The sequence below is a fragment of the Propioniciclava sp. LT432 genome (assembly GCF_059515965.1).
Genome location: NZ_JCAKNE010000009.1, coordinates 54,725 through 112,395, shown reverse-complemented (window position 1 = coordinate 112,395; position 57,671 = coordinate 54,725). Strand labels below are relative to the sequence as shown.

Sequence of the window (57,671 nt, the reverse complement as noted above, 5' to 3'; positions counted from 1 at the left end):
CGTCCACGGTCGCGCCCGGGACGCCGTGCAGCACGTACACGGTGGCGTTGTCGGCGGCGTGGGCCATCGGGGCCAGCGAGACGGCGGAGGCAGCGGCGAGGGCTGCGGCCAGGGGGAGGACTCGAGTGCGCATGGCTGGTTCCTTTCGATCACGATGCTCCGGCGACCGGATGTCGCCTTCATGAGTGGATTCCGGAGTTGGCCGTCCCTTGGATGCACCTTTGTCGAATGTTTGTGCAAAGTTTTGCTCCCGTCCCACCGCGTGCCACAGTTGCCGACGTGATCGACGATCCCGCTCCGGGGAGCAGCCCCGCGTCGTCCCCGTCCCGCGGTGGGGAGCGATGGGCCCTGCTCGCGCTCGGCGCGTCCGGCGTCCTGGTCGTCGGCTGGGCGGGCGCCACCGGGTGGGACGCCATGGTGCACGGCCACCCGGACTACGCCGTGGTCCTGGCGGTCACGCTGCTCGGGTCGGCGTCGGCGCTCTGGCGGAGCGGTCGTCGACACGGACGCCGGACGCCGCGGCCCGGTCGTCCAGAAGCACGCCGGACGCCGTGGGTCGGTCGCCTGCTCCACGCCGCCCTGCTCGTGGCTGCAGTGGCCTGGATCGCGTTGGTGGCCTGGCTGCGGCCCTTCTCGGCGGTGGAGCCGGCCCTGACCGCGCTCCGATCGGACGACCGTGTCACCGTCGTCGAGTCGCCGACCAGAATCATGCTCGTCCCGGCCCAGGGACCCGGCCGCGTCGGGCTGTTCTTCCAGCCCGGCGCGCGAGTCGATCCGCGTGCCTATGCCGCCATCCTTCGTCCCGTGGCCGAGGCCGGGAACGTGGTGGTCATCGCCAAGCCCCCCGTGGGCATCGCGTTCCTGTCGATGGACGCCCTCGACGCCCGGGCCGTTCAGCCCCAGCCGGGCCGGTGGATCGTCGGGGGCCACTCGCTGGGCGGAACCGTGGCGTCCCTGCAGGCAGAGCGCAGCGACACGGACGCCGGGTCACCCGTGGCGGGCCTGCTCCTGTACGCGTCCTACCCGGCCGGTGACCTGAGCACCTCGCTGCGGGCCGCGGTCCTGTCGGTGTCCGGCAGCCGCGACGGCCTGGCCACTCCGGACGATGTCGCCGCCTCCCGCGACAGGCTCCCGCCGTCCACCGTGTTCACGGAGATCGACGGGGGCATCCACGCCTTCTTCGGTGACTACGGCCCCCAACCCGGGGACGGCACCCCCACGATCGAGCGCGATCGGGCGCGGGAGCAGATCGCAGCGGCCACGGTCAGCTTCGTGCGGCACTTGGGCGAGTGAGGCCGACGGCGTTCTCCCCTGCCCCACGACCCTCCTCGACTATCGTGGGCCCATGGTGAGCCGTCCGAGGCCGGACCCGACGGGACCGGGTCAGGAGTCGGTGTGGGACTACCCACGCCCGCCCGTCCTGCGCCGCTGTTCCCTGCCCATCGAGGTCGTCCTCGGCGGGGAGGTGATCTGTCGCACGTCGGAGTCCTGGCAGGTGCTGGAGACCAGCCACCCCCCGACCTACTACCTGCCTCGGACCGACTTCGTCGAGGGCTCCCTGACCCCGGGTTCCGGCTCGTCCGTCTGCGAGTGGAAGGGAGCCGCCCGCTACCTCGACGTGACCGGCGGGGGCCGCACCGCGGCGTCCGCCGCTTGGTACTACCCGCACCCCACCGAGCCGTTCGCTGCGCTCGTCGACCACGTTGCGTTGTACGCCGGGGCGATGGACGCCTGCTTCGTGGACGGTGAACGGGTCGTCCCGCAGCCGGGTGGCTTCTACGGGGGCTGGGTCACCTCGGGCGTGGTGGGCCCCTTCAAGGGTGTGCCCGGCAGCACCGGTTGGTGAGGCACGCCGGTTAGTGACGCACTGGCCGGCACTAGCATGACCCCAGGCATCCGTCGACCGAGAGGACCTGTCTCGTGGACCACGACGTCATCATCATCGGAGCGGGACTGGCGGGCCTGGCCGCGGCCCGGCACCTCGTGGGGCCGGGTTCGGGCCCCCGCCCGTCCGTGCTGGTGCTCGAAGCGTCGGACGAGGTGGGCGGTCGCGTCCGGACGGACCTGGTCGACGGGTTCCGCGTCGACCGGGGTTTCCAGCTCCTGAACCCCGCCTACCCCGCGGTGCGCGCCGAGGTGGACCTCGACCGTCTGGACCTGCATCCGTTCGGCCGCGGCGTGGCCGTGCGCAGGAGCGACGGGCTCGCGGTCGTCGCGGACCCCACCCGGCACCCGCGCCACCTGCCCGCGCTCCTCGCCGGGCCGTGGCGCGATCCGCGGGCGGTGGGCGGCCTGGTGCGTTGGCTGGCCGCGCCGGACCGCCCCGAGCGGTTGGACTCGTCGTTGGACGCCGCCGGCGTCACCGGCGCGCTCCGCACGGAGCTGCTGGATCCCTTCCTGACCGGGGTGTTGCTGGACGCCAGCGGCGCCACCCCCGCGTCCTTCGTCCGGTGGATGGTGCGCTACTTCGCGCTCGGCACTCCCGGGTTGCCCGCCCAGGGGATGGGTGCACTGCCCGCCCAGCTGGCCGCGCCGGTACGGGAGCGGATCGCCCTGAGCGAAGCCGTGGAGGCGCTCGAGCGCACCACCGACGGCTGGCGCGTGGCGGCGTCCGGGGGTGTGCGCAGCGCCCGGATGGTGTTGGTCGCCGCAGACCCCGCGACGGCGTCCCGGCTGGCGGGGATCCCCGCCGTTCCCATGCGCGGCTGCGTGACTTGGTGGTTCGCCGCCGAGGAGGCGCCGACGGACTCGATGATGCTGCACGTGCACCCCGGCGTCCGACCCGTCATCAACACGGCGGTGATCAGCAACGTCAGCCCTTCGTACGCCCCTCCGGGCCGGCATCTGATCTCCGCGGTGACGCTGGAGGAGGCACCCGAGTCCGACGTGCGTGCCCAGCTGGGCGTCGTGTACGGACGCCCCACGGCGGGCTGGCGTCTGGTGGCCCGGCACGTGATCCCCCAGTCACTGCCCGCCGTCGCCGATCCTCGCCGGCACGGCAGTCCGTCGCGCGTGGCCGACGGCCTGTACGTGGCCGGCGATCATCGCGCCCACGCCTCCATCCAAGGTGCCCTCATCTCCGGACGCCGCGCCGCGAGGGAGATCCTCGCCGACCTGCCGGGCTGAGGCGTCGGCGTCCGAGTTCTCGGGGATCACGCCCCGCCCTCGGCCACGGCACGTCAACGCGAGTGAGTGGGAGCAGCCGTCGTGGGTAGCTAGTGGTCGTGACCCAGCACCCGATGGCAAGGAGGAACGCCGTGAACCACCGACCCGGTGACGGCTCCCACGACCGAGCGGAAGAGGATGTGCCGCGCTCGGCGCCCCCCGTTGACGACCCCCGCAAGCCAGACAGCCCCACCGACATCACCCCGCCCAACTGGGGCTACGTGCTCAAGAGCGCCGTGCGTGAGTTCGGCGAGGACAAGCTGTCGGACGCCGCTGCTGCGCTCACCTACTACACCGTGCTGTCGATCTTCCCCGCCGTGGTGGCCCTGGTCTCGATCCTGAGCTTGTTGGGGCAGAGCGGCAACCTGATCCGCAACCTCATCCTCGACCTGCAGCAGCGCGGCGCCATTCCCGTGGACGCGCTCGACGTGATCCTGCCGGCCATGGACTCGATCCTGCGGGCCCCCGCCCCGGGTCTCGGCCTGGTCCTCGGCATCCTCATCGCCATCTGGACCGCCTCGAACTACGTGAAGGCCTTCGGCCGCGCGATGAACACCATCTACGAGGTGCCCGAGGGACGTGGCTTCGTCCGCCTCAACCTCAACCAGTACGCGCTCACCGCCGGCACCCTGGTGGTCATCGCGGTGATCCTCGTGCTGATCACGGTGTCGGGCCCGCTGGCCCAGTCCTTGGGCGATGCGATCGGGGTGGGCGACCTGGCGGTCCGGGTCTTCGAATTCCTCAAGTGGCCGGTGCTCGTCGGGCTGGTCGTGCTGCTCGTCGCGCTGCTCTACTGGGGAACGCCGAACGTGCGGCAGCCCAAGTTCCGGTGGCTGAGCGTCGGCGCGGTCGTCGCGATCGTGACCGCCGGCATCGCGTCGGTGGCGTTCGGGTTCTACGTCGCCAACTTCGGTGCCTATGACAGGACGTACGGGACGCTGGCGGGAGTCATCATCTTCCTGTTCTGGCTCTACATCATCAACACAGTCCTGCTGTTCGGGGCCGAGTTGGACGCCGAGCTTGAACGCGGTCGCGAACTCCAGGCCGGGATCGCCGCCGAGGAGACGATCCAGCTGCCGTTGCGCGACGAGAAGGCCGCGCTCAAGAAGCAACAGAAGCACGACGAGGCCGTCGCCGAGGGCCGCGAGATCAGACAGGACGCCGAGCGCGCCGATCGGTGAAGCTGGGAGGTTGAGTCCAGTTCGCAACTCAGCGGACGACGACCGCTTGGAGTTCACCCACGGGCAGGTCACGGGAATCGGCGATGTCGAGCGGGATCGTGCCCGAGAAGCCAACCGCCGACCAACGGATCACCCAATGAGCCGTCGCCGTCACCCGAAAGGAGCCCTCCGGCAGGGACGCCTTCGCATACGTGTGACCACACGACGGCGACGGCATGCCCGGCTCAACGGCCGCGGTGTACGGGGTCGTGGCCGTGCAGCTCACCACCGACCCGTCACCCATCGCGAACGACACCCCCGAACGACGGGCATCCATCCGAATCGTCACCCCATAGCCGGAGACGTTCGTCGTCATCTGGGTGGGACCATCCACCCACAACCACAGCGGATGCCCCACGACCGCCATGTTCCACTCGTTCACCGACGGATCCGGGCCGACCTGAGGGACTGCGTCCGGCAGCCTCAACCGCGCCACCAACGTACGAACCACCGCCTCCACCTGCGCCCGCGTGGGCGGAACCGGCTCAACCGACGACCCTCCCGGCGCAGCCGTCGCACCCGGCATCTCAGGAAGACACTCCTCCAACTCGATACCGCCATCCCAACATTCCGGCAGGAACGCCCGGTAATACAACGTCGGCGTCCGATTCTGGCGCGGCTCCTCCTCAGGGAGCGGAACGGCAGCGGGGCCGCCAGAGCCCCTCTTGAGCGACTGGCTAGAACCCGCAGTGATCTCGGACGACCTCACGGTTTGCCCACCAGCGCTGGGCGCGTCCACTTCCTGTGAGGAGTTGTACACGACCTCGGTCGTCCGCCCATTGGCATAGGAAGCCACGCCATCCGCCATGGCGCTGGGTGAGTTGAAGACCGCGACGATAGCGAGTAAGGACAACATCGTCAGCTTCTTCAGCATGCCGCTACCCGATCAAAAGACGAGGAAGTGATCTTGAGTGCTTGGCCTTCGCGGGCGAAGTAGTAGTTGAACTCGTAGGCCGCTCCGGTCGTTGGAACAGGGGCGGTCTTCGTGACGTATTCGGTCTGAGTCGCATCGAGACAAGCCCGCAGGGTGGCGATCGAACCATCCCGCGAGTCGAGGGGGTGCGGCCTGACCCAGGCAATCACAGCTGGATCATTGACCCGCCGCGCTTCGTCTCGACGGTCTGCGTCGATCAACTGGAGACTAAGCTCCCTGAACTTGCCGGTGGTTGTGGCCTCGAACTCGGGCGTGATCTCGCGCAAGCGCCAATCGGCCTCCTGCCGCTGCAACTCGGTGTGGAACCGCTCCAGCACCGCCTCCGCCTCCTCGTACAACTTGCGTTGCTCAGACAGGGATTCGAAGTCGGCCTGTGTGCAAGGGAACGGGGTGCTGCCGTCCAACGGCGTGCAGACAGGAACCGACGGAGTGGGGGCGACGACGGGCTGCTGCGCAGGCGCGCAGCCAGCCAGTGCGGACAACGCGATGAGCGGAATGAATCGCCGGACGAAGATTCGCATGGGGTGTGTGCTCCTCGTAGGGGTGTGCCCCCAGCCTGCCACCGTCGAGGCGCTCCGCAACCACTGTCCACAGGACAGCTTCCCCGGATGTCCCTCATACACAGGGATCGGCATTCCGCCGCGCACCTCGTCCACTCAGGACGGGCCGCGGCGGACCGTCCGCACCGGGCCCTCCCCGTCAGCCAGCCCCGAGATCCACGGGTCGACCACCTCGCCAGACCCCATCCAGGTGAGGGTCCCCATCCGTCAGGTCCATCAAGACGAAATCGCCCCGATCACCGACTGCGAGGGAGCCACCCCGGCCGGCCACTCGTCCAGGATTCTCCGCCGCCAGTCGAACCGCATCCGCCAGGGGGAACCCCGCGCGGAGGAGGGTGGGCAGCGCGTGTCGCAGGCTCAATGCCGCGCCAGCGAGGTAGGGCTGGTCCGCAACATTGAGACGACCGTCCGTATGAAGCTCCACCTCGCCACCGACCGGGGTGCTGTACCGTCCGGGCGCCATGCCGGCCAGTTCCACGCTGTCGGAAACCACGAAGGACCGTTCGATCCCCTTGGCCCGGATCATGGCTCGGAGGGTGTCGTCGGGCAGGTGGTGTCCGTCGGCGATGAAGCCGGCGGTGAGGCGGTCCTCTGCGAGCTGTGTCCAGATGGCGTTGGGATGGCGCGGGAGCATCACTTGGATCCCGTTCCCGAGGTGGGTGGAGAAGGCTGCGCCCGCCTGCACTGCCGCAGTGATCTGGCCGCCGCTGGCGTGGGTGTGCCCGAGGGACACACGCACCCCCTCCTCCACCAGAGCGCGGACGTAGCGCGCGGTGCCGTCGGAGTGCGGGGAGAGAGTCACCATTCCGACCAGGCCGTGTGCGGCTTGCTGCCATGTGTGGAACTCGTCGAGCGAGGGTGGCCGGATGTGTGCGAGGTCGTGGGCGCCGCGGGGCCCGTCCTGGTCGCTCAGGTGGGGGCCCTCGACGTGCACGTACGGCACGGCGGCGGCCACGGCCCTGTCGGACGCCACGGCCTCGGCGATCGCCGCGAGCGAGCGGCAGATGTCCTCGGCGGATCCGGTGATCACCGTCGGGACGACCGTGGTGGTCCCCTCCCGGGCGAGGGCGTCCACCATGGCGGCCACGCTGTCGGGCGTGACGTCCGCCCCGTTCACGTCGTGACCGCCGTACCCATTCACCTGCAGGTCGACCAGGCCGGGCAACAGCCACGGGCCGAGGTCCGACCCGGGGAAACGCTCGACCTCCGCGATGCGGTCCCGCTCGAGAGTGACGCGGACGCGACCCCCCTGGGGGTGGCGTCCCTCGACGACGGCGGGGGTCATCCCAGCGTCGCTGCAGAGTCGCGGTCGAAGTAGAACCGGCAGCCCGGGTGGTTCCTCAGCACGGTGGAGGGCCACCGGGTGGACAGCGGTTCGGTGAGGGTCGCGCGGACGGCGTCCGCCTTCGCCGACCCCGGAACCACGCAGAACAGCTTGTCGGCTCGCAACAGGCGCGGGATCGTCAGGGTGACGGCACGGAGGGGAACGTCAGCCAGGGTGGAGAAGCAGTCGTCGTCCACCTGCTGTTGGCGGCACACGGCGTCCAGCGCGACCACCTTCACGTCGAGCGGATCGTCGAAGTCGGCGACGGGCGGGTCGTTGAAGGCGATGTGGCCATTCACCCCGATGCCGCAGCACACCACGTCGATCGGGGCCTCCGCCAGAGCCGCGGCGTAGGCGGCGACCGCCGCGTCCGTGTCGCCGTCGGCCTCGATCACGTGGACCGACCCGAACGGCAGCCGGTCGAACAGGTGCCGCCGCAGCCATGAGGCGAAGCGTTCGGACGCCCCGGCGTCGAGGCCCAGGTACTCGTCCATGTGGAAGGCGTCCACCCGGCCCCAGTCGATGCCATCTGCCGCCACCAGGGCGTCCAGCACCTCGGACTGGCTGGGCGCCGCGGCGAAGACCATGCGGACGCGCTCCTGCCCGGCGAGGCGGGAACGGATCTCGTCGGCTATGTCGGACGCCGCGACGCGGCCCATCTCGGCCCGGGTCCCAAAGACGCGGACCCGCTCGTCCAGAGTGATCACGCGCGGTCTCCCTTCACGGTGGCCACGTCGACGCGTGCGCCGGTGTGGCGGGACTGCTCAGCCGCGAAGGCGATCCAGTGGCTCTCGGCCGAGGTGTGCCAGTCCGTGGCCGGCTCCTGGTCGCTACCGAGCATGGCGAGGAAGGCGCGGATCGCCCCCTCGTCGCCGGACTCGTGACCCGAGACCGCACCTGTGCGGTGCTCGATGTAGCTGCCCACCCCGACCTCGGAGAGCCCTGAGGTGGCCGTCGGGAACGTCTTCACCCGCACCGTGCCGGACGCCATGTGGCCCTCGAGCTCGCCGGCGGTGCCGAAGATGCGGAGCGTGCGCGTGTCCTCGGTGGTGAAGCCGGACGCGATCAGGGTGGCGTCCACGCCGTTGGCGAACCCGATCACCGTGGACTGGTGGTCGACGGTGGTGTTGTCGCACCGATAGACGCAACGGCCGTACGGGCCGCCGGCCAAGGCCGCGCGGCGCACCTCGGGATCAGGATCGAGGCTGACCATGGAGGCCGGCCACGTCCGGGAGCGCCCCGGCTCGTCGATGTAGATGCGGGTCGCGTTGAACGGGCAGGTGTCGGCGACCGCGCACCCGTCGGTGCACCGGGTCGTGCTGCCGGCCGGCGCATTCTCGGGTCGGAACTCCGAAAGTGAACCTCTCGAGTAGACCGACTCCGCCGGCGCCCCCGCGAACCACACGAGAAGGTCGAGGTCGTGGGAGTTCTTGGCCATGATCAGCGGCGAGCCCAGCTCCGCGTTCCTGAAGTTGCCCCGCACGTAGGAATGGGTGAAGTGGCGGTAGCCGATGCCCTCGGTGTGCTGGATGTGAACGATGCGGCCGAGCTGTCCGGACGCCACCACCTCACGCACCTTCATGAAGAACGGCTGGTAACGCAACACGTGCGCAACCATGACCCTGGCGCCCGCGGTACGGATGGCGTCATCGATGACCTGCAGGTCCTCGGGGGTCCGGGCGATGGGCTTCTCGGTCAGCACCTGGTAGCCGGCCCCGACGGCCCACGTGAGCGGATCGACCCGCTCGTCCTCGGTGACCGCGAGGATCAGGCCCTCGGCCAGGCGCGGGCGACCAACCAGCTCCCGCCAATCCGAGAAGCAATGCTGGGGGTCGAGCCCGAGCAGCACGCGTGCGGCTTCGCGCCGGTCGGGGCGCTTCTCGGCGATGGCCACGACGTGCACTTCGTCGGGGTGCTGGGCGGCGTAGCGGGCGTAGACATCAAGTCCACGATTACCGGTACCGATGATGACGACTTGGCGGGGCTCCACGAGCCTTTCCTTTCTACTTCAGTCCTGAGGTTGCGATGCCTGCCACGAGGAACCGCTGCATGAACACGAACACGAGGAACAACGGGATGAGCGAGACGACGGCCATGGCGAACAGCGGCCCCCAGGACGAGGCACCCGTGGAGTCCATGAACATCCGCACCGCCAAGGGGACCGTCTGCTTCTCGGGGCTCGACAGGTAGATGAGCTGCACGAAGAAGTCGTTCCAGGTCCAGATGAAGGTGAAGGTGGCGGTGGTCGCCAGGGCCGGCTTCAGCAGCGGCAGGATGATGTGCCAGAAGACCTGGATCGGCCCACACCCATCGACGGTGGCGGCTTGGTCGAGCTCAGTCGGCAGGCCGCGGATGAACTGCACCATCAGGAAGATGAAGAACGAGTCGACGGCCACGAACTTGGGGATGACGATGGGCCAGATGGTGTCCACCAGCCCGAGGGCGGTGAACATCGAGTACTGCGGGATCAGGGTCACGTGGATGGGCAGCATGATCATGCCGAGCATCAATCCGAACAACACCTTGCGCAGCGGGAAGTCGAGCCGGGCGAACGCGTAGGCGGCCATGGTGCAGGCCACGAGGTTGCCGACCACCGCCAGCAGCGAGAGGACCGTCGAGTTGATGAGGTAGGTGGTGAACGGGTGGCTCAGCGCGCTCCAGCCCTGGAGGTAGTTGTCGAGGCTGAGCTGATCCGGCGTCCCCGTGCCCGAGAAGATGGCCTCGGTGGGCAGCAGGGAGGCATACAACAACCACCCCAACGGGTAGAGGAGGATGACCACGGCGGCGATGACGACGCTGTGGCGGGCCAGGGATTCCAGCCATGTGCGGCGAGTGGTCTCAGGCATCGTGCACCCACAGCTTGCTGAGGCCGAAGTTGATCGCGGTGAACCCGGCGGTGAGCAGCAACAGGACCCAGGCCATGGCGGAGGCGTATCCCATGCGAAGGTTGGCGAACCCTTCCTGGTAGAGGTACAGCGAGTAGAACAGGGTGGAGTCGGCCGGTCCGCCCTTGCCGCCACTCAGGATGAAGGCCGGGGTGAACGCTTGGAACGCGTGGATGAACTGCAGCACCAGGTTGAAGAAGATGATCGGCGTCAACAGGGGCAGGGTGATGTGGCGGAAACGCTGCCATCGGGACGCCCCGTCGACGAAGGCCGCCTCCAGCAGTTCGCCGGGGATCTGCCGGAGCGCGGCGAGGAAGATCACCATCGGAGAGCCGAACATCCACACGTTGAGGATCACCAGCGTGATCGGCGTCCAGCTCGGGTCGGACAGCCACGCCGGCCCCTCGATCCCCATGAGCGCGAGCAGCCGGTTGACCGCCCCGGAGGGGCCGAAGACCTGGCGCCACAGCACGGCGATCGCCACGCTGCCTCCGAGCAGCGAGGGCAGGTAGAACAGGGCACGGTACACGGCCAGCCCGCGCAACCCCTTGTTGAGGAACGTCGCGAGCAGCAGGGCGAAACCCAGCTGCAACGGCACCGACACGAAGGCGTACTGCGCGGTCACCGCCACCGAGCGCCAGAACCGGGGGTCCTCGAAGAACATCCTCTGGTAGTTCGCCAGGCCCACCCACTCGGGGGCGGCCAGCAGGCCGTAGTCGGTGAAGGAGTAGTACAGCGACAGGAGGGCCGGCACCAGGGTGATGCCGATGAACCCCAGCAGCCACGGGCCGATCATCAGGAGCCCGGCGCGGCGCTGACGGGTTGCGGCACTGGGCGTCCCCCGTCGGCGTGCCGTGGACGCCGGCGTCTGAGTGGGGGCCGGCGTCCGGGCGGCCGAGAGGCCGGCCCGACGCGTCCCACGCGCCGGACCAGCCTCCCCGTGGAGCACGTCAGGCATTGCCCCGTGCCACCTTGTCCGCCCCCTGGGTGAACTGGCGTGCCGCGTCCGCGATCGGGGTGCGTCCGAAGGCCACCTCCTCGTAGAGACGCGTGAAGGTCGTCAGCATCTCGCCACCACCGGGCGGGACGACCAGCGGCGTCTTGTGCACGTGGTCGGCGATCGAGTCGTGGTAGGCCACGACGCCCTTCTCGGCCGGGCTGAGCTGGTCGACGATGGCCTCGGACGCGGCCGAGCTCGCGGGGGCGCCGCGCTCCATGCCGAGTTCCTTGGCCGCTTCCGGGGAGGTGACCAGGAAGTTGAGCAGCTCCGCGGCCAGCTCAGGGTGCTTCGACTTGGAGGTGACGCTCAGAAGCATCGCCGGGTGCTGGAAGACGCCGGGGTTCGGGTACTCGCCGGGAGGCTGGATGACCTGGATGTCCTCGGTGCCCAGCTTGTCGAAGATGACGCTCTCGCTCGACCAGCGGAAGTCGAAGAGCACCTCCTTGGTGACCAGGCCCGCGACATCCGTGCCACCGCTGGCCATGGGCGAAGTCACCTGCGCGCTCGCCACGACGCCGTCCTTGGCCCAGGCCTGTGTCTGCGTCCAGAACTCGGTGAGGTCGGCCTCGGCGAAGCCGAGCCCCGTGGGGGTGTACAGGCTCTTGCCCTTCTGCATCAGCCAGAGCTCAAAGTTCTCGATCCAGAAGCCCGGGTCGACCGCTGCCGGCTTGCCCGTCGCCTTGGCCGCATCGCCCATCACCTTTGCGAAGTCGGCCCAGGTCCACTTCTCCGGGAGCTTCACCCCGGCCTTGTCCGCCTCGGTCTTCGAGTACTGGACCGACCGGGCGTTCATCGACAACGGGATGGCGTACAGGCCCTCGGCGACCCGCGCCCCGTCGAGCAGCGCCGGGTTGAGGCTGTCGAGCTTGAGCTGCTTGCCCTCGAACGGGGTGAGGTCGGCCAGGGCCTTCTTGTCGGTGTACGAGCTCTGGTAGGCCTCCGACATCTGGATCAGGTCGGGAGCGTTACCGCCGGCGATGTCGGTGGACAGCTTGTCCCAGTACTGCGTCCAGTCGAGGAACTCGGTCTGCACGTCGACGTTCGGGTTCTTCGCCTCGAACAGGGCGACGGCCTTCTCGGTGCGGTCGGCACGGCCCTGGTTGCCCCACCAGGTGAACCTCAGAACGGTCTTGGACTCGGACGCGCCCGCGGCGTTGCCGGGCGTCGAAGTGGTGCAGCCGCTGGCTGCGAGGGCGAAAGAAATGACGACGGCCGCGATGCGAACGGCCTGCCGTGGGGCCTGCAACATTGTCCCCTCCTTGGGATGCAATCGGTTGCATCAACCTAGCGGGAGCGTGACCTTGGGGTCAAGGCGCGTTTGGCGCTACTGGCCGGGGGCCGGCGCCGTGGAGTCGCGGATGACGAACTCCCCCTCGAGCACCGCCGGGCTTCCCGGATCCGCGTTCCTCAGAAGCGCGGCCAGGCGAGCGACCACCGCCTCGCCCAGCTCAGTGAACGGCGCCCGGATCGTCGAGAGCGCGGGCGACGCCGTACGGGCGAGCAGCACATCGTCACACCCGACGATGCTCACGTCGGTGGGGACGGAAAGCCCCAGCCGGTTCAAACCCGCCACAACACCCAGTGCCATCAGGTCGTCAAAGGCCAAGGCGGCCGTCGCCTCGCGTTCGGCCAGCAAGGGAGCGGCCTCCAGACCGCCCTCGAACATCGCTTCGAACGGGCCGATCTCGTGCATGGAGGCTCCTCGGGCCGCGGCCCACGCCAGGACAGCGTCCGCGCGTGCGGCGGCAGCCCAGCTGTTCGCGGGCCCCCGCAGCACAGCGAAACGGCGATGACCGAGAGCCCACAAGTGGTCCGCCGCCTGCCCCAGGGCCCGCTGGTTGTCCACTGAGACGGAGGCTGACTTCGTGCGACCCGAGAGCGGCCGGTTCACGAACACGGTCGGCGTACCAGAGGCAGCCTCCAAGAGCTTGCCCTGCGCCTGACGAGGCGACACGAGGACGATTCCATCAACCTGCTGGCGGACCTGCGCCACCAACGCGACCTCGGCGCTCGGCGTGCGGTCGGAGTCCATCAGCAGCAGCTTCAATCCTTCACGCGCGGCCGCCTTCTGCACCGATCGGACCACCGGCGCGAAGAAGGGGTTCTCAATGTCGGGGATCAACAAGCCGATCATGCCCGTCTTCCCCGTGATCAAGCCCCTGGCAACGGGATTCGGTTCGAAGTTCAGCTCAGCCGCCTTGGCGAGGATCTTCTCGCGCACCTCTGCGCGCACCAGTTCTGGGCGGGAAAATGCCCGTGACACCGTCGAGGCGTGCACGCCGAGAGCCTTGGCGATCGAGTAGATCGTCGGCTTCCGTTCCATGGCCCACCTCCGGGGTGCGAGCGGCCGACCTGAGGCGCTTCTCCCGACAGCTTAGCTGCAGTCGGTTGCAGCCGCTTGCGCGCCACCCTTGCGTGCGCCTGATGAGGGCCAGGGCAGCGTCGTGCACGGGACACCACCCACCGGCGACCTGAGTCCATGGTCGAACGCCTCGACCGTCCGGCAACGTTGGGCTGCACGACCCCGACCAGGCCGTGCGCTCACTTGGGACCCACCCCAAAGGGCCGGATGAAGGGAAGTTCATGGACCAGGAGGAGCAGCACCGGTGGCGGAAGGCCACCCGGCGAGCAGGTCTCACAGCGGTGGCGCTGGGGACGGTGATGAGCGGCGGCATCCTGGCCGCACCCACGGCGTCCGCAGTGGTGACGGAGGTGTTCGTGGCCCAGGGCGGCAGCGATGCGGGCAACGACTGCGCCGTGGCTTCGGCGCCCTGCGGGTCGCTGGCCCACGCGGTGGGCCAGGTCGCCGGCGGTGGAACGGTCCACGTTTCCGGCCGCCTCTTCGAACGGGTGCAGATCAACAAGTCGGTCACCATCACCGGCGCGGACGCCCCCGCTTCGGCCCCCGCGGTGATTGATGGAACCGGCGGCTCCGGACCCGTGTTCTCCACGGCTTCCGGGAACGTGGTGCTGGATCACCTCCTCATCACCAACGGGTCAGCGGTCAACGGCGCCGGCATCCTCAACAGTGCCGCGCTCACCGTGCGCAACTCACGCCTCGAGAACAACAACGCCTTCAGCCAGGGCGGGGCCCTCATGAACTGGTACGGATCGACCACAATCCAGAACAGCACGATCTCGGGCAACACGGCCGTCTACGGGGCCGGAATCTTCACGGGGGGAGGCCCCGTGTCCATCGTCGACAGCACCGTGGACAACAACGTCAGCGATGGCCACGGCGGCGGCGTCCACGCCTACGACAGCAGTGCCGTCACCGTCACGGGCAGCACGTTCACCGGCAACCGCACCTTCGACAAGGGAGGCGCCTTCAATGTGGACAACCTCACCGTCACCACCAGCACCATCATCGGCAACAACGCAAGCTTCGGCGGAGCCGCCTTCACCTACACCGGGACGCTCCGCTTCACCAGCAGCACCGTCGCCAACAACTCGAACGGCATCATCAACAACAACTCGTCGACGATCCTTGCGGGCACCATCGTGACCAACAACGGTTGGGCCAACTGCAGGACGGCGTCAGGCACGATCACCAGCCTCGGGTACAACCTCTCGAACGACACGTCGTGCAGGCTGAGCCAACCCACGGACATGCAAGGCGTCGACCCCATGCTCGGCGCACTCCAGGACAACGGCGGCCCGACCCTGACGATGATGCCCGCGACCGGAAGCACCGCCATCGGCCGCATTCCCCAAGGGACGACCTTCAACGGCGTCGACGCCTGCCCCCGCATCGACCAGCGCGGCGTCCGCGGACCGGCTGCCGGCTCCACAAGCTGCACCGTCGGCGCGATCGAGGCCGCGCCGTGGCTGGCACCCCAGGCACTCCTCCTCGTGGCGTCCACCCAAGGCACCTACGGTTCCCCGGTCGCCCTCACCGCGACCGGCGGCTCGGGCACCGGTGCGCTCACCTTCACCGCCGTCGACGGTACGGCCACCGCCTGCGTCGTCAGCCCGAGCGCGCCCTGGTCCCTCGCCGCGGGCTCCGCCGGGACGTGCATCGTCACCGCCACGAAGGCCGCCGACAGCACCTACGCGGAGGTGTCCTCGGCGCCGACCACCGTCACCTTCGCCAAGGCGTCCCAGGCTCCCCTCCACCTCACGACGCTCAGCGCGGACGTGAACGTCGATCTGGCCCTGCAGGTCAGCGGCGGGTCGGGCAGCGGCGCGGTGACCTACACGGTCGACTCCGGACCCTGCTCGGTGACCGGCTCCACCCTGTCCAACACCGCCTCCGGGCAGTGCGTCGTCACGGCGACCAAGGCCGGGGACACCAACTACGAGTCCACCTCCACGACGGACACCATCACGATCGGCAAGTTGGCTCAGGCGCCCCTGATCCTCTCGTCGACCACGGGAACCTACGGACAGCCCCTGACCCTCATCGCCACCGGCGGTTCGGGAACCGGCGAGGTCACCTTCCAGGCGACGGACGCCACGGCGTCCGGCTGCACGGTGGGGGGCACGCCGTTCGCCCTCACCGCGGACACGGCTGGCACCTGCCTCGTGACCGCGACCAAGGCCGGCGACTCCATGTATGACCCGACCAACTCGCCGGCGACCGAGGTCACCTTCGCGAAGGCCCCCCAGTCTGCGCTGACCATCACCACGACGTCGGCACTCGTCGGACAGCCCGTCGAGCTGACCACCGCCGGCGGCTCGGGCACGGGAGCCGTGTCGTTCGTCGTGGATTCCGGGTCGTGCACGATCGTCGGGTCGACGCTGACGGCCACGGCGTCCGGGACGTGCACCGTCACCGCGACCAAGGCCGAGGACGCCAACCATCTCGCCGTGTCGTCCGCTGCGACGTCGATCGCGGTCCAGGGGCTCGTCCACACGGGCGCGAAGGGCACCGGCTACTGGAACAGCAAGAACGGGCAGAAGCTCATCACACAGGCGTCCACCACGACTGGGCTGTGCGACCTCGGTACGTGGCTGCGCGCTGAGATCGTGTTCGGCGACCTCGCCCCGGACGCCACCTGTGCGGACACCGCCACGTGGGTTTCGTCGGTCATCCAAGCCGCACGCAAGGGCGACGCCACCGACCAGCTCAAGGCCGAGGCACTCGCCACCGCCCTGAACGTGTACTTCAGCGACGACCGACTCGGCGGCAACTCCATCAAGGCACCCGCCCCGATCGGAGAGGTTTCCGTCGATCCCACCCGCCTCTGCGCTGACGCCCTGTGTACGACGTTCCTCGACGCCAGCCGCGTTTTCGGGACCGAGCGCACCACCGTTGCGGCGATGCTGGACCTGGCGCTGAGCACCGCGAGGTTCGGCGACGTGGGTGACCAAGCGGTGGCCGCCACCGCCCTCGCGTCCGTCAATCGGGGCAAGATGTTGGGCTGACCGCCATCTCCCTGACTCGAACTCGTGGACCGTTCAAACATGATCGCTCCAACTGCACACCTGCGAGGCCCCACCCTCCGAGAGAGCCACCCCGCCGATCGTGCAAAGCGAAGCCCCGCACCAGTTACCTGGTGCGGGGCTGTTGCGCGCTTGGAGGGACTCGAACCCACCGTGAACGACGTTACTCGCCCTACGCCAGCCCGGCCCGCTCCATGCTGGCCCGCTCGCGCGCCCGGAACTGGCCGAACCGCGGGAGGAACTTCGCCCAGTCGATGATGTGCCCGTCGATCTCGGGCCCGTCGATGCAGGCGTGCTTGCGGACCAGCTTCCCGTCCACGGTCACCGGCACCATGCAGGCGCCGCACATGCCCGTGGCGTCCACCATGATCGAGTTGAGGCTCGCCACCGTCTTCGTCCCGTACGGACGCGTCAGGTTGCACACCGCCTCCATCATCCGGGGCGGGCCGATGGTCACGACCTCCGCGACCCGCCTCGTGCTGGTGCCCGCGAGGTCCTGTTCAAGCATCTTCTTCAGCGGGCCGGTCACCATGCCCGGGACGCCGAAGCTGCCGTCGTCGGAGGTGAGGACGATGTCGACCAGGTCGCCGTAGCGCTTCCTCAGCGACGTGAGCCGGCCGACCTCGCCGTTCCAGAACAGCAGGCTCTCCGAGCGGAAGCCGACGATCAGGGTGACGTGGTTGCCCAGCTCGAGGTGCTCGCGCGCGATGGGGTACACCGGCGGCAGGCCGACCCCGCCCGCGGTGAACACGACGGTCTCGTCGTCCGCGTACCGGTGCAGTTCGGACGGCAGCCCCAACGGTCCGGCGATCCCGGCGTAGGTCTCCCCCACCGCCATCTGGTTCATCCGCTTCGTGGAGGTCCCCATGCCCTGGATGACCAGGCTGATCGTCCCGGCGTCGGCGTCCCAGTCGGCCACGGTCAGCGGGATGAGCTCGCCGTTGGGCCAGCCCAGGACGCGCACGAACTGCCCGGCCCTCGCCGCCTTGGCGATGATCGGGGCGTACACCTCGAACTCCACGATGCCGGGCGCGAGCGGGGTCTTCGCGACGATGCGGGGCTGCGTCGCGGCGAGGTTGGTGAACCGCTTCGCGCCGTGCACCCGCTCCCGGATCTCGTCGGGGGGCACGGACGCCGCCAGGACGGCCATCTCGCGGGCCGCGGCCTGCCCGTCGCCGGCCGCCCGGATCGCCGTGGACCCGCCGCGGGCGGCGTCGCCGCCGGAGTGCACGCTGTTCAGCGACGTGGCCTGGGAGCCCTCCTCGACCCGGATCGCGCCACGGACGGTCACGGCCAGGTCGGGCTGGCTGTCGCGGATGATCGGGTTGGAGGCGTTCCCCAGGGCCATGATCACCAGGTCGGCGGCCAGCACCTCGGACGCCCCCGTCGGCACGGGCGCCCGGCGGCCCGAGGCGTCCGGCTCGCCGAGTTCCATGACCGCGCAGCGCGCGGCCTTGACGACGTGGGTGTTGTCGTCGCCGACGAACTCCGTGGGGGCCAGCAGGGTGCGCAGCTTCACGCCCTCCTCGAGCGCGTGGTGCAGTTCCTCCACGCGGGCGGGCATGGCGTCCTGCGTGCGCCGGTAGACGATCGTCACGTCGCCGCCGAGGCGGTACGCGGTGCGGGCGGCGTCCATGGCGGTGTTGCCGCCACCCACCACCAGCACCTTCTTGCCGGCCACCTCGGGCAGCGGGGTCTCGTACTCCTCGTCCAGCCCCTGCATGAGGTTCACGCGCGTCAGGAACTCGTTGGCGCTCATCACGTTGATCAGGTGCTCACCCGGGACGTTCATGAACTGGGGCAGGCCCGCGCCGGTCCCGATGAAGATGCGGGCGAAGCCCGCCTCGCGCAGGTCCTCGATCGTGGCGGTCTTGCCGACGACGAAGTTGCGGACGAACCGCCCCCCGAGCAGCGTGATCTTCTCCACGACGTCGTCGATGAGCTCGTTCGGCAATCGGAACTCGGGGATGCCGTAGCGCAGCACCCCGCCGAGCTCGTGGAACGCCTCGAAGACCGTGACGGGGAACCCGTCCGCGGCGAGCAGGAACGCGTTGATCAGCCCCGCCGGGCCGGAGCCAACGATGGCGATCGGCGGCTTGGTGGCGGTGGCCCACGGGTCGGGGCGGCCGCCGTAGCGCCGGGCGATCTCCTCGGGGGTGACCTTCTTCTCCCGTTGCGGCAGGAACCACTCCAACTGCCCGATCTCGATGGGCCGCTTCTGGTGGGCGCAGACGCCCTGGCACTGCAGCTCCTGCGGGCAGACCCGGCCGGTCACGTTCGGCAGCGGGTTGCACGACTCCAGCAGCGCCAGCGCCTCGGCGAACTTGCCCTGGCCCAGCAGGTCCAGCAGGGCCGGGATGTGGATCTGCACCGGGCAGCCGCCCTTGCGCGTCCCGTTGTGCAGCAGTTCGCCCAGCTCGCAGGGGCTGTCGGCGCACTGCTTGTCGCGCAGCGCCTCCAGCCACACGAACGTGTCCACCTCGCGCTGGCTGTACCCCAGCTTCAGGTAGCCGAGGTAGCCGGTGTTGACCAGCTCGAAGTCGCGGTTGCGCTCCTCGGGCGGCCGGATGTACGGCCCGATGTTGTTGCCGGCCGGCCAGTTCTGGCTCAGCCCGGCGAACATCGGGTAGCGGTCGGACAGGTGTGCATCCAGCCCGGCGATGAACTTCCGCTTGAGGCGCAGCGGGGCGTCCCAGAGGAACCGCCGCACCACGAGGCTCGCGTCGTCCTCACGGAGCAGCACCGCCCACAGCTGGCGGGTGAAGTTGGCCGTCAGCCGCTCCTCGGCGAAGGCGGCCGCCACCTGCTGCAGGCCGTCGCGGATGAACAGGTCCCGGAACTGTGCGGGGTCGTTCGCGAGCTGCCGCTTGAGCACCGCGAGTTGGGCCTCGAAGGCGCCCACCGCGGGGTCGGACGCCAGCGCCGCCATCTGGGTGCGCGAGGCGTCCAGCTGGGCCTGGGCCGCGAGGTAGGCCTCGACGGCCGTCGGACGGTTCGCGATCGTGGTCATCGGATGATCTCGCTGTCGCAGTTGTCGATGACCTTGCGGATCCGGGCCATGTTCTCGGGAGTCAGCGGGAGCTTCTCCAGCGCGCCGGGGATCATCCGGGCCACCTGCCGGAGCGCCCCGTCCTCGATCACCTGGGTGGTCTCGAACAGCTCGGGCATCTCCTGGTAGCAGGTCTTGCAGTCGGTGCACAGGCTCCGGTCGTCCTCGAGCAGCTGGACGACCTGCTTGCTCTCCGCCTCGGCGAGCGCCTGCCGCGGTGCCGTCACCACCCCGGACGCGGTGGCCGCGGACGCCGGCGCGACCAGCGGCGCGAGCTCCACCCCAGGTCCGGACGCCGCGAGCTCGCTCATGGCGCGGGCGATCGCGTCCAGCGACGACTCCCGCTGGCCGGACGCCTCCTCGACGCGGGCCCGCAGCTCCGCCAGGGCCGCGGCGTGCTCGGCGCGCGCCTCGGCGTCCTTCTGCCCCGAGAGGTACTGCAGGAGTTCCCAGTTGCGCCGGCGCTCCTCCACGAGGGCGACGATCGCCGGTCCGCACACGACCCGGGTGAGCCGCAGGTCGGCGTCCGTGGTGGTCACGAAGGGGACGCGGCCCTCGCGGTCGTCGGCGTCCAGCTCGACGTACTCGTCGATGCGGAGCGCCGTGGCGTCCTCGTCGGCCCGGAGCGGACGGAACTGCTTCGCGAACCGGGTCTCGCCCAGCGCGAAGTCGGCCGGGGTCAGCGGCACCGTCACCTGCTTGAGGGAGCCGTCGGCGTCCGCGTGGGTGAGGGTGTTGGACGCCCACAGTCCGGCCACGTCGGGGTTGCCGTCGATGCTGAACCGGTCGAAGATGCTGCTCCCCCGGCGCGGGTCGTGCACGAACAGGGGGGCCATGCGCGAGCGGACCGCGAGCGTGCCGCGGCTCGTCGCCTGCTCGTCGGCGATACCGTGCTCACCCTGGCACGGGGTGTACACGTCCAGCAGCGCAGCGCCGTCGGCGTAGCTGAGGAACTCCACGGCGTTCTTGAGGAAGTGGCCCTGCATCGCCGTCGCGGTCTGCACCACGAACACGTCCGGGTGGAAGCTGGCCAGCAGGCCCAGCTCCTTGCGCGACTCGGTCTTGCCCGCGTGCGCCCTGCCCGCGCGGGCCAGGTCGGAGTCCTGACCGGTGAAGGAGGCGGTGGAGGCCTGCCCGCCGGTGTTGCTGTACGCGCCGGTGTTGAGCACCATCGCCTTCACGGGCGTGCCCGAGGTCAGGACCCGCGACAGCGCGCCGAAGCCGATGTCGTAGGTGGCGCCGTCACCGCCGATGGTGAGGAACGTCGGGAGCAGGTCCAGCTCCTGGGGCGTGAAGGCCTGCCAACTGAGCATGGCCAAGGCGGCGTCGTCCCGGTCTGGGCGGTAGGCGTCCGCCAGTTCCAGCCGGGCGGTGCGCAGCGCGCGCACCGAGTCGAGCGCCTGCGCCGCGACCCCCTCGAACAGGCCCTTGGCCAGCGGCTGCGCATCCTGGAACAGGCTGTTCACCCACGGGTCGTTGTACGGGTTGTACGGCATCGTCGAGGCGTACACCGACGAGCAGCCGGTGGAGTTGGCGATGACGGTGGACGCCGGTCCCTCCCCCGTCGGCCCGCCCTCCAGCAGGTAGACGTGGCGCTCGAGCCCCGCGACCGCCTGGTCGATGCGGGCCACTCGCCCCGGGTCGTCCACGCCCTCGCGCTTGGCGACCAGCCGGTCGAGCAGGTCGGAGGCCTCCGCCAGCTGTACCGCCTTCCGCTTCTCGCCCAGCGCGTGGCTCGTCGCGATGACGAGCCGGATGGCGGTGACCTCGCCGCACCCGCGGCAGCCGCCGTGGCCGCCGGTCGAGGCGTAGTAGTTGTCGCGGTCCAGCAGCAGGCGCTTGAGGTCGCCGCCCTCGCCGAGCGCGGCCGCGTGGAACCGCTCGGGCGTGTTCGGGGCGTCCGCCAGGAACGCGAAGCGCTCGTCGAGCATCGACCGGACGTCGGCGTCCTGCTCGGTGGCGACCAGGGCGTGGGGGCCGCAGACCTCGACGCACTCGAGGCAGCCGGTGCACTTCCACGGGTCGACGGTGGCGGCGAACAGGCCGCCCGAGCCGGGCTCGCGCTCCTCCATCGCGTTGAAGAAGGCCCGCGTCCGGGCGACCGGGTAGCCGCGCAGGTGGGCGACCAGCGCCGTGAGGGCGCCCGCGGCGTCCGGCGCGAGGACGGACGGCCCGACCTCCGCGACGATGTCGGCGAACTGGCGGTTGTCCCTCTTGGAGGCCCGGTACGACTCCCGCACGGCGCCCGCCAGGGCGGGGACGGCCGCCACCAGCGGCGCCTTGGCGGCGGCGTCCAGCGCCGTGCCACGGATGCCGGTCCGCAGCAGGTCGTCGAGTTCGAAGGCCGCGTTCGGAATGGCGGCGTCGGGGCAGACCACGGCGCAGTCCATGCAGCCGGTGCACAGCTCCGGCACGAAGACGGGCACCTGGCGGCGGAACAGGCCCTTGTCCTTGGTCGCGGCGGTGCCCGGCGGGACGAAGAGGCCCGCGCCCGGGAGCACGGGCGCCTCGGCGATCGTGCCCTGCCGGAAGTGGCGTCCGGTCATCAGGTCGTAGTAGCTGAAGTCGAACAGGCCGGACGCCGACGCGCACGCCGCGCCGCAGTCCGCCATCTGGGCCGAGAGCGCCACCGTGCGCAGGGGCAGCGGCGCGACGAGGTCGCTGATCGCGGCCAGCTCGGGGCTCGTGTGGTCGACCAGGACGGCCGCCTCGGCGCCGTCGAGCACGACCGACATGTTGGCGTCCACGATCGAGGCACCCTTCGCCCCGAACTTCTTGGCGATCTGGGACCGCACCTTGGCCATGATCTCCTCGCGCGAGGCGCCGGCGGCCACTTGGTCGACGTGGGCGGCCACGGCCCCGATGAACGCGATGCCCATCATGCGGGTCTGCAGCGCGGGGTCGGGGGCGTGCCGTGCGGCCACGGCGAACGCGTCGATGACCAGGAACTTGATGTGGTGGTCCCGGATGTGGCGCCGGGCGGCGGTGGGCAGGTCGCGCCACACCTGCTCGGGCGACTCGCTCGACTGCAGGATGAACGTGCCGCCCTCGGCGAGGCCCCTGAGCGGGTTCGTGTGGCTGAACACCTTGTGGTCGGGGCTGATGACGACCTCGACCTCCTCGAGTTCGGCGTTGGTGACCAGCACCGGCTCGGGGCTCAGCGTGATGTAGTAGTTCGTCGCCGCGCCGGACTTCTCCGAGCCGTACTTGGGGGCCGACTTGCTGTGCATGTCGAGGACGCCCGCGAGGATGTCCGTGAGCAGCTTGCCGGTCGCGATCGTGCCGTAGCCGCCGACCGAGTGGAACCTGATCCGCAGGCCGTCCTCGGGCAGCAGCCTCGGGTTCGGCTCGGTCTCCAGCGCCATGTGTTGGGTGAGCGGGTAGGCGACGCGCAGCCGGTCCTGCAGCCCCTTCAGTTCCGGATCGGGGTCCGGGTCGTAGAACTGGCTGCCGAGGTACACCAGCGGGGGCATCGACTCGGCGTCCAGGGCCTTGAAGGCCGCCACGAGGTGCCGCGGCTGCAGGTCGTGCCCACCCAGGCCGAAGATCGCGCTGGACAGCTGGGGGTTGGGGTACTTCAGGCAGGGGACGCCGGCGTGGCGCTTGCCCGTGTCGGCGTTGTCCCGCCCCTTGTGGAGCGCGGTGGTGACGAGCGGGGTGAGCGCCATCTGGTCCGAGCGCTCGAGCACCAGCACGGCCCGCTTGCCGTCGAGCGCGGCCACGACCTCGGCCTCCGGGAACGGCTGGAGGCACTTCACCGACACGAGGCCCGCCTTGATGCCCTGCGCGCGGAGCACGGGCAGCACGGCGCGGACGTCGTCGCTGACCGACCCGAGCGCGACCATGACGACCTCGGCGTCCTCGTTGTCGTACGTCATCACGGGCGAGTACCGGCGTCCGGTCAGCTCGGCGTACTCGTCCATCGCCCGACGGACCAGGCCGGGGACGTCGGCGGCGAAGTGGGTGCGGTGGTCGACGGCGCCGGCCTGGAAGTCGGGCTGGTTCTGCACCGGACCGGTGAGGCCGGGGTTGTTCGGGTCGACCAACGCGGGGACCAGCTGGCGGGTGCCGCGCTGGTGCGCCTGGCGCCACTGCCGGCCCCACGCCGCGCGCAGGCCCTCGGGCACCCAGCGCACCGTGGCGTCGAGGCCGACGCCCGCGGCGTCCGGCTCGATGGCGTCGGCGTTCGCCTCGAGGTGCTCGAGGAGGGCGGCCAGCGCGGCGGCGTCGAAGGCGTCGGCCCGGCGTGCGAGCCAGGCCTCGAGCTGGGCGACGCGACCCTTGGCGCCGAACAGGATCTCCTGGGCGACCGTCGGGCACGCGATGCGGCCGGCCGGGTCACCGAGGTACTCGCGCAGCAGGGCGGGCTCGGGCAGCAGGGCCTCGGACATCATGTGGGAGGTCGAGAAGCCGTCCATCGCGTTGGCCACCGGGATCAGCGACAACGCGGCGGTGCGGTAGCTGATGGCCGCCAGGTCGGCGGCCTCCTGCGGGTCGGCGCCGAACAGGATGGTGTACCCCGAGGGCAACAGGGCGTAGATGTCGTCGTGCCCGGCCATCACGTTGAGGGAGTGCTTGCTGACCACGCGGGCGGCCACCTGCAGCACGAAGCCGCCCACCTTCTTGCCCACCGTGACGAAGTGCGACTCCATCGCGTAGAGGATCCCCTGGGAGGAGGAGGCGTTCGACACGAACTGGCCCCCGGTCAGCGCAGCTCCGAGCGCCCCCGACTGCGCCGAGTGCTCGCCTTCGGGCTCGAAGAAGAACGGGTGCTTGCCGAACACGTTCATGCCACCAGCCGAGCGGGCGGCCTCGAACAACTCGGCGATCTCGGTCGACGGCGTGATGGGGTATCCGATCACCCCACCGCACACGTGCTGCATGACGTGGGCCACGGCTCCGTTGCCGTTGATGACCGAGGGGATTCCGGGGTATTTCGCAATGCTCATGAACCGTTCCTGACGCGCGTCGGATTCGGCCCGTCCGTCCCGACAAGCGACACCGCGGCGCGGCCTTCTACTACGCTTCATAGTACGACTGTCGGTCGGGCAAGGCCACGCGATCGGGCGAAAATCACTTGATACTCCCGGGGGGTGTGTCTGGTGCCCCCAGCCTGCGCCAGGCTCAGTGGCCGACCGACTCCAACAGGGCTGCCGCCTCGTCGTCGGGGTGGAGGCGCAACAGCAGCAGCGCCTCGTCGCCGCTGGCCACCACGGTGTACAGGTAGCGCAGGCTCACGTTGGTGCCGTCGAGTGAAGGGGGACCGCCATGAAGCTCAACGACATCATCCAGGTGTGGAACGAGGTTTCCGAGGACATGGCCCAGGCCCACCAGCTCTGACCTGATCGCCCGTTTCTCTTCAGCCCCCCACCACGGGGGCGCCGTCAACCCAAGCTCTTCACCACACTGCGGTGGTGAAGAGCTTGAACCATGTCCGGGGCGTAGCCACTGAGCTGGGCCAGCGCAGGCGGCTCAGGCCGGGCGCGCGGTGCCGCACTCCCGTGCCCACCACCGTGAGGATGCCGACCTCCCGGGCGGTGATTGCCGGGGTGCAAGACACCTCGCCGACACCAAGGCCAGCGCGGGACAACAGGGGCACCAACGTCTCCCTCTCGGTGCCAACTGGGGATGGGCGCTGGGTTGGTCGCTGGAAGGGTCAGCTGTCGTCGCGGATGACGTTCCCGTCCTTCATGACGAAGCAGACGCGTTCGGTGGCGGTGATGTCCGCGATCGGGTCGCCGGGCATGGCCACGATGTCGGCGACCATCCCTTCGCGGAGGGTGCCGACCCGGTCGTCGATCCGGAGCAGTTCCGCGGCGACGGACATGCCGGCGCGCAGCGACCGGGCCGGGCCGATGCCACACTCGACCATCGCCGCGAACTCCTTGGCGCCGTCGTCGAAGGGGAACATGCCGGCGTCAGTGCCGAACGCGATCTTGACCTTCTCCGAGGCCGCGATCATCTTCTGTGCCTGCTGGATCTTCTCCAGGTCGCGGGTGAACTTCGGGACGATGTAGCCGGGCAGGGTGCCAGCTTCAAGGGCCTTCACGTCGGCGACGTTGAGGTACATGGTCGGGACGAGGAAGACGTCGGAGTTCTCGGCCAATTCGATGCCCTCGGCGTCGATCATGTAGGCGTGCTCGAGGGAGCGGACGCCGGCCTTGATCGCCTGGGTCACCGAATCGGCGGAGCCGCAGTGGACGGCGACGTAAATGCCCAGTTGCGAAGAGGCCTCGACCACGGCGTCCATCTCCTCCTGGAACCAGGTGCACACCGCCGGGTCGTCGCCTGCGGAATGGTAGCCGCCGGCGTTGGTGGTCTTCACCCAGTCACCGCCCCCGCGGTGCTCACGGCGGACGGTCCGCCGGATGTCGCCGAGGGAGTCGGCGGTGTCGGAGATCCTGAATCCCCAGCGCTCGTGGAAGAAGTTGTCCAGGTCGCCATGGCCGCCGGTGGGGGAGATGAAGTGCGGCGCGACGAACAGGCGCGGGCCCGGCACCTCGCCGGCGTTGATGGCGTTCCGGATGTCCACGACCGGCCAGTCGGGGTCGGCCGCGCCGAGGTCGCGGATGGTGGTGAAGCCGATGTTCATGTAGCGGTTCGCCAGGGAGAGGCCGGTCAGGGCCTTCCGGGGCGCCGACCAGAGGGTCTGGGTGATGAGGGGCGAGCCCATGTGAGGTGGACGTGGGTGTCGATGAAGCCCGGCGTGACGGTGTACCCGGTGAGGTCGATCTCGGCGGCGTCGTCCGGGGCGTCGAGGTCAGTCCCCATCGCCACGATCGTGCCGTCCGTGACGAGGATGTCGACGGCGCCCCCCATCGCATCGGATGCCCCGTCGAAGTGGTTGCCGCAGTGGAGAAGGATGGTGGACATGGAGCTCCTCGTGTCGTGGGACCTTCCCATGCTGGCACTTCCGCGCCCCCCGTGCGGCGGTTCGGTGACGCCTCTCCTGCGGCCAGCAAGTCAGCCACCTCCCGACGGCCGGCCCCGAACGACACCGTCTGATCGGCGGCGACCACGCGGGCTTGGCCCAGCGCGGCGGTGTGGGGTTCGACGGGACCGGGTGCAGGAACTCCCGCTCCACGACCAGCGCCTCGTCAGGGCGGCTGCGGGTGACTTGGAGTTGACCGCGGAAGTGTTCGGGATGTCCGCAGTCGAGTTGATCCCGAGTGCCGCTCAAAGTGAAGCCCCGCACCAGTTGCCTGGTGCGGGGCAGTTGCGCGCTTGGAGGGACTCGAACCCCCAACCTTCTGATCCGTGGTCAGCGTCGATTTATCGACGTTGGTGGATCGTGTTCCTGGAGTGGTTCATCGGCGGGCTCGAGGACGCGCCCCTGGCCTCGGTGGTGGGCATCGACACGGTCGCACGCGACTCGGATACGCCCCAGCTCTCCGCGGCCCCTGAACGGTCGCGACCTGCCACGGTCAGCCGGCTGTGGACAACCATCGACAACGACCCTCCGGAGGGATGATGGCCATCACCTGGTATCCCGAAACCCCCACGGGCCGGACTTGGGCCGAACTCAGCGTCGACGATCCCGGCCATGGAGCCATCCGCCTCCACCGCCTCGACGACCGCTACGACACCGACCACACCTACAGCGAGCACGGAACCTTCACCGGACGCCGCCTGGTCGAGCTGGTCGACACGGTCACGAACCTCGCCCTGGGCACCGACACCCGACCCTGGGCGCGGATCACTGCTTCACGCGGCGAGCCCGTCACCATCGAAGCTAACGACGCCCCCGACCTACTCCCCGTGCTGCAACGTGCCCTCGTGTTGGCCACCGCCGGGCAAGACCGCTACGACCACACGTTCGTCGAACCCGCCGGCTCCTCCCTGGAGCCGTTGTGCGTGTACTGCAACACCGGATCTGACTACAGCCACAACATCACCATCTCGGCCTGGTGTTCTGAGTACGGGCACACCCCCTACGCGAGCGTGCCCGGCACCACCTGGGACACCGCCCACGAACGCCACCAGCGCACCCTCCCTCGAACCGACGCCATCTCGAACAGGTGAGCGATTCTTTGTAGCATTGAGGCATGTCGTCGCGAATCCCCTCCGAGTTCGGAACCCTGGCCGAACGCCTCGCCCGGACCAACAACACCGCGACGCCCTCCCCCGCGAAACACGTCCAGGCCCGCGACGATGCCGGCGTCTGGCAACCGGCCCTGCTGTTCGGCGGGCACAAGTACCCCGACGGCTGGTGGGGACGTATCGCCATGCTCATCAACGACGAACCAACCGTGGTCGACCTCACCGCCCGACGACTCCGGCCTATCAACCGCACCTGCTGCAACCAGGCTCGAGGGGGCGAGCAACCCCACGTCCACGGGCACAACCACGGGCCCGCACTAGCAGGCCCATCGAATGCCCTCCTTTGCCGATGTGCGTGACATCGCTGTCATGCCCAGAGTCGTACGTCTGCGGTGTCGGTTGTGTCCGGGTTACCCGATACCCAGAATCCACCGCGTTTCCACGAACGCAGGTCGGGGAAGGCCCTGCTGGTGGGTGAATCCCAGGCGTCGAGTACGGCGACAAGGCTGTCGGGAACGGGGTTCGTCCGGTTGACACAATCCGACTGCTTCGCCACTAGGATACTGCCATCTTCTTGAGGGGTTGTGATGGGTCACGACTGGCGACGTAGCGCTGCGGGCGGTGTCCTGCTCGTGGTGCTGGGGTTCGTGGGTCTGTGGCGCATCGGCCCGTCGTTGGGTTGGGGCGGGGGTGGGTGCATCGCGCCGATCCCCGGGTTGGCCCCTTTGGGGATCCATTTCGACCTGCTCGTCGAGTCCGTTGCGTGTCCGGAACGTTTCTTGTTGCCTGGGGCGGAGTTCGGGCCGGTGGTCCAATTCTTGGTGGTGCTGTCCACATCGGCCCTGGCCGTGGCCTTGTTCAACCTGGGGCTGTCACTTGGCTTGGGGTTGTGGATCCGGGGTACCTTCGGTGACCTTCGCCGCTGGGTGCGGACGCGGCTGGCCACCTACCTTCCGACGCTTGGGCTGTCCCCGACGCCTCGCCTCGTCACAGTGCCGTACGAGGTCATGCTCGTGCGTGCGGGGTGTCACCGGCTGGCGCCACCCCGTGGCCCACCTGCCTGCGTTCGGTAGGTCGCTTCGACGGCGTACGCCGTCCCTTCTTCAGGTGCAGGCAGATTCCCCGGCGGGGTCGTCGGCACGAGCGCGTCCGCATGGTCGGGCGTCCAGCGCATCCCAAGACTTCTTCAGGAGAACCTTTCATGAATATCGCCCAGCCCCCGCGCCGACGCACCAGCGTCGCCGTCGCCGTCGCCTTCGTCCTCGCCTTGCTCCTATCGGCCTGTGGTCAGGCCGCGCCCGCCGCGGGCCCGAACGGTGAACCGATCCTGCCCGGTGCTCGGGCCAACTCCCACGTGCTCGACCGTGTCGGCCCGCAGGCGCCGACCTTGGTGGAGTTCGTCGACCTCGAGTGCGAGTCGTGTGGAGCGATGTATCCGGTCGTGGAGGAGTTGCGCCAGCACTACGCGGGCAAGATCAACTTCGTCGTCCGCTACTTCCCGCTCGGCGGGCATTTCAACTCGATGAATGCCGCGTTGGCAGTCGAGGCGGCCGCTCAGCAGGGACGGATGGAGGACATGATCGGCAAGCTGTTCGAGAACCAGACGAAGTGGGGCGAGAAGAAGGTGTCGGAGGCCGCCCTGTTCCGCAGCTACGCCCAGGAACTGGGCCTCGACCTGAACGCCTACGACTCCGCGATTGCCTCGCCGGCCACCAAGGCCCGCATCGAGGAGGACTCCAACGACGGCAAGAAGATGGGGGTGACCGGGACGCCCACGTTCTTCCTCAACGGCAAGAAGCTCGAACTCAGGCGGCTCACTGACCTCACCGACCCGATCGACAAGGCCATCGCCTCCGGGACGACGCGATGAGGCGGGGCCTCTTCGCCCGACCCAGCCCCACCACCCCCGCTGAGACGGGCGCCCGATTCGGGTTCGAGTACCTGCCGGCGGACCAGTCGTACTTCGACTCGGCCTGCCAGACCCTCCGCCCGCAGCCCGTGGTCGACGCGATGAACGACTATTACCTGACGTACAACGCGTGCGGGGAGCGCGTGCAGTACGCCTGGGGCCGGAAGGTGGACGACAAGGTCGCCGATGCGCGGGCGGCCGTCCTGGCCGCGCTGGGCCTGTCGCCGAAGCGCTACGCGGCCTCCTTCACCCTCAACACCACCTACGGGCTGAACCTGCTGCTGAACCAACTCCCCTCCGGGCGCTACCGCAGGGTGGTGACCACCCACACCGAGCACAACTCGGTGTTCCTCAGCACCATGGCGTTCGCCCAGCGGACAGGGGTCGAGCGCGTCCTGCTCAACCGGGGAACCGACGGTGCACTTCAGTACCGTGATGACGACCTCACCGATGCCTTGGTCGTCGTCTCGGCGATGAACAACGTCGATGGAACGGCCACCCCCGGGTTGTCCGAGCTCATCACCGGCACCCAAGCCCGGGGTGGCACGGTCATCCTGGACGCGGCGCAAGCCATGGCACACGGGCTGGCCCACCTGCGCGGGCTCCAGCCCGATGCGATCTGCTTCTCGGGTCACAAGGTCTACGGCGCGTCACTGGGCGTCGTGGCGGCCACCTCCGAACTCCTGGAGAGCCTGGAGCTGTCGTTCCTGGGCGGAGGCCAAGTGTCGGCGGTGACGGCGGACGCGTACACCCTTCACACCGAACCGCACACTCGCCTGGAGGGCGGCCTGCAACCGTGGGGGGAGATCATCGCGCTCGGGGCGGCCCTGGCTTGGGTGGACGGGTACCGCAAGGCGTCGGGGCAGGATCTCGCGACGCGCGAGCGGCGCCTGGCCGAGGAGCTCCACGATGGCCTGGTCGCACTGCCGAACCTGCGCCTGCTCAGTCAGCGGGGGTCATCCTTGGTGACGTTCGTCCCCGAGCGGGTGGACGCCCACCGCTTGGCGACCTTCCTGTCGCGTGCGGGGGTCATGGTGCGCAGCGGCTACTTCTGTGCCCACCACTGGCTCGTGGAGCAACGGCAGCTTCCGCCCTTGGTTCGGTTCAGCCTCGGGGCGCACAACACCAGCGACGATGTCGCACGGGCCGTCGACACGATGACCCCTCTCATGAAGGGCCTGTGATGCTCTGCATAGCTGCGTTCTTCGTCCTGCTGGTGCTCTCGGCCGTCTCGGCCAAGCACCGCAAGATGCTGGGCCGAGCCTGGGGCTGCTTCTCCCGGAAGGTGACTTTCCGCCCGTGCGACACCACCTTCCGTGAGGACGTCGAGAACTCGCTGCTCGCCCCGCTGGCGCTGCGGAGTCCCCGGCTCGTCAAGCCGGCGTCCGTCGCGATCGAGGTGTCGGCCTGGGTGATGGTCATCTCGATGGTGGTGAGCCTGTACATCGTGGTGGTCAGCGGCCTGAACCTGCTGGCGTATGGCACCTGCAACAAGCAGGACCCCACCGCTTGCTCGTTGTCGTCGGCCCAAGGCTGCGGGATCGGTTCGGAGGAGCGCAACTTCGGCGCACTGCTCCTCAAGGGAGACGTGGTCGGTGCCTTCAGCACGGAGGTCTCCGACCTGGGTGACACGATCATGGCCATCCCGAACCGGTTCCGGACCTGGGAGGCCACCGACTACGTACCGGCTCAGGCCAGCTACCTCGGTGGCGAGCGGGAGGGCCTTCCGGTGGCGGTGGAGGTCATCGACCCCGGCTGCCGCTTCTGCGCCCAACTGTTCCGCAACGTGAAGGAGTCGGGCTTCGCCGAGGCCAACAACGTGACCTACATCGTCTATCCGATCGGACGCGACCTCGCCCCGCGCTTCAGGAACTCCCCCCTGGTCGCGGAGTACCTCACCGCCATCCGAATGACCGAGGCAGGAGACGCCGCTCGCGCGAACGACCCCACCGACTGGATGATCCTGGAGCGCATCTTCACCGGCCAGCAGACCGACGGGACGTCCTGGCAGGTGTGGTTCAACGAGCAGGCCACCCGCGACGAGGCTCGCGATCAGCTCCACCGCTGGCTCACCGAGGCCGGCTACAGCCCCAGCCAAGTGGAACAGGTGGGCGCGCTGGCCTCGTCCGAGCTGGTCGACGCGGCGATCACTGAGGGGATGCGCGTCGTCGAGGAAGACATCCGGACGATGACGATCCCCTCGCTGGTGAGTGGGGGCAAGCTGCACCGCGGCGTCGTCGAGGTGGCCGATCTGGAACCGGGGCGCTGAAGGGACACCTTTCGTGATTCAATACATCTGAACATCTGATCAGATGAAGGAGTCTTTGATGGAGCAGGTTGTGGGGCTCGATGGGTGTGCCGTCGCGTGCGTCCACCCCGATCGGGTGCGGATGGTGCGGGAGGCGGCCCCCCGCGAGGAGGCCCTGGTCCGGGTGACGGGCCTGTTCAAGTTGCTGGGTGATCCGACGCGGTCCCGGTTGCTGTACGCCCTGCTGGAGGCGGGCGAGTTGTGCGTGTGTGACCTCGCTGCGGCCACCGACACCGCGGAGGCCACGGTGTCGCAGGCGTTGCGGCTGTTGCGCACCGCGGGTGTGGTGGCCGGACGCCGGGAGGGCCGCAACGTCTTCTACCGCCTGTCGGACGCGCACGTCCGTCTGCTGCTCGACGTGACGCGTGAGCATGCCCTGCACGAGACAGACGGGGCGGAGGTGCTCGGATGAGCGGGGGGCACTCGCACGGGCAGGGGGCCGCAGTCTCGGCGTCCAGCCGGCACCGGTGGCGGCTGGCGGTCACGTTCGGCCTGACCGCGATGTTCTTCGTGGTGGAGTTGGTCGCCGGTGTGGTCAGCGGGTCCCTCGCGCTGATCAGTGATGCGGGGCACATGGCGGCCGACGTGGTCACCCTCGGCGCCGCGCTGCTTGCCACACGCTTGGCCGCGATGGCGGACACCACGGGGCGGCGCACCTACGGCCGCTACCGGGCCGAGGTGTTCGCATCCGGACTCGCCGTGCTGATGATGCTGGGCGTGGCGGTGTACATCGTGGTGGAGGGGGTTCGCCGGTTCGGCCAGCCGGTCGAGCCGACCTCCGGAGTCATGCTCGTGGTCGGCGTGGTCGGGCTGGCGATCAACGCCGTCGGCATCATCCTGTTGCGCGGGGGTGCTGGGGAGAGCCTGAACGTGAAGGGCGCCTACCTGGAGGTGATGGCCGACGCCATCGGGTCGGTCGGTGTGATCGTCGCCGGCCTGCTCGTGTTGTGGACCGGCCAGTCTTTCTGGGACACGGTCGTGGCCCTGGCCATCGCCGTCTTCGTGGCCGTTCGGGCCCTGATGCTGGGCCGTGAGGTCCTCGCCGTCCTGGGGCAGCATGCACCCGCCGGTGTGGAGCCTCAGGAAATCCTCACCGCGCTGGCGGAGGTGGAGGGGGTCGCCGACGTGCACGACCTTCACGTGTGGCAGCTGACCTCCGGTATGGACGTGGCCACGGCTCACCTGGTCGCTGCTGATGGACAGTCCGAACAGGCGGTGCTCACCGCTGCCAGCGTGGTCCTGCGCGAGCAGTTCGAGATCGAGCACGCGACCCTGCAGGTCGAGTCCGCCTCGGGCGGGTCCTGTCAAGGCGCTGATTGGTGAAGCCACCCGCGCGCCGGTGCACGGGGGCAGGCACTCGCCCTGCTGGGCACCTATGTGGCCAGGGTCCAGCAGGGCGATTGATTTCAGTTCGTGCCGGGCGCGCCGTCAGGCGGTGGCCACAGCCAAGTCGTCGGCTGCGCGCGCGGAGCCGCCCGGACCGATCGGGGTGAGCTCGGTGCGCTTGGTTTGGGCGGCCCGAAGGCCGTTGGCGATCACGACCACCTCGGCCACCTCGTGGACCAGCACCACGGCGGCCAGTCCCAGCACACCGGTGATCGCCAGGGGCAGCAGGACGATGATGATCGCCAGCGACAGCACGATGTTCTGGTTGATGATCCGTCCACCGCGGCGGGCGTGGGCCAACGCCTGGGGGATGAGCCGCAGGTCGTGGCCAGTGAAGGCCACGTCGGCGGACTCGATGGCGGCGTCCGACCCGGTCGCCCCCATCGCAATGCCGACCGTCGCCCCGGCCAGGGCCGGTGCATCGTTGATGCCGTCGCCGATCATCGCCGTGGGCACCCGCTCGTCGAGTTCCGCGACGATGCCGGCCTTGTCCTCCGGGCGTAGTTCGGCCCGCACGTCGGCGATGCCCGCGTCGCGGCCCAGCGCAGCCGCTGTCCGGGCGTTGTCGCCGGTGAGCATGCTCACCCCGACACCCTGGTCGGCGAGGGTGGCCACGACCTCGGGCACCTCGGGGCGCAACTCGTCGCGCACACCGATCACCCCGACCGTCTCGCCGTCGACGGTGACCAGGACGCAGGTCCGTCCCTCGCCCTCGAGTTGTTCGACGCGGTCGGCGAGTTGGCCGGCGTCGATCCAACGCGGACTGCCGACCGTGACGCGGCGGCCCTCGACCGTCCCGAGGACACCGTGCCCCGCCGTCTCCTCCACGTGCACGCTGGCGGGAGCATCGGATGCTGCGGCGACGATCGCCAATGCCAGCGGATGGGTGGACTGCCGCTCCAGCGCCGCCGCGTGGGACAGCACGTCGGACTCGCTCCAGCCCTCGGTCGTCACCACTGCGGTGACAACGGGTTGATTCGGGGTGAGTGTGCCGGTCTTGTCCATGGCCGCGTGCCGGATCGAGCCGAGCCGTTCGAAGGCGGCGCCGCTCTTGATGATGACGCCGAACTTGCTCGCCGCGCCGATCGCCGACACCACCGTGACCGGCACCGAGATCGCCAGCGCGCATGGGCTGGCGGCTACCAGCACCACCAGGGCGCGGGTGATCCACAGTTCGGGGTCCCCGAACAGCGAGCCCACCACCGCCACCAGGAGCGCCAGCACGAGGACGCCGGGCACGAGCGGACGCGCGATCCGATCCGCCAACCGTGCACGGTCGCCCTTCTCCGCCTGAGCCTGCTCGACGAGTTCGACGATCGTGGTCAACGAGTTGTCGGTGCCGGCGGCGGTGGCCTCGACCTCCAACACGCCAGAGGTGTTGATCGAACCCGCCGACACAGGATCACCGGCCTCGACCTCCACCGGGATCGACTCCCCGGTGATCGCCGACGTGTCCAGGCTGGAGCGTCCCGACCGCACCACACCGTCGGTCGCGACCCTCTCGCCGGGCCGGACCAGCATCAGTTGCCCGATGGTGAGTTCCCTCGCCGGGATGGTGACCGTCCGCCCGCCCCGCGCCACGGTCGCCGTTTCGGGAACGAGTTTCAGCAGGGCGCGCAGGCCACTGCGGGCTCTGTCCATCGCCTTGTCCTCGAGCATCTCGGCCAAGGAGTACAGGAAGGCCAGGGCCGCCGCCTCCTCGACGTAGCCCAGGATGACCGCACCCACGGCGCTGATCGTCATCAGCAGCCCGATCCCCAACTTCCGCTTGCGGACCAGGTTCCGCAGCGCCCCCGGGACGAACGTGGACGCCCCGGCGAGCAGGCCCAACCAGAACAACACCAAGGCCACGATCCTCGCCGCCGGCGTCCCGGCGAGCCACTCCACCAACAACCCGGCGGCCAGGAACACCCCGGACAGGATCGGCAGGACGACGGCCCGATCACGCCACCAAGGCTGCTCAACCTCCTCCTGCGCACCGACCTCAGCCCGGGCGGGTGCGTCGCCGCAGCATGCGTCACTCATGCGCGCGCCTCCTTGTCATCTCGGTGGGACGGGCAATCCGCCACCCCGCAGGCAGGGTCGATGCAGGGGGCGTCCTCGTCCACCGCCAAGGTCACGTTGACCAGTGCGACCAACGCCGCCGCGAGGTGCGGGTCGGTGATCTCGTAGCGCGTCTGGCGCCCCTCCGGCTCGGCCACGACGATCCCACACCCCCGCAGGCACGCCAGGTGGTTGGAGACATTCGTCCGGGTGAGCTCCAGGTCACGTGCCAACTGGGCCGGATAGCCCGGACCCTCCAGCAACGACAACAAGATGCGCGAACGCGTCGGATCGGCCATCGCCCGCCCCAACCGGTTCATCACATCCACGCGAGAAGCAATAGTCAGCACACGCTGACTATACAGTCATTAGTGACCAGACCTGCCCCCACGACTCTGAGCCAGCACCGTGAACCCCACGCCTATGTGGCATATCGACCATGAGCCTCGTTTACCGGATTTGCCGCGACCGGCGCGTTCGCTCCTGCCGATGTGCCCTGTTGGCCGGGGGCAGCCTCTCGACGTGATTCGTGGTGACGGGTACCGTCCGGGAGCATGGCGAACCAAGAGCCGGGCCCGACCTCGGTGCAGCCGCTGTCGCCGGCCACCTGGCCTCTCTTCGACGCGCTGGTGGAGCGGCACAACGGCATCTTCAGTGGATGCTGGTGCGTCTGGTTTCACCCCGATTGCGACGAGAAGGGGAAGTCCTACCAGGGCAATCGAGACTTGAAGAAGCGGCTCGTGGAGGAGGGTGTCGCGCATGCGGCGCTGGTCGTGCGCGAAGGCGAGGACGGTGAGGAAGCCATCGCCTGGGCGGAGTTTGGGACCCCGGAGGAGTTGCCGAACATCCACCACAAGAAGCAGTACCTCACCGACCTCAACGCCGCCAACGAGGAGGAGCCCGACTACCGGATCACCTGCATCTTCGTGGACAAGCGCTTCCGGGGGCACGGGCTGCTCACGGTTGCTCTGGAAGGTGCACTCGAGATGATCGCCCACGCCGGCGGCGGCGTGGTTGAGGGATACCCTCACATCCCTCGCACCGACAAGCCGACCTCTTCTTCGTTCTTCTACAACGGCACTCGTTCGGTGTACGAGCGTGCCGGGTTCGAGTTCATCCGTGCCAAGGGCCAACGCAACACGGTCATGCGGCGCGTGGTCGCTCCCGCCGGCCGGACGTGAGCTGGCTGGTGATGGATGCCGCCTACATATGGGACATGGTGCTCGACGACATCTGGGTACCGCGTCTCGGCACCGGCCGCCCTCGCACGACGCCTGACGTTCTGCTCGGCGACAAGGCGTACTCCTCTCGCGGCAACCGGGCGATGCTGCGCCGGCGGGGGATCAGGACCGTGATCCCCGAACCCGCCGATCAGCGAGCCAACCGCAAACGGCGTGGCACAGCCGGTGGTCGACCACCGAAGTTCGACCCCGCGACCTACAAACGTCGCAACGTCGTGGAGCGGTCCTTCAACCTGCTCAAACAGTGGCGCGGATTGGCCACCCGCTATGACAAGCACGCCGTCGTCTACCGTGCCGGCGCCGTCCTGGCCGCGATCGTCACCTGGCTACGGGCGGGGCCGTTCCGGTAACCGTTTGGAAGCAGTCTCGGCATTTCTCTACAGTCCTGCATGTGCCAAACACCCTGATGCTCGCAGAGCCGCCGACGCGGACCGATCACGTCATCCCTGGAGGAGTAGTCCTTCGCGCACTCGAAGAGCCGGACCTTCGAGCCGTTGGTAAGGCGTACTGGCGCACCTACCTCCACTCACCCGACGAGATGACTCTCAACGACGCCACCGACGATGTCCTTGCATCGTGGCGAGGTGAGTACGGTCCGTGGCTCGCAGACGGATCCTTTGGCGCCTGGCGAGACGACGAGCTCGTAGGAGCGATCCTCACCGTGACGGACGCTCCCTGGGACGACGTGCCGAGAGGCCCATTCATCATCGACTTGTTCGTCGTGCCCCACGCGCGACGGAGCGGGATCGGGCGAGCCCTCGTCCAGGCCGTACAAGCCGCCTTGCAGACAAGCATCGGACTACGCGTCGACGACACCGCAACCGAGGCGCGAGCACTGTATGTCTCTCTCGGATTCCGCGCTCTCGATTAGGAGACGCGTCCTAGTCGGGTCCTGCCCAGAGCGCACCAACTTGGCGATCCCCTCATCGTCCTTAGGGAACCACAACGGCGCACCGCTCCAGCCTTCGACAAGGGTCTGCACTACCAGACGGGTCTTCCCCGACATTGAGGGACCCTCGACGAGCACGGGTGTCTGGTTGGCGAGCAGACCACGGACTACTGGCAGGAGGTCACGCGGCGCGAACTCGGTGATGTCACGATCCGACACGTGCACACACAACGAGTCCAAACGCCTCCCCAAGATCGTCTCGTCTGCGCCAGCCAGCGCAGCGACACGCTTATCAGCGGAACGGCCGAAAGCCATTCCTTCACCGGCGGAGCCGCCGATAGGGCGGCGCCAGCCACGCCGCCCACGACGGCCCCGACGATGGGGACTATGCCGCCAGCTCCAGTCAAACTGGGAGTTGCCGCGCCGATCGCGGCACCACCGACAGGTAGAACTAGCCACCATGGGGACTTACCCGGATCAGACACCTTCACGGATTGCTTCACCACAGAGAGCCCCTCCCGCTGCTTCGCAAAGACACCTCCACATCGACTGCCAGCATGGCATGAAATGGCCACGCCAGAGGCAGACCCATACTCCGTGGTCCCGCCGACCCCGGTTCAGAGGTAGCAGGTGGGTCGGAGACCGACCTGAACAGTTGAGTGATGTCACGAGCATCCGCATGTGCGCGAGATCACGATCACGAAGTTCACCCCAACACAACACAACTGCCGCAGCACGCCGCATCGGCCCTAGAGCAACAGCCGAGGGCACTGCTCATCGAGCCCGGACAACACTCGGACAACACCTTCCCCTGTGGATAAAGGCCAGCCCACCGTCGGCAGGACTTAGCGTCGACTCCATGACACCCCAGACATGGCACATGACCCAGCTCGGAGACCCCACCACCCTCGTGGAAGTCGGCCGGCTTGCACTCCTCCGGGTCTTCCTCGAGACCACCGACACCCTCCTCATCCGCTGCTATTTGGCGGACCCTCCCGCCAGCGAGTACGACTGGTTCGACTTCGAGGTCCGAACCACGGGCGAGCGCCTGATCCTGCAACCCCGAGAGCCCGCCTCCGGCTCTCCCCTGCCTGGCTTGGAGGCGAACCCCGAGCGGCTGGATGGAGCACCACGGGCGCACTAGGGCAGGAGAAGCGAAGCTAGTCACTCCCGCTAGATGTGCCGACGCGTGGCGCTACTCCCTCGTTCGGAGCGACGCCAGAGTTCACGTCACACAACCAGCAGTGTGCCTCCTCGCGCGCGAACGCCCGGCAGGAACCGCAATCGCAGCACGAGTTATGGTGAGCCCGCCACCAGGCCATGCACGCTTCGCATTCGCACGACCAAGATGCGCGGTACTGGCGGTAGTTCGACAGGAGGTTGCGGAGCCAGAACGGCAGGAATGCGTACATGGGGCCTCCTCAGGCCACTGGAGCTGACCCCCGATGGGGTCAGGCTAGGTACGCGTTCATGGGGCCAAGGATAGCCGGGCTTGCTGCTCGGGTTCTCATCCAGCGAACACGGCGAGGGCTTTGTCAAGGCCTAGGGGGTCTCGACAAAGCCCTCGCCGATCGTTACTAGCCGGCCTCCCGGGCGCGCTTCAACAGTCGAAGCACCTCCCGTGGGGATTCTCCCGAGCGGAGGCGCTTGTAGATCTGCCAACCCATGACATCCACTGGCATGTCATCGGGTGCCAAGCCAGCATCCCTGTAGGTTGCGGCCAGTTTCGCCTGTCCACGGCGGAGGTAGACGAGCCACGCGTCACGCTCGACGTCCGTGAAGCCCAAGAGCTTCCAGGACTGGTCTTCCCAGGCGGGAGCCACGTCGTCCGTCCGCATACCCAGACCCACCGAATGATCCTTCGAACTGAATGATGTCGGGAGCTTCGGGTCGGGGCGTTCGCGGGAGTTCGCTCCCTTGACTGGGGTGGGTGTGGAATACCCTTGACGTTCCCACTGGGAAACCGATTCAACACGTGGCGCCTCGTACTCGAACCCCAAGTGCGCCAAGAGGCGGCGCCTTACCGGTTCTTCGATGGACCTCCTTGTGGGAGAGTCCGCATACTCGCCGATCTCTCGCAACGCTTCCATGACGACCTCCACATCCACGCGGAGATCCTTGGCGATGGCCCGCGGAGCGTAGGTAGTGCGGGGAGAATCCGGCAGCTTCTTCTTCCAGGTCATGCAACACTCCTGTCAGCAAGGTTGGAAGGGGCCGGGGATAGACCCCGGCCCCTCTCAGCTAGCGGCCCTTCTTGGAGGGCTTCTGCGACAGGGCGGAGCCTGCTGCCGTCTTCGCCGCCTTGGACGACTTGGGGTTCGACAGCACCTTGCTAGCTGCCTTGGCAGCCTTGGTGCTCGTGACCTTGGACTTGGCCATCTTCTTTCACCTCCTCCCGTGCCTAGTTGCATCCGGGCACGGGAGGTGATTTGCTGCAGGAACGCAACCCGCACGATTCACCTCGTGCCCCGAACGCTTGGCCTGCCAGGGCCGAGCGTTCGTTTGGTTCTTGTGGGGTATCAGTCGAGTGGCAGGTTCATGTCCCTCTTCAAACTGTTTCCGGCGCCGTGTGTCCAGTGCTTGTCGTGCTGGAGCCTCCCGACCACAACACCTGGTGCCACTGACGCGCGCTTCGCAAAGTCGGTCACTTGGTCGAGGCTTCGCAGGCGGGGGAGTTCGTCCGCCATGGATGCAGGAATGAGCAGATCTGCGGCGAAGGTGTTGGCCTCAGTTTCGCGTGGGGATGTCAGCCCGTCGTAGTCAATGAAATCGTCATTCTTGTGCCTCAGGACATGGCCGAGCTCGTGGAAGAAGCTGAACCAGAAGTGGTCATCCTTCTTGCGACGCAGCGACAACTGGACGACGGGGTGCTTGTTGATCCATCGGGTCGCTCCGTACAGTCGAGTGCCCGGGACATCATCAATGATGACCAGTTTGACTCCACACTCCGCGAGCATCACCTTTGCGCTGTCGACGGCCGCGGTGAGATCCGCAGCGACCGTGAGACCCCTCAAAGTGGGCAGTGACTCTGCAAGGCGAATCGGGTCGTACTCGCCCGCATCCCGGCGTTGGGCCGCCAGCTCCCCAAGCCTGAGCCACGTCGCCAGTGAGTTGGGGTCCTGTGCGTTTGCCCCAGACTGGCGGTAGGCGGCAATCCTCGTGCCATAAACCTCGTGGTAGGCCTCAGCGCTGGCCACTTGGAAGAACCCCAAGACCTCCTCGTAAGCCACCATGATGTTCTGCTTGACGAGGCGGACGGGCGTCAGAATCCCACGCTTCCGCATCTCACTGACGGGCATGGTCCTAAGGAAGGCCAGAGCCTCATCCTCGTTGGCCTGACGCACCAGCCGAGCCATGTCTATTCGGTAGTTCGCTTCCATGTTCGACCACAGCCTTGCTGACACTCGGGTCACCTGCTCTAGCTCGAGCGCAAACGTGGGGGATAGCGCCGCAACCCCATTGACTACCTGGTTGACGTGCTTAACCGAGCACCCAAGGCGGCGGGCCAGCTCGGTCTGAGTCATGTCGTTCTCATCGAGCCACTCATCGAGCATCCTGCCCGGCGCGACTGCGTAGTCCTTCTCCATCTTCAGCCACCTCCCCTCAGTGGTAGTCCTCGCGACCCAGCACCTCTACGTGCCGAATCTCATTTGCGTCGCTCCCTTCGACCTTCATGATCAGCCGGTAGTTGGCGGTCAGGTGGGCCGATGCCTGACCAAGCCGGTCGCCGGTCATCAACTCCCAGCGGCCGGGTGCGCCCGTCCCGACCAAGTCCCCAAGGCAATCCGCAGCTTCCAGTTGGGAGATCCGGTTCTGCACAGGCCTGACGAAGTCGGGGCCCCAGACCTTCCTAGTTTCGCGCTCGATCTTGCACACCTTCTCGATCTTGTTGCTCACGTACGTAACTTCAAGCTCCCCCATCATCACCTATTACCAATCTGGTAATAGGCTACACGCCGTGCGGCGAATCTCAAAGCACGTGTACCCATGCGTCCTGCCTTCCACGAACCCGGGGATATCGTCCGCCAGCTAGAGCCCGCGCCACCCATCAGTAGTGCTCCGCGATGTAGTCGTACGCCCGGTCGAACAAGCCCTCCACCTTGTGGAGCTCGTAACGACCCAAGATCTTCCGCAACTCCCGGCGCACCGCCTGGTCCCCCTTCGCCGTCGAAGCCCAGTCATCAAAGCGGACCTGCTTCACGATCGCATCAATCTCCAAGACCACCTTCTCGATGACCTCAGGCGTCTCCGGGGGAGCGAACTCGTGGAAGATCTGCGTCAACGCCCCTTGGTGCTGGTCGGGCAGGACATCCAAGCCCTCCACACCATCGTCGTCGTCAGCCTTCTCGGCGCGGCGCAGGTCAGCAGCGACATCGCAGATCTGGCTCAGCAAGTCGATCGACTGCTGCGCGTTCTGCACCTGCCGGGACCGCAAGGCATCCAGGCGTTCAGCCAGCGACTTCCACACCCCGTGCCCACCGCTCGGCCCGTTCTGACGCTTCTTCAACCGCTCGGCAATCGTCTCGATGATCTTGTCCGCGGTCAGCTCCTTGCCGTCCTCGACCTCGGGCAGCATGTCCTGCTCGTCCAAGCGGCGGATCGTCTCCGCGTCGGCCACCACCAGTGTCTTGCGGACGTCGATCTGCACGTTCGAGATGTGCTGATGCACCAAGGCCAGCGTCTTGGCACCAAGGCGTTCCCACAGCGCACCATCGGCCCCGGCCGGTGGCTGCGCGGCCGCGTACACCTTCGCCAGGAACCGGTAACGACTCGCCATCTCCCGCAGCCTGTGGTGGGGGTAGGCCGTCTCCCAGATGCCCTCCAGGACACCGAACTGGAGGGCGAACGCCAGCTTGGCAGCAGGGTCAGGCAGGCGACCGAGCGCGTCGATCAGGGTCGTCGGGCCGGTCTTCTCGATGTCGATGCCGGCGAACCGCAGCATCGCCAGGTCGAGCTCGGCAGCGAACTTGGCGATCAGGGCCTCGACGTCGTAGTCCTGCAGCTCCTGGTCGGCGTTCGCTGGGGCCATCGCGCGGGCGAACCCAGCCCCCAAACCCACGTAGTCCACGATGAGGCCGTAGCGCTTCTCCTGCTTGGTCTCAGGGTTCTTCCAGTTCCGGTTCGTGCGCGTGATCGTCTGGAACAGCGTGTGTTCCTTCAACGGCTTGTCCAAGTACATGACGCCCTCGATCGGCGCGTTGAAACCCGTGCCGAGCTTGCTGGTCACGACCACGAACTTCAGCGGATCACCGAAGGTGCGGAACCGCTTCAACAGCGCTTCCTCCTCGGCCTCACCCATCGCGTACTGCTGCCAGTCCGGGTCGTCCTCCTTGCCACCCACACTCATCACGACCGCAGCCTCATCCAGCGGGTACCCAGCCGCATGGCGCTCGGCCAGCAGCCGGTTCAGCTCGGCCCGGTAGTCCACGCAGGCCTGCCGGTCGAAGGCGACCACCTGGGCCTTCATGCCCAGCGGGTCGACGGTGGAGTAGAAGTGATCCACGATGTCGGCGCAAACCTTGGCGATGCGCTCAGGGTTGGCGAAGAACGTCGACACCCGGGTGGCGCGGCGGGCCAGCACCTTCTTCTGGTCCTCGTCCAACTGCTCCTCGGCCGCGAGCTCGGTGAACGCCTCATCCAGCTTGGCCTTGTCGATCTGGAACTGCACCAACCGGGGCTGCACATGGATCGGGACCACCACCCCATCAGCGATCGCCTGGTCGGAGGTGTAGGAGTGCAGGGTCCGTTTCTGGTCGTCTGGGTCACCGAAGGTGGCGTAGGTGTTGCGGTCCAGCTTCCCGATCGGGGTGCCGGAGAACCCGAAGAAGAAGGCGTTCGGGAAGGCGTCGCGCAGGGCTTGGCCGAGCCCGCCTTCTTGGGTGCGGTGGGCCTCATCGACCAGCACCACGATGTTGGACCGGTCGTTCATCCCCGGCATCGCGCCGGCGAACTTGTGGACCGTGGAGAACACCAGACCGCGCTGGTCGGTACCGCCGTTGGCGTGGCTGGCCAGAGCCTTCTGCAGGGAGGCTGCTGTGCCGGGGACGAGCAGGCGCGGCAAGCCCGCGGCCTTGAACTGGTCCCACGTCTGGCGGACCAGCTGCACCCGGTCGGCGATCATGATGACCGTCGGGTTCGACAAGGTCGGGTCGGTCAGGATCTTGGCCGCGGCGAACACCATCGCCAGCGTCTTGCCGGTGCCCTGGGTGTGGTAGACCAAGCCCCGGCGCCGGTCACCCTCATGGACGCGGGACGTGATCAACTCGACCGCATCGAACTGCATGTAGCGAGCCATCAGCTTCTTGGTGCCCGACAGGTTGTCCTCGGGGGCCTCGAACACCACGTAGTCGCTCAGCAGGGTCAACACGGTGGCGGGGCTCAGCAGTGATTCTGTGGCCCGCAGGACGTCGTTCAGGTCCGGGGCCGGGAGTGTGGGTCCCCAGCCTTGCCAGGCGTCCACAGGAGCGCCTGTGGACGCTGTGGCGAGCACCTTGCCCTCGGTGGCGAAGCAGAACACGTTCGGGGCGAAGAATGCCGGCCAGCCCGGCTGGTACACCTCGGCCACGTCCTTGACCGCGTTCAACCACGTGACCATCGCATTGGTGGCCGTCTTCGTCTCACCGACCACCAACGGGATGCCGTTGACGTACAACACGATGTCGAACCGAGCCTTGTGACCTGGCGTGCCGTAGGCGACCTCATCAGCGACGACCAGGGTGTTGTTGGCCGGGTTGTCGAAGTCGAGCAACCGCACAGGCGTGTGGCTCGTCTCACCGGCGAACTTCACATGCTCGAGCCCCCGCAGCCACCGGGTGAAGGCCTCGTTGGTGTCCACCAGCCCGTCATCAGCCACGCCCAGGACGACCGCGCGCAGTCGGGATACGACCTCATCGGCGCGCTCCGGGTCGGCGTCGATCATCGGGTTCAACCGGCGCAGCGCTGCAACCAAGTCCGGTTCGATGAAGACCTGCTCGGGCTGCCGGTCCAGCTGCTTGCCAGGGATGTGCTTCCAACCCAGCTCGACCAGCTTGTTGACGATCGGTGCCTGTACCGAGTTCTGCTCGTTGATGCTCACGAGGCAGCCCCCATCAGCTCGTCGTACGACTCAGGAATCTCATGCTCACCCGACAGCAGCGCGGTCATCAGATTGGCACGGAGGGTGCGGAGGCGGTTGATCTGATCCTTGTGCTCTCGGATGACTCTAAGGAGCTGTTTGTCCATCGCCGCCGCGATGTGGGGGTCGCTGGGCCACTGAATCCGCACGTTCATGATGTCCGTCTGCGAGATGTTCTTCATGCTCGCTGATGTTCCCGTGGCGGCCGAGGACAGTTGATCCCGAGCCTGCGGCGAGTTCAGGGCTGCCACTATGGCACCGGAAGGGACGCTCTCCGCAGGCACCAGACGAAGCGTCTTGTCACACAAGAACAGGTTGTATTGGGGCTCCTCGACGAGACATGCTTGACCCACCAAGGCTGCCGTATTCGCTCGTGTGATCAGAGCATCGCCCTCGGCCACCCGATGGTGATGAGCGAAGACACCGACATCATCCACGGTCTTCGACTCGCTGGGGATGAACCCGAGTCGAGTAACAGCACTCACCTTCAGAACGCCGAACTGGTCGTCGCGTGGGGGAACATCGGAGCCCTTGGGGCTCCGACCGCCCTCGATACGGTCCAGCAGGTCGCGCATGCTTCTGGATTGGCCGTTCGAGAAGAGCGCTTGTAGAGCGAATAGGCGTCCAGCATCCACACGGCTCAGAGCGGCAGCAGCAGCGTCAATCACATCATCCACGGCGCCGATCAGGTCAACGATGCGCTCCTGCTCGGGCCGGGGCGGGACGAGTAGCTGGTACTCACGGAAGCGGTCTTCCTTCCAGCGCAGCCGGCTCTTGGTGGTTCCCGTGCACTGACGATTGACTTCCTCCCAAACGTTGGGCTGCTGGAAGTGCAGGTACAAGAACTCCGGAAGCAGCCGCTCCCTGTCCACGTCGAAGACCGGGAACTCGTTGGAAGCAACAGCTTCGATGTCCTCGTCTCGTACGACCGCGAAGGAGCCCTCAGTCGCGAATAGGCGGTTGTAGACGAACTGGCCAGGACGAACACGGAAAAGCTTGGTGGCTTTGATGGCGGAGCCGGGCTTCGGATCACGCTGAAAGGTTCCCTCCGCATACCACTTGACCCCGAGGTTCCTGTAGAGCCGGTCACTCTCGAGCGCGACAGGTTCCACGACCTGGGTGGTTATCTGCCCCAAGGGTCTCCACGCCCACCCGTCACGCACTGAAACCAGCCGCCTTCAGCTTGTCGTCAAGGACTCGCTCAGCAGCCCGCAACTGGTCGCGTGCATCGTGGTACGCGGCCAACGCCGCCTCCACATCCACCTCGGCCGTGGTTTGGGTCTGGATGTAGCGACCGATGTTCAAGTCCCAGCCGTTCGCCTCAATCTCGGCCATATCGACCAGCCGGACGTTCACGCCGTCCTCGCCGTCGGGGTCCTGACCGGTCGCGTACGCCTCGTGGATGGCCTCGATGTCAGCCTCGTCCATCGTGTTCTGGTTCTTGCCGGCCTTGAAGCGCGCCGAGGCGTCGATGAACAGCACCTTGTCTACGCGCTCGGCCGGCTTGTCCTTGCGCCAGATCAGCAGGCAGACCGGGATGGACGTAGAGTAGAACAGGTTGTTCGGCAGGCCGATCACGGCTTCGAGGTAGTCCTTGTCCTCGAGCAGGCAGCGGCGGATCTCGCCTTCCTTGCCGCCCCGGAAGAGCACACCGTGTGGCATGACGACACCGACCCGGCCCGTGCCTTCCTTCATCGAGGCGATCATGTGCTGGATCCAGGCGAAGTCACCGTTCTTGGCTGGCGGCAGCCCGCAGAAGGCCCGCCCGTACCGGTCGTTCGACCAGTCGGCAGCACCCCAGTTCTGCAACGAGAACGGCGGGTTGGCGATCACCACGTCGAAGGTTTGCAGCTTGCCCTTGTCGAGGAACTTCGGCTCGCGGAAGGTGTCCCCGCGGCGGATCGAGAAGTCGCGTAGCCCGTGCAGGTACAGGTTCATCTTCGCGATGGCGCTGGTGGTCAGGTTGACCTCCTGGCCGTGCAGCTTCAACGTGTCCGGGTTGCCCCCGGCCTGCTGGACCGCGTTCACGGTCTCGACCAACATGCCGCCCGAGCCACAGGCCGGGTCGATGATCGTCTCGCTCGGCTTCGGGTCGAGGATCTTCACCAGCAGATGCACCACGTGACGCGGGGTGAAGAACTCGCCAGCCTTCTTGCCGCTGGCCTCGGCAAACTCACGCAGCAAGTACTCATACGCGGCACCGAGCATGTCACCCTCGACGTGGTCGGGGTCAAGCAGGACGCCGTGGAAGGCATCCAACAGTGCGGCGAGCGCGGTCTCAGGGAGCCGGTCCTTGTTGGCCCAGTTCACGTCTCCGAACACACCGGCCAGTTCGGGGTTGGCCTCCTCGATACGGCCGAGCGCCAGCTGCACCTTCGCACCGAGGTTGACCGCGGTGCCGTGCACGTCAGCCCAGTGGCAGCCCTTGGGGATGCGGAACGGCTGGTAGTCGGACTCTTCGATCTCCTCGGTCAAATGGTCGCCCCAGTCAGCGACGGCTTCGGCGTGCCGGTAGTCCCAGTTGTCGCTAATCCACTTGAAGAACAGGATCGGGAACACGTAGGCCTTGAAGTCACCGGGATCGACCGGGCCGCGCAGTGCGTTAGCTGCCGCCCACAGAGTCGATTCGAGCTGACGCTGAGTCAGGTGGCCCTCTCCGTTCACGACTACTGACACGAAGCCCCTCCCATTCATCCCTGCCGTGGAGAACACCCCACCACACGATGCCCACCGTATTGGACTGAAGAGAGCTCAGAGCTACCTCCAAGCCCCGAAGTGCTCGAATCGCAGACGGCTAGACCCTAACGCGACAGTGTCAGTCACGTCGCAATAGGGCCCTTACGCACTCCTTTGGTACAGGAACGACGAAGGGTCTAGACATCATGCGACACGGACAGACAGTTGGGTACGCCAGGGTCTCCACGAACGAGCAGCACCTCGATCGGCAGCTCGAGGCGATCGGTGAGGTCGACCGCCTCTTCACGGACAAGGTCAGCGGTGGGTCTCGAGCCACCCGGACGGGGCTGGCCGAATGCCTGGCCTACATCCGAGAAGGCGATCGACTCCTGGTCTTGTCGATGGACCGCCTGGCACGCTCCCTGATCGACCTGCAGCAGATCGTGGACGAGATCATCGCCAAGGGCGCAGTCGTGCACTTCCTGCGAGAGAACCAGACCTACAGTGCACACGCCGACGATCCCATGAGCCGGCTCTTGCTCCAGCTCTTGGGCGCCTTTGCAGAGTTCGAACGGAACCTTATCCGGGAGCGTCAGGCCGAAGGGATCCGGTTGGCGAAGGAGGCAGGTAGGTACAAGGGGCGTGCCCGCTCGCTGTCTGCCGTGCAGATCGCCGACGCCAAGCAGATGATCGCTGGTGGGGTCCCCAAGGCGAAGGTGGCCTCCCTCCTCGGAGTCAGCCGCTCAACGTTGTACCGGGCAATCGCCCCAGTGAAGGACAGCTAGCCCGTACTGGCTAGAGACCATCACGCTCCTCCTGCCTCGCCGTGCGTCGTCCGCGGCGTCCTGAGTTGGCCAAGGACTGCAAGGAGAACCGCCATGGACAGCGGCACGAGGCCAGCAGCGAGGAACAGGGTGTGGGTGTCGATGTGGCGGCTGAGGAGTCCGGTGAGAGCGATGGACAAGGGCATGAAGGAGATGGAGATGAAGAAGTCGAGGCTGGCAACCCGGCCGAGCATCTCCAGTGGGACATGTTCTTGGAGAACGGTGCCCCAGATGACCATCCCGATCCCGATCAGTGCCCCGTAGACCGCCAGACCGGCGCCGATGGCCCACGGATTGCTGGTGAGCGCGGGGACGGACAGTGGCAGGCAGCCGAGCGCCCAGACGCCAACCATGGCCGGCAGAAAGCGTTCCGGTGTGCGCCAGGATCCCGCGGCCAAGGAACCCACCAGACCGCCCGTGCCCAGGGCCGCGAGCACCGCCCCGTACAAGGCTGGGCCGTTCTCATGCGTCGAGCGCATGAGGGCGGGCAGAAGCACTTCCAGCGGACCCGTCACGGACAGTCCCATAACGGCTGCGAACAGGACGCTGGAGCGGACCCAACGTGTGCGAGCCACGTAGCGGAACCCGTCGAGCAGTTCGGTGATCGGTGAGGCGGCCGAAGCGTCGGCCTCGGTCTCGGCCGGGCGGTGGGCGGGAAGCCGCAACGCGGCGACCAAGGCGAGCCCGAGTGCGCCGGCGATGAGGTATCCGCCCGCAGCGGGCATGCTCGCGGCGATAACGGCTCCAACGGCTGCAGGTGCGAGTGCCTGACCAACCAAGGGGCGGGTGGCGCCTTCAAGTCCGTTCACGGCCATCAGGTCATCGCTGGGCACCAGTACTGGCACCAGCGCCGTGTAGGCCGGGAAGAAGAATGCGGTCGAGACACCGATGGTGAACGCGGACACTGCGAGCACCCAGAAGGTGACCATGCCGAGGACGGCGGCGGTTGCTGTTGCCGCAGCAACGGTGAGGTTCAGGGTAAGCACGCCAACGATGACGGACTTGTTGGGGATGCGGTCGGCGACTACCCCGGCAGGCAAGGAGCCGGCAAGCAGGCCGATACCGCTCCACGCCACGACACCCGACAGGGTGGCAGGCGTGGCACCCAGGTCAAGGGTCTGCATGGCCAGATAGAGAGCCCAAGCACCTTGGGCGAAAATCGTCAGCACCATCGCTGTGAACAGCGAGCGGTACGTGGGGATGGTCAAGGGGCGAAGCGCGTTCATGGCAGGTGTCGTTGGCATTGCGTACTCTCAGCTCGTCATGGAGCCGGGCACCACAAGAAGTGCCGCCCGGCGGATGGTCAGGACGGCAGACGAGAGATCAGAGGTCCCGCCGCCGTCAGCGGGCGGAACGCAGCTTCATCGAGGCGATGCCTGAATACATGCGGCTGAGGTTACACAGCCAGGCTGACCTCGGCGAATCAATCAGCCAGAACAGCTAGCTCGCGCGGTCTAGCAACTCAACGGTCCAAAGGACTGAACTCGGCCACTCGGGTGTCGGCCAGCCGCACTAGACGAAAGTGCCGATCTTCGCCGGACAACAAACGGACAACACTTCAAGTGGCCCTCAAGCCCCACTTCGGTGGCTTGTTAGAGCGATGAGCACCTTTTCAGATCCTCGCGCCAAGCCGGTCCCTCCGGCATGGCGCCACGAGATCGTGTCCTGGTGCGAGTACCTCCTGGCGGCCGACCAGTCGCCGACCACCGTCCGTAGCCGGCGCGATCACCTGCAGCGAGCGAGCCGCGCCCTCAAGGTCGCCCCCTGGGATGTCCAGCCTGACGACCTCATCGCTTGGGCGGCTGTCCAGGAGTGGGCTCGGGAGACCCGCCGGAGCGTCTACGCATCGTTGCGTGGGTTCTACCGCTGGGGCCTGGCCACGGGAAGGACGCAGTCCGACCCGACGCAGCGGCTGCCGCGGACCAAGCCCGCCGATCCTCTCCCTCGGCCGGCACCCCTGAAGGCTGTCGAGATCGGCATCCTGCATGCCGACTCACGGACACGACTGATCCTGCGTCTGGCGATCGAGCTGGGGCTGCGCCGCGCCGAGATCGCACAGATCCACGCCAAGGACCTTTGGGAAGACCTCGAGGGTTGGTCCCTCACCGTCCACGGGAAGGGCAAGAAGGACCGCGACATTCCCCTCCCCGCAGACCTGGCCTTCATCCTTCGAGCGACCTGCATGGGCGAGTGGCTGTTCCCCTCAGAGAAGAGCAGCACCGGCCACCTGTCTCCGGAGTACGTCGGCGTCCTGGCGGGCCGAGTGCTCCCCCACCCGTGGACCCTGCACACCCTGCGCCACGCGTTCGCCACCGGGATCTACATCGAGACCCAAGACCTCCTCGTGGTCCAACAACTCCTCGGCCACAGCTCCGTCGCCACGACCCAGCGCTACGTCCAAGTCCCCCGCCGCGCCCTCCGCGACGCCGTCGTCAAACGCACCCGCCAACGCCCCGCCTCCTGACCGACCTGCGTCCTCCGGCGCACCCTGCTCGCCAGCCAAGAGACGCCACCGTCACTCGAAAGACCCTGCACATCTGGCATTTCCCGGAGTTCAGGGGCGGTTGCGTCCCGAAATGGGTGTCAGCCCGACGCACTCGGAGGGTGAGGCTCGAACCGTTCGAGCCCCACGAAGGAGGCCCATCATGGTGGGGTTCAACGGGCAGTGCGCTGAGTGTCAGGCGGCGTTCACACCGGCTCGGATCGGCCACCGCTTCTGCTCGGCGGGATGTGCCGCGAGGGCGTACCGCCGGCGGTCCACGGGCTCGCTGTCTCGCTGTCCGTATTGCGCGGTCGGGTTCTTCCCGCGGCGCCGTGGCCACCTCTACTGCTCGTCCCGGTGCCGCTATCGAGCACGCCGGCCGAAGCGGGTGTTGCTCCACCAGTGTGTCGTGTGCGGCAGTCCGTGGACCGGCGCCACGTCACGCCGTCGGTACTGCAACTCGAAGTGCCGCAAGGCTGCAGCGCGCGCACGGGCGAGGTCGGTCGCATGCTGACGGTGAAGGAGATGCACGCTGGTGACGGGTACGCCTACCTGCTTCGCGGCGTCTCCGACTCGGCTCCGTTCCAGGGCGCCATGTCGCAGATGACCCGCTACTACGCGACCGAGGGCAATCCGCCTGGTGTCTGGATGGGCGCCGGGCTGGCGGGGCTCGACGGCGGGCGCGGCTTGGCAGCTGGGTCCACCGTGAGCAGCGAACAGATGGAGCGCTTGTATCGCGACGGCGTCGACCCGGTGTCCGGGGTCGTCTTGGGGCGGAGGAACCGTGTGCCCCTCGGAGTCGCCCAACGCATCGCCACGCGCGTCGAGGCCTTGGGTGCTCGCCTGTCACCGGAGGATCGCGCCGCGGCCGTCGAGACGATTGAGGCGGAAGAGTCAGCGCGGCGCCAACCCAAATCGGTAGCGGGCTTCGACTTCACCTTCACCGCACCGAAGAGTGTGTCGACGTTGTGGGCTCTGGCCGATTCAGGGGTGCGCGAGCAGCTGTACCAAGCCCATCGTCAGGCCGTCGCGGACGTGGTGCGCTACTTCGAGTCGGAGGTTGCGCGGACTCGGGTCGGAACCGACGGGGTCGCCCGCGTGCCGGTTCGCGGGGTCGTGGCGGCGTCCTTCGACCACTGGGACAGCCGCAACGGAGATCCCCACCTGCATACCCATGTTGTTATCGCGAACCGTGTTCAGGCTGGCGATGGCCGGTGGCGCACCCTCGATTCGCTCGGATCAGTGTTTCCCAACGTCGTGGCGCTGTCGGAGTTGTACAACAACATCCTCGCGACCCAAGTGAGCGCCCGCTTGGGTCTGGACTGGTACCAGAAGACCAGTCGGAGAACGAAGGCCTCAACCTGGGAGCTCCGAGGAGTCTCCCTACGGCTGGTCGAAGCGTTCTCTTCACGGCGTGCCGAGATCCGACAAGCACGGGAAGCGCTGGCTGCCGAATCCGCACGTGGAGAGCTCGGCAGCAGTGCAGGTCGCGAACTCGATCGGCGTGCGTGGCAGGCCACCCGCAAGGCCAAGACGATCGTGCCCTTGGCTGAGCTCCTGGGTCGGTGGCGGGAACAGGCGGCGGCCGTTCTGGGGCGTGACCCGTTGGAGTGGGCCACCGCACTGACCTACCGCGGCGCACAGGCTCGCGAGGAACGGTCCATTCCGATGGTCCGCGCTGATGACCTCGCGCTCGGGTACGGGGTCGAGTCGCTGGCCCAAACCGCCTTGGGAGAGCTGAGCAGCTCTCGGTCCACGTGGACGGTGTCGAATATTCGGGCGGCGGTGGCGCGGGCGGCGATGCACGTCCGGCTGGCGTCGACTGCGGACATCTTGGCGACGATCGGAGCTGCCACCGAGAGGGTGCAGCTGCTGAGTGTCGACCTCACCCCCGACCTGACAGCCCACACGCCGGAGCGCTATCAGTTGGCCGATGGTTCGAGCGCGTTCAAGCGCGCCACGGTGTACACCGCCCAAGCACTGCTCGATGCCGAACGCCGGCTGCTGGCCGACGGGAAGCGACTTGATGCGCCCACCTTGGACCTGGACACCATCGAGCGGTACGCCAATGCTCCCGACAGCAAGGGATTCCTGCTCTCGGATGACCAGGTGTCGGCTGCGGTGCAGGTCGCCGTGTCAGGGCGGGTCGTGGACGTTCTGGTGGGGCCGGCCGGCACCGGCAAGACCACCACGCTGGCGAAGCTGACCGCTGCCTGGCAGGCCACCCACGGAGCAGGATCGGTGATCGGGCTGGCGCCCTCGGCCGCTGCCGCTCATGTGCTGGCCGACTCCTTGGGGATCGACACGGAGAACACAGCCAAGTGGTTGCACGAGCAGGCAAGCCAGTCCACTCGACTCCACAGGGCCGAAGCACACCGTGTGGCGGGCCGCGGCGACGTTGCGGAGGAGCTGCTGGCCGAGCATGCGCGGTGGGCCATGCGGCCCGGTGGGCTGGTGATCGTGGATGAGGCGTCCTTGGCCGGAACCTTGGCTTTGGACGCTCTGCGCGCCCAGGCTGCGGCTGCGGGGGCCAAGATTCTGCTGGTCGGAGATCCATTCCAGCTCAGCGCGATCGAGGCGGGCGGAGCCTTCGGTCTCTTGGTCTCGGATCGCCGGGGCACCGCTCCGGAGCTCAGCGGCGTGTGGCGGTTCCGTAATGACTGGGAGCGTGCCGCCTCGGTGCGGCTGCGGTTCGGGCAGGAAGCTGTTCTCGATCTCTATGACCACCGTGGACGGGTCCATGCGCATGAGGACGCGGTCGAGGCCGCCTTCGAGGCTTGGTGTACGGACCAGGACGAAGGACATGTGTCGCTGCTGATCGCCAGTGACAACAGCACGGTCACCCAACTCAACGCGCGTGCCCGTCGTGAGCGGGTCGACCAGGGGCTTGTCTCTGCGGAGGGTCCGCGCCTGCACGATGGAACCTCAGCTGGTTCTGGGGACCGCATCGTCACGCGGCAGAACGATCGGTCGCTGACGACGGGCCGCGGCTGGGTCAAGAACGGTGACACGTGGGAGGTGCTCGACGCCGGCGCTGACGGGTCCTTGCTGGTTCGTCGCGGGGCGGGCGGGACAGCCATCACCCTGCCGGCCGCCTACGTTGCCGATCACGTTGAGCTGGCCTATGCCACGACCGCCTATCGAGCCCAAGGGGCGACGGCCGACACAGCCCATGTGGTTGTTGATCCTGGGCGTGGCGCGCTCACGCGTGAGGTTCTGTACGTGGCCATGACCCGTGGGCGGCTCGCGAACCATGTGCATGTGGCGGTGGCGCCCAGCGATGACCCCGATCACGCCCACCTCGCCGCGGAGGCTCCCAACGCCAGGGGGATCCTGAGTGACGTCCTCAAGCGGAGGGGTGCGGCTCTGTCGGCCACGCAGACTCGCGAGTCCGAGGTCGAAGCACAGACCAGCCTGGGCCGGCTGATGGCCGAGTACGACACCATCCGTCGGTGGGCTACGACGGATCGGTACGCCAACCTGCTGAGGGAGACGATGCCGGATGTGGAACCCACCCACCTGCCTGAGTGGCCTCAGGTGCTGGATGCGCTGCGTCGTCTCGAGGCCCAGGGTCGGCCGCCGGCGACGGTAGTCGCCCAGGCCTTCTCCCCGGGGGAACACCCCAGCAGTAGTGCTGCCCGCTTGGTTGCCTTGGCCGGCGACTGCCCCCCACTCGAGCGTCGACAGATCTTGGGGGTGACGGTGGCGGACGTGTCGACGCGCGACCCGGACCTTCGTCAGGCCCTCGACGAGCGGGAGGCGTCCATGCGCCGGGCGGTGCAGGCGGCCCTGGCGAACGACTTGGAGCAAGGCGCCCGCTGGACGCGCCGGCTGCCTCCTCGCCCGACGGACGCCGCGGCCCTGGAGGCATGGACGGTTGCAGCTGCGGAGATGGCGGCTCGGCATGAGTTGCGGATGGTGCTGGGTGAGCGTGCTTCGACCGTCAGCCAGCCGCTCGGTGTCGGGGACGGGCCGGTGCTGAGCTTGTGATCATGGTGCACCGGCCGGCCCTGTTGGGCCGGCCGGTGAACTGTGGTCAGAGCGAGATGGTTCTGGGGGCGGGTGGTTCCGGTGCTGGGACGGGCATGTTGACCGGCTGTGGTCCGCGGAGTGCGGATTGGATGGTGCGGGAGGCCTCGTCCGGGTCCAGTCCGGCTGCGAGTCCGGCGTGGTAGAGCTTGTCGAGGCACTCCAGGTCATCGTCGATCGAGACGCGGGCAGCCCAGTAGAGGACGTTGTTGCGGGTGCCGATCTTGGCTTCGGCGACCGTGCGGGCTAGTGCGTCGACGCGGCGTGTGAGGCGGTCTGGCGAGGTGGGTCGGCTCTGTTGTGCTCGGAGTCTCCGGGTCGCTCGCTGGGCTCCCTCGTGGGAGCCGTCGACGCGTTGGATGAGCTCGCGCAGTTTGGTGAAGTCGCACTGGAAGACGGGCTTGCTGTGGTCGAGTCCTTGGGTGAGTTCGTAGGTGCCGGCATCGGTTCGTGAGGGTGGGACGACGACGTAGCCGCCTTCGGCACGGAAGTCGAGGCCGTAGTCGGACATGGAGCCGTTCCGGGCGCCGTCGCGGGCCCGGTAGTAGAGGTGGGCGCCTCCAGACGGGGTTCGGACGATGATGGCTGGTGGTTTGAGGCCTCCACCATCGAGGGCGGGCTGGACGACTTCCCAGCCGGTGCGTCGTTGGCGGCGGCCGGCGGCGTCTTCCTTGGGGACGTCGACGTCGAGGACGTCCCAGCCGCTGGTCTCCCCGGTGGGCAGGCCGATGTTTGCGTTGGGGTGTTGGGCCCACCAGGACTTGATCTGGAACAGATCGATGGTCGCCGCGTAGAGGCCGCGGGCGGTGAGTGGAGCCTTGCCGCCGGGTACCAGCGGGAATACGGGTAGGCCTGCTTGGGCGTACCGGATTGCGGCGTCACCAAGGTTCATCGGTGGGACCGTTCGTCTGGGTGAGCCACTTGCGGGTGTCTGCCGCCCAGGTGGCGTCGTCGGGCCAGGGCTGGAGGGTGGCGGCCCGGTGGTCCTCGCGGTTGCAGCCGGTGATGGAGGTCCATTCGCGCAACCGCGTGCGGGCCATGGCGAACATGGCGTGCCACTCGAGCATGGCGGTGGCTGCCTGGGTCTTGTCGTAGGCGACCTCGTAGGCGCCGCGGAGGGCGGTGAGTTCCTCGACGAGGGCTCCGTGACGGGGCCAGCATGGGGGGACCAGGGTGGGTGGGAGGGCGTACCGGTCGGTGAGCCAGGCCACCCACGGGATGAGCCTCGACCACTCCTGATGGGCGGCCTTGCCACGAAGGGTGTGCCAGCGCACGGGGCTGGGGATGGACCCGAGATCGTAGATGTCGGATATGGATTCGCCGCTCTTGGAGAGGGCGTCTTGGAGTTCCTTGGACAGGCGTGGTTCGGGCATGGGTTTCTCCTGTCGGTGCGAGGGGTCAGTGGCGGAGGCGGTTGACGAGTTCGATCGAGGCGGTGCGGAGCGGCATGGTGCGCCAGGCTGGTGAGGCGTCGAGCCACTGGTGGAGTCGTTCGTGGCAGGGCCTGCAGAAGGGCATGAGGTCCTGGAAGGACTCGTCGCCGACGTTGTCGTAGGTCAGGTGGTGGAGGTCATCACGGGCCAGCGCCCAGTCCTGGTCGCAGATGGCGCAGGTGGGGGCGCGTCCGTGGAGTTCGCCGTAGAGGGCTGCCCAGTTGCGTCGGACGGTGCGCCAGGTCTCGGAGTTCATGTAGCGGCGGTAGCGCAGGCGCGCGAGGGTTCGGCCGAGGCCTCGGCCCAGTCCGCGGGGTGGTCGCATGGGGTTCTCCTGTCCGGTTAGAGGCCGATCGTCGGGGTCGGTGTCGGGGTTGGGGTCGTCGGGGTGGTCGTCGACAGTGGGTGCATGGACGGCGGGCTGGGTGCTGTGGCGGGCGCCTTGTTGATCTGCTCGCGGACGCGGGCTGCGTCTTGGGTCATGGCTTCGTTCTGGGCGAGGGTGGCGGCTGGTTGGGTGTGGGTGAGGATCTTGTCGGCGCAAGCCATCACGCGTTGACCGGTGGCTTTTATGACGTCGCAGGGGTCGACGCGTTGGCGTTCGGCGGCGTCCTCGGCCCAGACGGCTACGTAGGAGAACGTGTAGTCGCTGGTGTCGAGGCCATGGGCTGAGGCGACGAGGTAGGCGACGGATTCGGCTTCGACTTCGATGGTGGAGCGGCAGTCGACGCGTCCGCTGTCGGTGGCGTTGGGTGCGTGGAGGAGCATGTGGCCGACCTCGTGGGCGAGGGTCTTGACGGCTTGGGCGTCGTCCACGTCGTCGCGGACCCGGATCACGTGTGCGGTGAAGTCGGTGTAGCCGTTGGCGGTGCCGCAGGGTCCGCGTTCGAGCTGGAAGCCTTCCTGGGTGACGATGTGGGCCAGGGCGTCCCAGAGTCCTTCGGGGGCGTGGCCGGCCAGGAGACGCGGGATGTCGGGCCGGTCGACGGCCGGTTCGACTTGGGAAGCGTCGAAGACGGGTACTGGCTTGAAGCCGGTGATGATCGTCTTCTTGAGCGGCTTGCCGTCCTTGTCGCGGGCTGCGCGGCCCTCATCATCGTCGACGGTGACGCGTCGCGTCATGGGTGCCAGGACGCGGAGGGCGGTTTCGCCCTTTCGGACGTAGTGGCCCCGTTCTTTCCAGGCGTTGAAGGAGGCGACCATGGTGGCGTCGGGCTTCTGGAGGAAGATCAGCAGTGTGTTGTTGAAGCTGTAGCGGTGGAAGCCCTGGGCGAAGTGGAGGAACGCGAGCCACCGGTCGGAGGAGCGCAGGGACTCGATGCCGGCCATCAGCTGCTGGTGGAGCTGGTCGAGCTTCTCCTTGCGTTCGGCTTGGGCTCGTTCGGCTTGGGCGGCGGTGAGCTGGCGGCGCATCAGTTGTCCTCGGCGAGCAGCTCGTCGGCGGCGTCCAGTGTCTGCTCGGCGGCTGCGCGTTCCCCTGCTTGGGCGAGGGTTCGGGCGTAGTCGAGCAGGTCGTCGTGGATGAGGGGCACGTCGGCCAGGCCGGTGGGCCGGAGGTCGTCGGGGTGGTTCACGATCTTGCTCCTTCAGTTGGTGGCCGGCCGGTGTAGTGCCTGGCTCACTTCCCTAGTGCGTGTGGCCTACACCATCGGCCGGTCGGGGGTTAGGTGCGTGTGTGTGGGGTGCGATTTCGTTGGCGGGGTGGGTTGTCCGGCGGGCGGCGATGAGGGCTTTGGCGTCGGGGCGGCGTTTCCAGGAGCGCAGGGTCATCACGA

At 67.9% G+C, this 57,671-nt stretch carries 48 protein-coding genes and 1 pseudogene (2 of these 49 running past the window's edge); 19 read left to right on the top strand and 30 right to left on the bottom strand.

Annotated features, from left to right (window positions below; translation table 11 throughout):
* Nucleotides 1-133 carry the beginning of a DUF4397 domain-containing protein gene (locus tag AC5YDV_RS06685; RefSeq protein WP_496183761.1) on the bottom strand. Its footprint begins 677 nt before the window's first position, so the window shows 133 of its 810 coding nt (coding positions 1-133); it begins with the start codon at nt 131-133; its stop codon lies beyond the left edge, outside the window.
* Between the two features lie 146 nt (nt 134-279).
* Here AC5YDV_RS06685 and AC5YDV_RS06680 point away from each other — a divergent pair, with 146 nt between their 5' ends.
* The 4 genes from AC5YDV_RS06680 (at nt 280) to AC5YDV_RS06665 (ending at nt 4,346) form a co-directional block, all read left to right on the top strand.
* On the top strand, nt 280-1,293 hold the full coding sequence (locus tag AC5YDV_RS06680; RefSeq protein ID WP_496183760.1) for an alpha/beta hydrolase: 1,014 nt from the start codon (nt 280-282) through the stop codon (nt 1,291-1,293).
* A 52-nt stretch (nt 1,294-1,345) separates the two neighbouring features.
* A complete protein-coding gene (locus AC5YDV_RS06675) occupies nt 1,346-1,846 on the top strand; it encodes a DUF427 domain-containing protein (RefSeq protein WP_496183759.1) in 501 nt (166 codons plus the stop codon).
* Between the two features lie 74 nt (nt 1,847-1,920).
* The gene (locus AC5YDV_RS06670; protein ID WP_496183758.1) at nt 1,921-3,126 is read left to right on the top strand and encodes an NAD(P)/FAD-dependent oxidoreductase; all 1,206 of its coding nucleotides are present in this window, start codon (nt 1,921-1,923) and stop codon (nt 3,124-3,126) included.
* Nucleotides 3,127-3,257: 131 nt separating this feature from the next.
* Nucleotides 3,258-4,346 carry a YihY/virulence factor BrkB family protein gene (locus AC5YDV_RS06665; RefSeq protein WP_496183757.1) on the top strand — a complete coding sequence of 363 codons (1,089 nt, stop codon included), beginning with the start codon at nt 3,258-3,260 and terminating at the stop codon, nt 4,344-4,346.
* A 28-nt stretch (nt 4,347-4,374) separates the two neighbouring features.
* Here AC5YDV_RS06665 and AC5YDV_RS06660 read toward each other — a convergent pair whose 3' ends face one another.
* The 9 genes from AC5YDV_RS06660 to AC5YDV_RS06620 all read right to left on the bottom strand — a co-directional run bounded on the left by AC5YDV_RS06660 (nt 4,375) and on the right by AC5YDV_RS06620 (nt 13,411).
* A complete protein-coding gene (locus AC5YDV_RS06660; RefSeq protein WP_496183756.1) occupies nt 4,375-4,836 on the bottom strand; it encodes a hypothetical protein in 462 nt (153 codons plus the stop codon).
* A 416-nt stretch (nt 4,837-5,252) separates the two neighbouring features.
* Nucleotides 5,253-5,840 (bottom strand): hypothetical protein, encoded by a 588-nt coding sequence (locus AC5YDV_RS06655; RefSeq protein WP_496183755.1) that lies wholly within the window; start codon nt 5,838-5,840, stop codon nt 5,253-5,255.
* A gap of 178 nt (nt 5,841-6,018) precedes the next feature.
* A complete protein-coding gene (locus AC5YDV_RS06650; protein WP_496183754.1) occupies nt 6,019-7,164 on the bottom strand; it encodes an N-acetylglucosamine-6-phosphate deacetylase in 1,146 nt (381 codons plus the stop codon).
* Nucleotides 7,161-7,910, bottom strand: coding sequence for a 6-phosphogluconolactonase (locus AC5YDV_RS06645; RefSeq protein WP_496183753.1), 750 nt, complete (start codon nt 7,908-7,910; stop codon nt 7,161-7,163). The genes AC5YDV_RS06650 and AC5YDV_RS06645 overlap by 4 nt, the downstream gene beginning before the upstream one ends.
* Nucleotides 7,907-9,193, bottom strand: coding sequence for a Gfo/Idh/MocA family protein (locus AC5YDV_RS06640; RefSeq protein WP_496183752.1), 1,287 nt, complete (start codon nt 9,191-9,193; stop codon nt 7,907-7,909). The genes AC5YDV_RS06645 and AC5YDV_RS06640 overlap by 4 nt, the downstream gene beginning before the upstream one ends.
* Before the next feature lie 13 nt (nt 9,194-9,206).
* Nucleotides 9,207-10,049: a carbohydrate ABC transporter permease gene (locus tag AC5YDV_RS06635; protein WP_496183751.1), complete on the bottom strand. Its 843-nt coding sequence runs from the start codon at nt 10,047-10,049 to the stop codon at nt 9,207-9,209.
* Nucleotides 10,042-11,046 carry a carbohydrate ABC transporter permease gene (locus tag AC5YDV_RS06630; protein ID WP_496183750.1) on the bottom strand — a complete coding sequence of 335 codons (1,005 nt, stop codon included), beginning with the start codon at nt 11,044-11,046 and terminating at the stop codon, nt 10,042-10,044. Before AC5YDV_RS06630 ends, AC5YDV_RS06635 begins: the two co-directional genes overlap by 8 nt.
* On the bottom strand, nt 11,039-12,337 hold the full coding sequence (locus tag AC5YDV_RS06625; RefSeq protein ID WP_496183749.1) for an ABC transporter substrate-binding protein: 1,299 nt from the start codon (nt 12,335-12,337) through the stop codon (nt 11,039-11,041). The genes AC5YDV_RS06630 and AC5YDV_RS06625 overlap by 8 nt, the downstream gene beginning before the upstream one ends.
* A gap of 75 nt (nt 12,338-12,412) precedes the next feature.
* Nucleotides 12,413-13,411, bottom strand: coding sequence for a LacI family DNA-binding transcriptional regulator (locus tag AC5YDV_RS06620; protein WP_496183748.1), 999 nt, complete (start codon nt 13,409-13,411; stop codon nt 12,413-12,415).
* A gap of 260 nt (nt 13,412-13,671) precedes the next feature.
* Here AC5YDV_RS06620 and AC5YDV_RS06615 point away from each other — a divergent pair, with 260 nt between their 5' ends.
* Nucleotides 13,672-16,455, top strand: coding sequence for a choice-of-anchor Q domain-containing protein (locus AC5YDV_RS06615; protein ID WP_496183747.1), 2,784 nt, complete (start codon nt 13,672-13,674; stop codon nt 16,453-16,455).
* Nucleotides 16,456-16,645: 190 nt separating this feature from the next.
* Here AC5YDV_RS06615 and AC5YDV_RS06610 read toward each other — a convergent pair whose 3' ends face one another.
* The 4 genes from AC5YDV_RS06610 to AC5YDV_RS06595 form a co-directional block, all read right to left on the bottom strand.
* Entirely contained in the window at nt 16,646-19,483 is a 2,838-nt protein-coding gene (locus AC5YDV_RS06610; protein WP_496183746.1) for a sulfide/dihydroorotate dehydrogenase-like FAD/NAD-binding protein, read from the bottom strand.
* Nucleotides 19,480-24,471 carry a 2-oxoacid:acceptor oxidoreductase family protein gene (locus AC5YDV_RS06605; protein ID WP_496183745.1) on the bottom strand — a complete coding sequence of 1,664 codons (4,992 nt, stop codon included), beginning with the start codon at nt 24,469-24,471 and terminating at the stop codon, nt 19,480-19,482. The genes AC5YDV_RS06610 and AC5YDV_RS06605 overlap by 4 nt, the downstream gene beginning before the upstream one ends.
* A 707-nt stretch (nt 24,472-25,178) precedes the next feature.
* A complete protein-coding gene (locus AC5YDV_RS06600; RefSeq protein WP_496183744.1) occupies nt 25,179-26,195 on the bottom strand; it encodes a metal-dependent hydrolase family protein in 1,017 nt (338 codons plus the stop codon).
* Nucleotides 26,141-26,395 (bottom strand): hypothetical protein, encoded by a 255-nt coding sequence (locus AC5YDV_RS06595; protein WP_496183743.1) that lies wholly within the window; start codon nt 26,393-26,395, stop codon nt 26,141-26,143. The genes AC5YDV_RS06600 and AC5YDV_RS06595 overlap by 55 nt, the downstream gene beginning before the upstream one ends.
* Before the next feature lie 597 nt (nt 26,396-26,992).
* Between AC5YDV_RS06595 and AC5YDV_RS06590 the strand changes: the two genes are divergently transcribed.
* The 7 genes from AC5YDV_RS06590 (at nt 26,993) to AC5YDV_RS06560 (ending at nt 33,102) form a co-directional block, all read left to right on the top strand.
* Nucleotides 26,993-27,544 carry a hypothetical protein gene (locus AC5YDV_RS06590; protein ID WP_496192441.1) on the top strand — a complete coding sequence of 184 codons (552 nt, stop codon included), beginning with the start codon at nt 26,993-26,995 and terminating at the stop codon, nt 27,542-27,544.
* A gap of 23 nt (nt 27,545-27,567) precedes the next feature.
* Entirely contained in the window at nt 27,568-27,921 is a 354-nt protein-coding gene (locus AC5YDV_RS06585) for a hypothetical protein (protein WP_496192440.1), read from the top strand.
* An 842-nt stretch (nt 27,922-28,763) separates the two neighbouring features.
* The gene (locus AC5YDV_RS06580; protein ID WP_188334702.1) at nt 28,764-29,432 is read left to right on the top strand and encodes a DsbA family protein; all 669 of its coding nucleotides are present in this window, start codon (nt 28,764-28,766) and stop codon (nt 29,430-29,432) included.
* Nucleotides 29,429-30,655: an aminotransferase class V-fold PLP-dependent enzyme gene (locus AC5YDV_RS06575; protein ID WP_188334701.1), complete on the top strand. Its 1,227-nt coding sequence runs from the start codon at nt 29,429-29,431 to the stop codon at nt 30,653-30,655. The genes AC5YDV_RS06580 and AC5YDV_RS06575 overlap by 4 nt, the downstream gene beginning before the upstream one ends.
* Complete coding sequence (locus AC5YDV_RS06570) at nt 30,655-31,740, top strand: DsbA family protein (protein WP_188334700.1); 1,086 nt, start codon at nt 30,655-30,657, stop codon at nt 31,738-31,740. The genes AC5YDV_RS06575 and AC5YDV_RS06570 overlap by 1 nt, the downstream gene beginning before the upstream one ends.
* A gap of 58 nt (nt 31,741-31,798) precedes the next feature.
* On the top strand, nt 31,799-32,191 hold the full coding sequence (locus AC5YDV_RS06565; protein ID WP_188334699.1) for an ArsR/SmtB family transcription factor: 393 nt from the start codon (nt 31,799-31,801) through the stop codon (nt 32,189-32,191).
* Nucleotides 32,188-33,102 (top strand): cation diffusion facilitator family transporter, encoded by a 915-nt coding sequence (locus tag AC5YDV_RS06560; protein ID WP_188334698.1) that lies wholly within the window; start codon nt 32,188-32,190, stop codon nt 33,100-33,102. The genes AC5YDV_RS06565 and AC5YDV_RS06560 overlap by 4 nt, the downstream gene beginning before the upstream one ends.
* Before the next feature lie 105 nt (nt 33,103-33,207).
* On the opposite strand, the gene AC5YDV_RS06555 is transcribed toward AC5YDV_RS06560, so the two are convergent.
* Nucleotides 33,208-35,190, bottom strand: coding sequence for a heavy metal translocating P-type ATPase (locus AC5YDV_RS06555; protein ID WP_188334697.1), 1,983 nt, complete (start codon nt 35,188-35,190; stop codon nt 33,208-33,210).
* Nucleotides 35,187-35,558: a Cd(II)/Pb(II)-sensing metalloregulatory transcriptional regulator CmtR gene (cmtR, locus tag AC5YDV_RS06550; protein WP_208091062.1), complete on the bottom strand. Its 372-nt coding sequence runs from the start codon at nt 35,556-35,558 to the stop codon at nt 35,187-35,189. Before cmtR ends, AC5YDV_RS06555 begins: the two co-directional genes overlap by 4 nt.
* Nucleotides 35,559-35,762: 204 nt before the next feature.
* On the opposite strand from cmtR, the gene AC5YDV_RS06545 reads away from it, so the two are divergent.
* From AC5YDV_RS06545 to AC5YDV_RS06530, 4 genes and pseudogenes are all read left to right on the top strand, one after another.
* On the top strand, nt 35,763-36,389 hold the full coding sequence (locus tag AC5YDV_RS06545) for a GNAT family N-acetyltransferase (protein ID WP_496192439.1): 627 nt from the start codon (nt 35,763-35,765) through the stop codon (nt 36,387-36,389).
* Between the two features lie 38 nt (nt 36,390-36,427).
* Nucleotides 36,428-36,799 (top strand): annotated as a pseudogene (locus tag AC5YDV_RS06540) (transposase); the annotation flags it as partial.
* 41 nt (nt 36,800-36,840) lie between these two features.
* Nucleotides 36,841-37,320: a GNAT family N-acetyltransferase gene (locus AC5YDV_RS06535; RefSeq protein ID WP_496192438.1), complete on the top strand. Its 480-nt coding sequence runs from the start codon at nt 36,841-36,843 to the stop codon at nt 37,318-37,320.
* A gap of 898 nt (nt 37,321-38,218) precedes the next feature.
* Nucleotides 38,219-38,482 (top strand): hypothetical protein, encoded by a 264-nt coding sequence (locus tag AC5YDV_RS06530; protein ID WP_496192437.1) that lies wholly within the window; start codon nt 38,219-38,221, stop codon nt 38,480-38,482.
* 433 nt (nt 38,483-38,915) lie between these two features.
* Here AC5YDV_RS06530 and AC5YDV_RS06525 read toward each other — a convergent pair whose 3' ends face one another.
* From AC5YDV_RS06525 to AC5YDV_RS06495, 7 genes are all read right to left on the bottom strand, one after another.
* Nucleotides 38,916-39,521, bottom strand: coding sequence for a hypothetical protein (locus tag AC5YDV_RS06525; RefSeq protein ID WP_496192436.1), 606 nt, complete (start codon nt 39,519-39,521; stop codon nt 38,916-38,918).
* A gap of 58 nt (nt 39,522-39,579) precedes the next feature.
* Nucleotides 39,580-39,717 carry a hypothetical protein gene (locus AC5YDV_RS06520; RefSeq protein WP_496192435.1) on the bottom strand — a complete coding sequence of 46 codons (138 nt, stop codon included), beginning with the start codon at nt 39,715-39,717 and terminating at the stop codon, nt 39,580-39,582.
* 140 nt (nt 39,718-39,857) lie between these two features.
* On the bottom strand, nt 39,858-40,925 hold the full coding sequence (locus AC5YDV_RS06515; RefSeq protein WP_496192434.1) for a HigA family addiction module antitoxin: 1,068 nt from the start codon (nt 40,923-40,925) through the stop codon (nt 39,858-39,860).
* 16 nt (nt 40,926-40,941) lie between these two features.
* On the bottom strand, nt 40,942-41,235 hold the full coding sequence (locus AC5YDV_RS06510) for a hypothetical protein (RefSeq protein WP_496192433.1): 294 nt from the start codon (nt 41,233-41,235) through the stop codon (nt 40,942-40,944).
* A 151-nt stretch (nt 41,236-41,386) separates the two neighbouring features.
* Nucleotides 41,387-44,413 carry a type I restriction endonuclease subunit R gene (locus tag AC5YDV_RS06505; RefSeq protein WP_496192432.1) on the bottom strand — a complete coding sequence of 1,009 codons (3,027 nt, stop codon included), beginning with the start codon at nt 44,411-44,413 and terminating at the stop codon, nt 41,387-41,389.
* Nucleotides 44,410-45,564, bottom strand: a complete 1,155-nt coding sequence (locus AC5YDV_RS06500) for a restriction endonuclease subunit S (protein WP_496192431.1) — start codon at nt 45,562-45,564, stop codon at nt 44,410-44,412. Before AC5YDV_RS06500 ends, AC5YDV_RS06505 begins: the two co-directional genes overlap by 4 nt.
* Nucleotides 45,565-45,607: 43 nt before the next feature.
* Nucleotides 45,608-47,128, bottom strand: coding sequence for a type I restriction-modification system subunit M (locus AC5YDV_RS06495; RefSeq protein WP_496192430.1), 1,521 nt, complete (start codon nt 47,126-47,128; stop codon nt 45,608-45,610).
* A gap of 206 nt (nt 47,129-47,334) precedes the next feature.
* Between AC5YDV_RS06495 and AC5YDV_RS06490 the strand changes: the two genes are divergently transcribed.
* The gene (locus tag AC5YDV_RS06490; RefSeq protein ID WP_496192429.1) at nt 47,335-47,913 is read left to right on the top strand and encodes a recombinase family protein; all 579 of its coding nucleotides are present in this window, start codon (nt 47,335-47,337) and stop codon (nt 47,911-47,913) included.
* Between the two features lie 20 nt (nt 47,914-47,933).
* Here AC5YDV_RS06490 and AC5YDV_RS06485 read toward each other — a convergent pair whose 3' ends face one another.
* Entirely contained in the window at nt 47,934-49,178 is a 1,245-nt protein-coding gene (locus tag AC5YDV_RS06485) for an MFS transporter (RefSeq protein ID WP_496192428.1), read from the bottom strand.
* Between the two features lie 374 nt (nt 49,179-49,552).
* Here AC5YDV_RS06485 and AC5YDV_RS06480 point away from each other — a divergent pair, with 374 nt between their 5' ends.
* Together AC5YDV_RS06480 and mobF are read left to right on the top strand one after the other, a co-directional pair.
* Nucleotides 49,553-50,416, top strand: coding sequence for a tyrosine-type recombinase/integrase (locus AC5YDV_RS06480; RefSeq protein WP_496192427.1), 864 nt, complete (start codon nt 49,553-49,555; stop codon nt 50,414-50,416).
* A 525-nt stretch (nt 50,417-50,941) separates the two neighbouring features.
* A complete protein-coding gene (gene mobF / locus AC5YDV_RS06475) occupies nt 50,942-54,424 on the top strand; it encodes a MobF family relaxase (protein ID WP_496192426.1) in 3,483 nt (1,160 codons plus the stop codon).
* A gap of 46 nt (nt 54,425-54,470) precedes the next feature.
* Here mobF and AC5YDV_RS06470 read toward each other — a convergent pair whose 3' ends face one another.
* The 6 genes in view from AC5YDV_RS06470 to AC5YDV_RS06445 are tightly spaced (at most 52 nt apart) and all read right to left on the bottom strand, a layout consistent with a single transcriptional unit that may run on beyond the window.
* Entirely contained in the window at nt 54,471-55,355 is an 885-nt protein-coding gene (locus tag AC5YDV_RS06470) for a bifunctional DNA primase/polymerase (protein ID WP_496192425.1), read from the bottom strand.
* Nucleotides 55,342-55,836: a hypothetical protein gene (locus tag AC5YDV_RS06465; RefSeq protein ID WP_496192424.1), complete on the bottom strand. Its 495-nt coding sequence runs from the start codon at nt 55,834-55,836 to the stop codon at nt 55,342-55,344. Before AC5YDV_RS06465 ends, AC5YDV_RS06470 begins: the two co-directional genes overlap by 14 nt.
* A 25-nt stretch (nt 55,837-55,861) precedes the next feature.
* On the bottom strand, nt 55,862-56,221 hold the full coding sequence (locus AC5YDV_RS06460) for a hypothetical protein (RefSeq protein ID WP_496192423.1): 360 nt from the start codon (nt 56,219-56,221) through the stop codon (nt 55,862-55,864).
* Between the two features lie 17 nt (nt 56,222-56,238).
* Nucleotides 56,239-57,309, bottom strand: a complete 1,071-nt coding sequence (locus AC5YDV_RS06455; protein ID WP_496192422.1) for an ArdC-like ssDNA-binding domain-containing protein — start codon at nt 57,307-57,309, stop codon at nt 56,239-56,241.
* Nucleotides 57,309-57,470: a hypothetical protein gene (locus AC5YDV_RS06450; RefSeq protein ID WP_496192421.1), complete on the bottom strand. Its 162-nt coding sequence runs from the start codon at nt 57,468-57,470 to the stop codon at nt 57,309-57,311. Before AC5YDV_RS06450 ends, AC5YDV_RS06455 begins: the two co-directional genes overlap by 1 nt.
* 52 nt (nt 57,471-57,522) lie before the next feature.
* Nucleotides 57,523-57,671, bottom strand: partial view of a type IV secretory system conjugative DNA transfer family protein gene (locus tag AC5YDV_RS06445; RefSeq protein ID WP_496192420.1) — the final stretch only. Its footprint extends 1,636 nt past the window's final position; the window shows 149 of its 1,785 coding nt (coding positions 1,637-1,785); its start codon lies beyond the right edge, outside the window; it ends in the stop codon at nt 57,523-57,525.

Bases quoted from the DNA above. Each gene is read 5' to 3' on its own strand.
- AC5YDV_RS06675 (WP_496183759.1), top strand. From the start codon at position 1,346: ATGGTGAGCCGTCCGAGGCCGGACCCGACGGGACCGGGTCAGGAGTCG.
- AC5YDV_RS06655 (WP_496183755.1), bottom strand. From the start codon at position 5,840: ATGCGAATCTTCGTCCGGCGATTCATTCCGCTCATCGCGTTGTCCGCA.
- AC5YDV_RS06650 (WP_496183754.1), bottom strand. From the start codon at position 7,164: ATGACCCCCGCCGTCGTCGAGGGACGCCACCCCCAGGGGGGTCGCGTC.
- AC5YDV_RS06635 (WP_496183751.1), bottom strand. From the start codon at position 10,049: ATGCCTGAGACCACTCGCCGCACATGGCTGGAATCCCTGGCCCGCCAC.
- AC5YDV_RS06630 (WP_496183750.1), bottom strand. From the start codon at position 11,046: ATGCCTGACGTGCTCCACGGGGAGGCTGGTCCGGCGCGTGGGACGCGT.
- AC5YDV_RS06625 (WP_496183749.1), bottom strand. From the start codon at position 12,337: ATGTTGCAGGCCCCACGGCAGGCCGTTCGCATCGCGGCCGTCGTCATT.
- AC5YDV_RS06620 (WP_496183748.1), bottom strand. From the start codon at position 13,411: ATGGAACGGAAGCCGACGATCTACTCGATCGCCAAGGCTCTCGGCGTG.
- AC5YDV_RS06615 (WP_496183747.1), top strand. From the start codon at position 13,672: ATGGACCAGGAGGAGCAGCACCGGTGGCGGAAGGCCACCCGGCGAGCA.
- AC5YDV_RS06610 (WP_496183746.1), bottom strand. From the start codon at position 19,483: ATGACCACGATCGCGAACCGTCCGACGGCCGTCGAGGCCTACCTCGCG.
- AC5YDV_RS06605 (WP_496183745.1), bottom strand. From the start codon at position 24,471: ATGAGCATTGCGAAATACCCCGGAATCCCCTCGGTCATCAACGGCAAC.
- AC5YDV_RS06600 (WP_496183744.1), bottom strand. From the start codon at position 26,195: ATGGGCTCGCCCCTCATCACCCAGACCCTCTGGTCGGCGCCCCGGAAG.
- AC5YDV_RS06595 (WP_496183743.1), bottom strand. From the start codon at position 26,395: ATGTCCACCATCCTTCTCCACTGCGGCAACCACTTCGACGGGGCATCC.
- AC5YDV_RS06590 (WP_496192441.1), top strand. From the start codon at position 26,993: ATGGCCATCACCTGGTATCCCGAAACCCCCACGGGCCGGACTTGGGCC.
- AC5YDV_RS06585 (WP_496192440.1), top strand. From the start codon at position 27,568: ATGTCGTCGCGAATCCCCTCCGAGTTCGGAACCCTGGCCGAACGCCTC.
- AC5YDV_RS06580 (WP_188334702.1), top strand. From the start codon at position 28,764: ATGAATATCGCCCAGCCCCCGCGCCGACGCACCAGCGTCGCCGTCGCC.
- AC5YDV_RS06575 (WP_188334701.1), top strand. From the start codon at position 29,429: ATGAGGCGGGGCCTCTTCGCCCGACCCAGCCCCACCACCCCCGCTGAG.
- AC5YDV_RS06570 (WP_188334700.1), top strand. From the start codon at position 30,655: ATGCTCTGCATAGCTGCGTTCTTCGTCCTGCTGGTGCTCTCGGCCGTC.
- AC5YDV_RS06565 (WP_188334699.1), top strand. From the start codon at position 31,799: ATGGAGCAGGTTGTGGGGCTCGATGGGTGTGCCGTCGCGTGCGTCCAC.
- AC5YDV_RS06560 (WP_188334698.1), top strand. From the start codon at position 32,188: ATGAGCGGGGGGCACTCGCACGGGCAGGGGGCCGCAGTCTCGGCGTCC.
- AC5YDV_RS06555 (WP_188334697.1), bottom strand. From the start codon at position 35,190: ATGAGTGACGCATGCTGCGGCGACGCACCCGCCCGGGCTGAGGTCGGT.
- AC5YDV_RS06545 (WP_496192439.1), top strand. From the start codon at position 35,763: ATGGCGAACCAAGAGCCGGGCCCGACCTCGGTGCAGCCGCTGTCGCCG.
- AC5YDV_RS06530 (WP_496192437.1), top strand. From the start codon at position 38,219: ATGACCCAGCTCGGAGACCCCACCACCCTCGTGGAAGTCGGCCGGCTT.
- AC5YDV_RS06525 (WP_496192436.1), bottom strand. From the start codon at position 39,521: ATGACCTGGAAGAAGAAGCTGCCGGATTCTCCCCGCACTACCTACGCT.
- AC5YDV_RS06520 (WP_496192435.1), bottom strand. From the start codon at position 39,717: ATGGCCAAGTCCAAGGTCACGAGCACCAAGGCTGCCAAGGCAGCTAGC.
- AC5YDV_RS06515 (WP_496192434.1), bottom strand. From the start codon at position 40,925: ATGGAGAAGGACTACGCAGTCGCGCCGGGCAGGATGCTCGATGAGTGG.
- AC5YDV_RS06490 (WP_496192429.1), top strand. From the start codon at position 47,335: ATGCGACACGGACAGACAGTTGGGTACGCCAGGGTCTCCACGAACGAG.
- AC5YDV_RS06485 (WP_496192428.1), bottom strand. From the start codon at position 49,178: ATGAACGCGCTTCGCCCCTTGACCATCCCCACGTACCGCTCGCTGTTC.
- AC5YDV_RS06480 (WP_496192427.1), top strand. From the start codon at position 49,553: ATGAGCACCTTTTCAGATCCTCGCGCCAAGCCGGTCCCTCCGGCATGG.
- mobF (WP_496192426.1), top strand. From the start codon at position 50,942: ATGCTGACGGTGAAGGAGATGCACGCTGGTGACGGGTACGCCTACCTG.
- AC5YDV_RS06470 (WP_496192425.1), bottom strand. From the start codon at position 55,355: ATGAACCTTGGTGACGCCGCAATCCGGTACGCCCAAGCAGGCCTACCC.
- AC5YDV_RS06465 (WP_496192424.1), bottom strand. From the start codon at position 55,836: ATGCCCGAACCACGCCTGTCCAAGGAACTCCAAGACGCCCTCTCCAAG.
- AC5YDV_RS06460 (WP_496192423.1), bottom strand. From the start codon at position 56,221: ATGCGACCACCCCGCGGACTGGGCCGAGGCCTCGGCCGAACCCTCGCG.
- AC5YDV_RS06455 (WP_496192422.1), bottom strand. From the start codon at position 57,309: ATGCGCCGCCAGCTCACCGCCGCCCAAGCCGAACGAGCCCAAGCCGAA.